Raw genomic sequence first — 55,286 nt, forward strand, 5'->3', positions numbered from 1 at the left:
CGGCGCCGTCCGGTGCGATACTCGCCGGCGGAGACCGCGTCGAGCACGAGGGAGCGGAACCACCGCTGCACGGCCGACAGGCTCGCCTCGCGACGCGTGTACAGCGACACCGGTGTGCTCTGTGCGGGCCAGGGGAGCTCGGCGATGCGAAGCCCGGGGAACCAGCCGCAGAACACCTCCGCGACGTGCCGAGGGATCAGAACGACGAGGTCCGTCTCCGCGAGCACGGCCGGAACCGTGGCGTACTCCTCGACGGTGAGGGCGACCTGACCCATCAAGCCGTGTTCGGTCAAGGTCTGCAGCGGGAAGATATGGCCGCCTCGAGCGGTCACGCGCACGAACCGTCGCTCGGCGAACATGGTCGGCCCCGTCGGCGGAAGGGGGTGCCGACCCGCCGACAGCGCGACGTACTCCACGGCGCGCACGTGCGTGCGCCACAGCCGTGGGCTCCCGATCATCGATACGGTCATCGCCAGATCGACGGTGCCTCGGATGAGACCACCCTCGACCTGATCCGCGTCCAGTCGGGCGACCTGGAGGTGGGGACGCGATGACGTGTCCGCGAGGGCGGTCATCACCGGGGGAAGAAATGTCTGCTCCCCGATGGATGTGAGTCCGAGGGTGAGCTCCCCGCTGAATCCGGCGGGCTCGAACCCGTCCGGGTCGCCGACCGTCGCGTCGATCCGCGCAAGCGCCTCGTGGAGCGGGCCGAAGAGCTGGGTGGCTCGCGCGGTGGGCACCATGTCGTTTCCCTCGCGGCGGAAGAGCGCATCACCGAAGCGTTCGCGCAGTCTCCGGAGCGTGTAACTGACCGTCGGTTGGGTGACATGCAGGCGCTCGGCCGCGGCGGTCACACTCCGCATCTCGTAGAGGACGACGAATGTTCGCAGTTGGTTCAGATCGGCCAGCATGGATATCGACAATCTCTATGGCTTTGCTCATTCACATCTATTGGACTAGTACAGCAGATCGGGCCTAGCCTCGGGGTCGACGACACCCGAGTGACAAGGACGACACGCGTTGATCATCGACATCCACGGGCACTACACCACTGCCCCCGCGCAGCTGGGCGCGTGGCGTGATCTGCAGGTCGCGTTCGCCGAGGGAACCGGTCCGGCACCGGACCCGGCGGAGCTGGCGATCAGCGACGAGGACATCCGCGAGACGATCGAGGCCAATCAGCTCCGGCTGATGAACGATCGGGGCAGTGATGTGACCCTGTTCAGCCCGCGCGCGTCGTTCATGGCGCACCACATCGGCGATTACGAGGTGAGTGCGACCTGGGCGCGGATCTGCAACGACCTCTGCGCACGTGTGAGCGAGCTGTTCCCCGAACGGTTTTTGAACGGTGCGATGCTGCCGCAGTCGCCCGGCGTCGACCCGAAGACCGTGCTCGGCGAACTCGATCGCGCGGTGAACGACCTCGGCGTCGTCGCCGTGAACCTGAACCCCGACCCGTCGGGCGGCCTCTGGACGGCACCTGCCTTGACCGACAAGAGCTGGTACCCGGTCTACGAAAAGCTCGTCGAGTGCGAACTGCCGGCGATGATCCACGTGTCGACGTCGTGCAAGCCGCAGTTCCACACCACCGGTGACCACTACCTGGGCGCCGACACGACCGCGTTCATGCAGCTGCTCAAGGGCGACCTGTTCCGCGACTTCCCTGATCTGAAGTTCGTCATCCCGCACGGCGGCGGAGCCGTGCCGTACCACTGGGGCCGGTTCCGGGGCCTCGCGATGGCGCTCGGCAAGCCCGAGCTCGAAGAGCACCTGCTCGGCAACGTGTTCTTCGACACGTGCGTCTATCACCAGCCGGGCATCGATCTGCTGACGAACGTGATCCCGACCGACAACATCCTGTTCGCGAGCGAGATGATCGGCGCCGTGCGCGACATCGACCCGCACACGGGCCACTACTTCGACGACACCAAGCGGTACGTCGACGCGACCCCCAACCTCTCAGACGCCGAGCGCGCCCAGGTGTTCGAGGGCAACGCCCGCCGGATCTATCCCCGGCTCGATCGCGCCCTTACGGCGCAGGGACGGTAATCACCATGCGCCTGAACCAACTCGGCCTCGTTCACACGAGCATCCAGCGCCCCGATCCCGCCGACGTCGCGAAGCTGTCGCCGTTCGGTGTCGCGACCATCCATGAGGCGATGGGTCGCGTGGGGCTTCTTCGCCCCTACATCCGCCCCGCCTACACGGGCGCGAAGCTGTGCGGGCCGGCGGTGACGGTGCTCCTGCAGCCGGGCGACAACTGGATGTTCCACGTCGCCGCCGAGCAGGTGCAAGAGGGCGATGTGATCGTCGCCGGGTGCACGACCGAGAGCGAAGACGGCTTCTTCGGCGAACTGCTTGCGTCGTCGCTGACCGCACGCGGATGCAGGGGGCTCGTCATCGACGGTGGGGTTCGCGATGTCGCCGACCTCGAGAAGATGGACTTCCCGGTGTTCTCCCGCGCGATCAACTCCAAGGGCACGGTGAAGGCCACTCTCGGTTCGGTCAACATCCCTGTCGTGGTCGCCAACGCCCTCGTGAACCCCGGTGATGTGGTCGTCGCCGATGTCGACGGTGTCGTCGTGGTGCCGCGTGACCTCGTCGGCGCGGTCGCCGAGGCGAGCCAGAAGCGAGAAGACAACGAGGAGTCGAAGCGGCAGAAGTTCCGCGACGGTGTTCTCGGTCTCGACCTCTACGGCATGCGCGAGCCGCTCGCCGCGGCCGGCCTCGAGTACGTGGAGGACTGACGGATGCCGCAGACCACCGCACACGGTGTAACCACCGGCGACTTCGAGAAGACACCCGGCTGGCTCGACTGGTGCAACGGCCCCGCCACCCCGACCTTCCGGGTACCTGCCGGTTCGGTCGATGCACACTGCCATGTCTTCGGTCCGGGGGCCGAATTCCCCTACGCCCCCGAACGCAAGTACACGCCGTGCGACGCGTCGGCCGAGCAACTGTTCGCGCTGCGCGACCACCTCGGCTTCGACCGCAATGTCATCGTGCAGGCCACCTGCCACGGCGCCGACAACCGGGCGCTGGTCGACGCGCTGAACCGCAGCGAGGGCCGCGCCCGCGGCGTCGCCACCGTCCGCCGCGATGTCACCGACGAGGAGCTCGCTGGCTTGCACGCCGCGGGCGTGCGCGGGGTGCGGTTCAACTTCGTCAAGCGGCTCGTCGACCGGGTGCCCACCGACTCGCTCGACGAGATCGTCGCGAAGATCGCCCCGCTCGGGTGGCACGTCGTGATCTATTTCGAGGCCGCGGACCTGCCCGATCTCTATGACTTCTTCGCCGCCATCCCGACCGACGTCGTCGTCGACCACATGGGCCGGCCCGACGTCACGAAGGACCCGGACGGTCCCGAGTTCGGTCTGTTCCTCCGCTTCATGCGCGAGAACCCGAACGTGTGGACCAAGGTCTCGTGCCCGGAGCGCCTCAGCGTCACCGGGGCGAAGGCCCTCGATGGCGAACAGCACGCTTACGCCGACGTTGTGCCGTTCGCCCGACGCGTGGTCGAGGAATTCCCCGACCGCGTGCTGTGGGGCACCGACTGGCCGCACCCCAACCTCAAGGACCATATGCCCGACGATGGGCTGCTGGTCGACTACATCCCGCAGATCGCCGCGACCGCCGTCCTGCAGCGCAGGCTGCTCGTCGACAACCCGCGGCGGCTGTACTGGCAGGAACTCTCAACCGGAGGAGACTGACATGGCCCTCGACAAGCCGTACAAGAACGTACCCGGCACCACCATCTTCGATGCCGAGCAGGCCCGCAAGGGCTACCACCTCAACCAGTTCTCGATGTCACTGATGAAGCCCGAGAACCGCGCCCGCTTCCTCGCCGACCAGCGTTCCTATGTGGACGAGTGGCCGATGACCGAGATGCAGAAGCAGGCCGTGCTCGACATGGATCTGAACACGATGATCCGCGAGGGCGGCAACATCTACTTCCTGTCGAAGATCGGTGCGACCCACGGCCTCAGCTTCCAGCAGATGGCCGGCTCGATGACCGGGATGAGCGAGGCCGCCTACCGCGACATGATGGTGGGCGGCGGTCGACGGCCCGAGGGCAATCGGCTGAAGGACCTCGATGGGTGGACTCCGCCGTCGACCGACAAGGCGACGACGATGCGGGAGGATGCCCCGGCACGGTTCACCTCGGCGCTGTTCACGTCGCACGTCCCGGCTATCGGTGCCGCCATGGATCTGGGCAAGACCGAGGAGCCGTACTGGAAGAGAGTGTTCGACGGTTACGAGTGGACCCGCGCCTGGGCGAAGCAGAACACCCCCGACGTGGTGATCCTGGTCTACAACGACCACGCCACCGCGTTCGACTCCAACATCATCCCGACCTTCGTCCTCGGCACCGGCTCGCACTATCCCGTCGCCGACGAGGGCTACGGCCCGCGCCCGGTGCCCGACGTCAAGGGCTACCCCGAGCTCGCCGCGCACATCGCGCAGTCGGTCATCCAGGACGACTTCGACCTCACCCTCGTCAACGAGATGGTGGTCGACCACGGCCTCACCGTGCCGCTGTCGCTCGTGTTCGGCGACGTCGACGAATGGCCGTGCCGCGTTATCCCACTCCCCGTCAACGTGGTGCAGTACCCGGTGCCATCCGGGCGCCGCTGCTATGAGCTCGGCAAGGCCATCCGCCGGGCCCTCGACAAGTGGGACGGCCCGGAGTTGAACGTGCAGATCTGGGGCACCGGTGGCATGAGTCACCAGCTTCAGGGTCCGCGCGCCGGGCTGATCAACAGGGAATGGGACAACGCGTTCCTCGACCACCTCATCGCCGATCCGCTGGGCCTCACCGAGTGGCCGCACATGGAGTACGTCGACGAGGCGGGCTCCGAGGGCATCGAGCTGGTTGACTGGCTCATTGCGCGCGGTGCGATGGACGACCAGTTCGGCGGCGGCGCCCCGGATGTGAACCACCGGTTCTACCACGTGCCGGCATCCAACACCGCCGTCGGGCATCTCGTCATCTCCAACCCTGCGAGGGTGGGTGACACAGCGGCTGCCGATGCCGCGGATGACCGCGTGTCCGAGGCTGATGACGACGCGGAGATCACGGCCGAGCAGGCTCGACAGGCGGAGGTTCCTGCATGAACGACAAGACCAGAGTCGCTGTTGTCGGCGCCGCCGGCGCGTTCGGCATGAAGCACCTCGACGGCCTCGCACGAATCCAGGACGCCGAGGTCACGGTCGTGAGCGGCACCCGCCCCGAGCCCACCCAGGCCGTCGCCGAGAAGTACGGTGTGCCGAACGCGGTCGTCGGGTACGACGCCGTCCTCGAGTGCGACGACGTCGATGCCGTCATCCTCGCCACCCCCACCGGCCTTCACGCCGCCCAGACCCGGGCGGCACTCGCCGCCGGCAAGCACGTCCAGGTAGAGATCCCGCTGGCCGACTCGCTCGCCGACGCCGAGGCGACGCTGGCGGCGGCGGAGGCATCCGACCTCGTGTCGATGGTGGGGCATACGCGCCGCTTCAACCCCTCGCACCAGTGGTTGCACCACAGGATCGCCGCGGGCGAGTTCGGCATCCAGCAGATGGATGTGCAGACCTACTTCTTCCGCCGTACCAACACCAACGCCAAGGGCGAGCCTCGTTCGTGGACCGATCACCTGCTGTGGCACCACGCCGCCCACACGGTCGACCTCTTCGCCTACCAGGCGGGTCGTATCGTCCAGGCCAACGCCATCCAGGGGCCCATCCATCCCGAGCTGGGCATCGCGATGGACATGTCCATCCAGCTGAAGGCAGAGTCCGGAGCGATCTGCACGCTGTCGCTGTCGTTCAACAACGACGGACCCTTCGGCACCTTCTTCCGCTATATCGGCGACACCGGCACCTACATCGCTCGCTACGACGACCTCGTCGACGGCCGGGAACAGCCCATCGACGTCTCCCACGTCGCTGTCAGCATGAACGGTATCGAGCTGCAGGATCGCGAGTTCATCGCGGCGATCCGTGAAGGACGCGAGCCGAACTCGTCGCTGCGTCAGGTGATCGACTGCTACCGCGTCCTGGGGCAGCTGGAGGAGCAGCTCGCGTGAGACTGCCGCGGATCGGGCTCGGATGCATGGAGTTGAGCCATGCATACGGGGTGCCGCCGTCGGAGGGAGACGGACTTCGGATGCTGCGCGAGGCGCTGGACGCGGGTGCGCGGTTCCTCGACACGGCGACGCTGTACGGTGCCGGGCGCAACGAAGAACTCGTGGGGCGGGCGATCGACGGACGTCGGCACGAGGTCGTGCTCGCCAGCAAGGGCGGCATGGCACCGGTCGATGGCGTGAAGACGATCGACGGCCGCCCGGAGACCCTCCGTGCGCAGATCGACGCGTCGCTGCGGCGGCTCGGGGTCGACCACATCGACCTCTACTACCTCCATCGATGGGATCCGCATGTCCCGATCGGTGACAGTGTCGGCGCACTCGCGGATGCCGTCACGGCGGGGAAGATCGGGGCGATCGGGCTGTCCGAGATCTCCGTCGCCCTGCTGGAGGACGCGCTGGATGTTGCTCCGATCGCGGCCGTGCAGAACGAGTACTCACTGTGGACACGCAACGCCGAATGGGGCATGCTCGACGCGACCCGGGCGTCGGGCGTCGCGTTCGTCGCCTTCTCGCCCGTCGCGCGCGGCTTCCTCGCCGACGCCGTGACCGATCCGGAGACCTTCGCGCCGAAGGACATCCGGCGCGCGCATCCGCGATTCACCCCCGAGCATTGGCCCGCGAACGCGGCCCTGCTGCCGGCATGGCGCGACCTCGCCGTCGCCGCGGGTTGTTCGCCGGCCCAGCTGGCGCTGGCGTGGGTGCTCTCCCGCGGTGACCACGTGGTCGCCATCCCCGGGACGACCCGCGCAGAACACGTCCGCGAGAACCTCGCGGCCGCTGATCTCGCGGTGGACCCGGAGCTCCTCCGTCGCGCCGGTGACCTCATCAGCGCGACCACCGTCTCGGGGCCGCGCTACAACGCGGTGCAGTCCCGCGAGGTGTTCGCCGAGGATGCCGCGTGAGGGCGATCTCGTCGATGGCGACGCGCCACGTGCTCGCGGAGATTTCGTCAGCCGCATCCGCGGCCGGACTCCCCGCGGTGGAGATTGAGTCCGTGGGCGGAGTCGATGCCGCCAAGAGAGTGCGCGCCGGCGAGTCGTGGGATCTGGTCTTCCTCGCGCAGAGCGCATTGGTGCTCCTCGCCGATGAGGGGCGTGTCGACGCGGCGACCCTCCGTCCCGTCGTCCGTTCCCACGTTGCGGTCGCGGTGGCCTCAGGTTCGTCTCGGCGGTCGGTCGATCCCGGACGGCCGTCCTTCTCCGACGCCGCAGCCGTGCGGGACGCTGTGGCGGCGGCCGACCGCATCGGATATTCGACCGGTCCCAGCGGTGACGCTCTTCTTGACCTCCTCGCGAGGTGGGGGCTCGCCGGCGAGGTCGATGAACGCCTTGTTCGGGCGCGACCCGGCCTCCCGGTCGCCGCGCTGCTCGCCGACGGCCGGGTGGACCTCGGCTTCCAGCAGCTCAGTGAGCTCGTGGGGCAGCCCGGGGTGGAGATCCTGGGAACGTTGCCTGCCGACTGTGCGATCACCACCGTGTTCGCCGGTGCGGTCGCCACGACATCCACGGCTCCATCGCTCGCGCGGGAGGCGCTCGCCTTCTATACGTCCGAGGCGTCAGCGCCGATCAAGAGGACGCACAGCTTCGAGGTGCCGGACGAGCCGTTCCGCTGAGAAGGTGCGGAGGTGATCGGCGTTCGGTGACGTTGTTATCCACGGCTCGGTGATCGGGCGCTGCTTGTCGGCCGGGTAAGGCGTGAGAAAAATTGTCGCGCGGTCGAGCGTCTCGGCTACATAGTCGAAAGGTCGAGGTCCGCATGAATCCGCGTGAGGAAAGGTCGGCACAGTCTCGAAAGGCGATTGGGTAAGGGTTCAAATCCCACCGTCACCGCCAAACGAAAACCCCCGATCGGCTCACTTTCTCGTGGCGCGAATCGGTGGTTTTCGGCGTCGTGAGCAAAGAAGTGGGTACAGGCCCCGAGGCTTGAGATCCGCGGAATCACGCGGAAGCTCAGGCCATCTACGCTTCCGGGGGCTCGTGAGCAAGGTAGACCGTGCGGACGTTGCAAGATCGCGCACACATCCTCAGGACATGCAAAGATTTCGCCTGCATGTTTACACGTCTTGCGGATGGTTGCGTAAGCGTTGCATATGAGTCGGCACGCCGAGAAGCCGTACGACGCGCTTCCGCTGTTGCCGCCGGACACCATCATCGAGACCACGCCCGTGTTGAAGGTCGTCATTGAGGCCCGCGCCGCAGTCGCGGCGCTGGACCGAGCGGCGCAGCGGATGCCGAACCCCGCCGTGCTGATCGACACGATCCCGATCCTCGAGGCGCAGGCGAGTTCGGAGATCGAGAACATCGTCACGACCACCGACGAGCTGTTCCGGTTCGCGTACGACGATTCCCAGCTCGCCGGCTCGAACTCCGATCTCCTCGACCTGCTGTTCGAACAGCCCTACTGTCGAATCAGCACCGTCATCGACCGATGCGCCGTCTCGCGCCCCACCGCGACGAAATGGCTCAACGAGTTGGCCACTGCCGGCGTGCTCATCGATGTCAAGCTCGGCCGCGAGCGACTGGTCATCAACCAGGACTTCCTCGACCTCCTGGTCCGCCCCGAGGCCGTCGACGACCAACCCGCGACGCTCTTCTGAGCGAGTGAACCGAGCCGTTCGGTGAGCAATCCGTGAGCAAAATCGTGTGAACCGCGATCAATCGGGCACATCGGTGAAAGGTCGGATCCCGCGGACGATCAACGAAGAACGGGTCCTGCACAGCAACGCAGTGTGATCGGCTATGGGGCCAAATCCCATACCGTCACCGCCAGAGAAGCACCTGTCTATCGGGGGTTTCTTCTTGCCCGAGTTGGCTCGGACGCGGTCGTCGTCACTGCGGTCGCCACGACCACCGCAGGATGGCTCGGCGGGCGAGCCTCACCGGTGCCGCCGTCGTGCTCCTCATCCTCGCTGTGGTCGCGGGGGCGGTTGCGCTGACGTTCCCGCGCACCCACCGCCTGCGCGGGAACCGCCCGCTCCGATCTGAGAAGCGGCCGCTGACCCGGCCTGTCGGTCGCCCGGGTCAGTCCTGTGCGTGCCGGAGGATGTGCCGTGCACTGTTCTCGGGGGTGAGCTTCAGGCGTCGCAGGAGTTGCGCGTTGGCGGCGACGATGATGGTCGACAGGGACATGAGGATGGCGCCGACCGACATCGGCAGCACGAACCCGATGGGGGCGAGGACGCCCGCGGCGAGCGGGACGGAGATGAGGTTGTAGCCGGCGGCCCACCAGAGGTTCTGTGTCATCTTGCGGTAGGTGCGGCGGGACAGTTCGAGGACGGACAGAACCGAGCGGGGGTCGGAGCTGGCGAGGATGACGCCGGCGGAGGCGATGGCGACATCGGTGCCGGCTCCGATGGCGATGCCGACGTCCGCCTTCGCGAGGGCGGGGGCGTCGTTGACGCCGTCGCCGACCATCGCGACCTTGCGGCCCTCGCGCTGCAGCTCCGCGACCTTTTCCGACTTGTCGTCGGGTCGGACTCCGGCGAACACCTGGTCGATGCCGAGCTCTCGAGCGACGGCGCGGGCGACGGGTTCGGCATCTCCGGTGATCATGGCGACGTGGATGCCGAGGGCGTGGAGGGCGTCGACGGCGTCGCGGGACTCGGGGCGGATCTCGTCGGCGAGCTTGAACGCGCCGGCGATGTGCCCGTCGATCGCGAGGTGGAGGATGATCGCGCCGTCGTCGCGCCATCCGTCGAGGTCGGGCATCTCCTTCTCGGCCAGGGACTCGACGAGGCGGGGCCCGCCGACGCGGACCTCGTCGCCCTTCACCGTGGCGGTGACGCCGAGGGAGGGCTCGGAGGTGAAGCCCGTCGCTCTCGGGACGGTGAGCGATCGGTCGGCGGCGGCCCGGACGATGGCCCGGGCGAGCGGGTGCTCGCTGTCGGACTCGGCCGCGGCGGCAAGGGCGAGGAGGTCGTCGGGGGAGTGGTCGCCGGCCGTCGCGATGTCGGTGACGGTCGGTTCGCCCTTCGTGAGGGTGCCGGTCTTGTCGAAGAGGACCGCATCGATCGTGCGCATGCTCTCCAGGGCGAGGCGGTCCTTGATGAGCACGCCGCCTCGGGCGGCGCGTTCGGTGGCGATGGAGACCACGAGGGGGATCGCGAGGCCGAGTGCGTGCGGGCAGGCGATGACGAGAACGGTGATGGTGCGGATCACGGCGGCATCCGGATTGCCGACTAGGGACCAGACGATCGCGGTGATGACGGCGGATCCCAGCGCGAACCAGAACAGCCAGGCCGCGGCTCGGTCGGCGATGCGCTGGGCGCGGGAGGTGGAGTTCTGTGCGTCGGTGACCAGGCGCTGGATCCCCGCGAGAGCGGTGTCGTCCCCGATCGCGGTGACCTCGACGCGGATGCCGGAGTCGGTCGCGACGGTCCCCGCCGTGACGGTGTCGCCGATCTCGCGACGAACCGGCTTGGATTCCCCCGTGATCATCGACTCGTCCAGGTGCGCGTGACCCTCCGTGATGGTGCCGTCGGCGGGGACGCTGCCGCCGGGGCGGACGATGACGATGTCGCCGACCTCCAGATCGGCGGGGGAGACGGTGACGGTCTCGTCGCCTTCGGCGCGTTCGGCCTCGTCCGGCAGGAGAGCCGCGAGCGAGTCGAGAGCCGAAGTCGTCTGCGCGAGAGACCGCATCTCCAGCCAGTGCCCGAGGAGCATGATCACGATCAGAAGGGCCAGCTCCCACCAGAACTCCAGCTGGTGATCGAGCAGCCCGATGCTCGCGCCCCACGACGCGAGGAACGCGACGGTGATCGCCAGCCCGATGAGCAGCATCATCCCCGGCGACTTCGCCCGGATCTCGTCGAGCGCGCCAGTCAGGAACGGCCACCCGCCCCACACGTACATGACCGTCCCGAGGACCGGCGCGATCCACATCACCCCGGGGACATCGGGGATCTCGTACCCGACGAGCATCGCGAACATGCTCGAGAACGCCACCACCGGGACAGCGAGGATCAGATTGATCCAGAACAGACGCCGGAACCGCCCGACGTGATCACCATGCCCCTGGTGACCGGAGTGGCCACCGTGCCCCGCGTGGCCACCGTGCCCTGAGTGGCCGTGGTGTTCCTGATGCGGTTCCGCATGGCCGTGATCGGTGGACTGAGCCGTGCCCGTTCCGTGGTGAGCGTCGGTGGATTCCATGGGACCTTCCTTCCGTCTACGCCTGCCAACAAAGTACCCCCAGGGGGTATTCCGCTAATCGGCCGCGCAATCTCGCGCGGCCGCCTCAGAGTAGTCCGGGACGGGCCGCTCCGCTGCTTCAGCAGGGGTTGTGGCGGGTCCGTTATCGGCGATGTCCTGGATGAGCCAGTCCATCTCGAAGATCTCCCGGCGCTGAGCTTCACTGATCTCCACGGCGAGTTCGCACACGCGAACGTCCTGCAGTTGCGCGCGTTCGGATCGTGTGATCGCAAGGGAGTGATGCGGGATCATCCCCTGCATGAAGTCGGTGTCGTCGACAGTGATCTGGGAGCGGTCGAGGGCGATGCCGCCACCGATGAGCAGCAGGCTTACGCCGATGACGGCGATGTTAGCCTTCCAGTTCTTGTACATGTTCAGCATCCAGGCGAGCATGACCAGACCCATGGTGCCGCCCATGGTGAGGGCCATGAACACTCGGCTTTCGCTGAATCGGATGTGGGACCACTCCCAGGACCCGGCGAACATGACCCAATACATCACGACCATTCCGGTGAGGATCATCGCGGCGAACTTCAGATAGGTCTTCGCGGTCATCTTCGAGCGTGCGTCGGGCTCGTGCCCATCAGTGTTCTGTGAGTTATCAGTGGACATTTCTGAGCCTTTCGTTTCGATGAGGGCAGTGCGGGTGGTCCCGCGGTCGGCAGGTTAGAAGCCGTCCCGGGTTGCTTGCAGGGGCCTTGCAACCCCATGCCCCCTGGGGTATTCGGATGCGTGTCAGGATGACGGTGAGGGAAGGAGCGTCACGCCGCTGTCGTCGACGATGAGGAGAGCGCCAGTGTCGGTGACCGTGATCGCATGTGGAGTGCCGTGTGCGGTTCCGACCTGCTCCCACGTCGTATCTGTGGCGGAGGAGACCCAGATCCGCTCGGAAGAATCGATGCCCGCGAGGTGGTCGCCGTCCGGGGAGGACCCGACGACGACGAGGAGCGGGGCGCCGTCCCAGGGCGAGAAGGTCGCGCCATCATCGTCACTGACCATCACTCCGTCGGGAGTGAGAGCCGCCAGGCGCCCGGAGGAGTCGGCCGTCAGAGCGAACGCGTGAAGCTGAGCGCCCGTCTCGGTCCACGTGACACCGAGGTCTGCGCTCATCAGCAACGCTGCGGTGTCGGTCGTGGCACCGAACATGGTTCCGTCCGGGGTTCCGGTCAGAGCATGGAAGTCACGTGTCCCGGCGAAAGCAATCGACTGCCAACTGCCGGCAGCGTCGTCGCTTCGGATGATCCCCAGGTGGGGGTCGCCCCATTCGGCCGGGGTGTTGCGTCCGGGATGGCCCGAAGCGAACAGCGAGGTTCCCACGCGGGCGAAACCCATCGCGTCGAAGACCACGCTGCCCTCACGGCCGGATACGTCACCGTCCGCCGTGACACGGAAGACGCCTTCATGGGTTCCCAGCAGGAATCCCTCTCCCGATGGGTCGACGACCGCGCCATGCACGTGTGACACCGTCGCCGAGTGCTCCTCTCCTGTGGTCGGTGGCTCCCCGGGCGAGCAGGCGGAAAGAACAACGGCGAGCCCGGCAAGGGACACAGCCAGGACACGATGAATACGGCGCATGAGCACCCTTTCGTTCAGACAGCGGCAGGGGCCGCTTCGCACAGCGGTTCCCCCACAGAGGATTCGGGCTCAGTAGTCAGTGAGCAGGTCGCGCATGAGGGCGATCTCGTCGGTCTGGTCGACGATGATCTCCTCCGCCAGGTCGCGAGCGTCGGGGTTCGATCCCGCTTCGAGCAGAGCCTCAGACATCTGGATCGCGCCCTCGTGATGCACGATCATCCCCTCGAGGAAGACACGCTCCGCGTCGGTCCCCGAGGCGTCCTCCAGGACGGACATGTCCATCTCGGACATCATCATCCCGGGCCCCGGAGTCATCCGGCCCATGTCGCCGAACTCATCCATTCCCCACTCGTCGAGCCAGGACTCCATCAACTCGATCTCCGGTTGCTGAGCAGCCTTGACTCCCTCGGCGAGCTCGCGGACCCGCACGTCGATGTCTTCCTTGCTCAGGAGAACGTCACTCATCGCAACGGCCTGCTCGTGGTGCGGAATCATCATCATCGCGAACATGACGTCGGCAGATGCGAACGTCTCTCCCGACTGATTCGGCGTCGGCGCGGTCACCGTGGCGCCGGCCGCGCAGCCCGTCACGGCCAGTGTCGATGCGACCGCCAATGCGCCCATCCAGCGCACACTTCTTCTCTTCATCTCTCTCTCAGTCCTTCGTGTCGTTTCTCTGCACCGCGCTCAGCGAGCGCGGCGGACGCCCGGACAAGTCCGGTGCGAGAAACGATCAAATCCGGCTGATCGACAACTGATGAAGAGACAACGGCGCGGGCGCGCGCGTGTGCCTGAGCAGCACGCCGATCCACCGCCGACAGAGCGAGGAAACGCGCAACCCGAAAAGCTGGGGAGGTGCAAGCCACAGGCCGACGGAGAGCAGAATGAACACGCACATCGCGGCGGCGACCTCATGCCCGTCCGGGGCGACGCACCCCGCGCATGCGGGTTCTTCGACAGCCGTCGGCTGGGCGGTGTGATGGCTGGCCGCTGTTGCCGCGATCGGAGCATGGTCGGTCGCAGGCCCGGACACGCCGGAATGCATCGCGAAGACGCCAAACGCGATCGCCGCCGCAAGGATGACACGCCACAGCCGCCGAAGCGCAAGGCACGCGCCTCCGCTGCGTCCGGCCATGGTGATCACCTCGCTCCCTCGAGGATGATACCCCGCCCCGGTATCCAGGGGTCATAGACACCATCGAACGTGCGCATGGTGCGCAGCTATCGGACGTCGTTCCTCAGGAGTGCGGGAACCGCGACGTCGGTGCCGCGTGCCACGATGGAGCTCAACGACGCTTGCCTTCTGGCCGCTCGAGGGTCTCGCCCGGCGACATGCCCGGGCTGGTGCTCGAGCCCCGTAGCGCGGCCGCGACAGCGTGCGGCGCTAGGGTGTCGCCATGAGCGCAGTCGATGATCCTTCAGAGCGCCTTGCGGCACTCTGCCGGCACGCGGGCATCCGGGTCGGGGTCGCCGAGTCCCTCACGGCGGGTCGCGTCGCGAGTGAGATCGGGCGCGGATCGGGGGCCCAAGATTGGTTCCAAGGTGGGATCGTCGCGTACGCAACGGAGGTGAAGCAGCGGTTGCTCGGGCTGCTGCCGGACACCGACCCCTGCTCGGGTGAAGCCGCCACACAACTCGCACGGGCCGCGCGAGTGATGTTTGTCGCCGACGTGGCGGTGTCGACCACAGGCGTCGGCGGGCCGAAACCCCAGGATGGCCATCCCGCGGGCACGGTGTACATCGGCTGGGCCACCGAGCAGGATGCTGGCGCGATGCTCACGCAACACGACGGCGACCCCGCCGATGTCGTGCGGCGCGCCACGGAGCTCGCGGTGCTGCAACTGGTCTCTCTCGCCGCCACCGGAGGCTCGCGATCGGATTGAATCCCGTCAAGGGTGAGGTCGATTCACGGGGCACCGGGCGTGACGTAACCGCGTGACTCCTCGGGCCGTGATCGTCAGCTGTCGTCTTCGTCGATGAGGCCGAGGAGCGACTTGAGGGCGTCGCGGATCTCCGTGTGGTCGTACTGACCCGCGCGGCTCTCGGCCGAGATCACGCCGGACCTGCGCACCTTGTCGAAGTCGCCGAACGGGAAGCTGTAGGCACGCTTCGTCTCGCGGTTCTCGCTCTTATCGATGCCCAGGTGCCAGTGCGAATATTCGGTCCAGCCGTTCTCGTCGATGAAGGCGTTCTCCTGCTCGGCAGACGGAGCGGCGCCCGACCAGTCGTCCCGTTCGTCGTGCACCACCTTGCCGTCGCGCACGAGGGAACGGGCGAGCCGGAGGGCGGGGCCGTTCAATTCGATCGACATGACGGCCACGATACGAGGGCGGTGACGCCGGACCAAGGGTCTTGACGTGTTCTTCGACGCGGGTGAGCGCCACACGCGTCAACCCCGCGCGGTGGCGGGCCTCGCACCGCGGGCGAGGTTGCCCACTCATGCTCGGCGCGTCACCTCACCGGACCAGCCCAACTCGGCGAATGCGACCTCCGCGGTGGGAGATCCGCCGCGCACCCGCGGCGACCGTTCCTATCTGCACCCGTCGTGATTCGCAACCCGGTCGACACGGGAGCATCCGACCGCCATCGTCGTCTGAACTTCGGTGAGAGGGCTGAAATGCGACTGTGCGTCACGGGTGCGAGTGGAAATGTCGGTACGGCGCTGCTGGGCGCGCTCGCTTCGGACCCGAAAGTCGAAGAGGTGGTCGGCATCGCTCGCCGACGGCCCGATACGACGGCAGCGCCCTACAACACGGCGCGGTGGCAGGTGGTGGACCTCGCGATGCCAGTCCCGTCCGCTGAAGACGAGACGAAGGTCGTGGAGAAGCTCGCGGCCGTCTTCCAAGGCATGGACGCTGTTGTTCATCTGGCGTGGATGATCCAGCCCAATCGCAACCGGCGGCTCTTGCGACGCGCCAACGTGGTGGGCACGCGCCGCGTCGTCGATGCGTGCCTGAGCGCCGGGGTCCGTCATCTCGTCTGTGCTTCGTCCGTGGGGGCGTACTCCGGCGTCCACGACGAGGATCCTCGCGACGAGACATGGTCGACCCGCGGAGTGCCGTCCGCTCACTACTCGGCGGATAAGGCCGCGCAGGAGCGTGTGCTGGACGACGCAGAGAGCCAGGGGTTGGCGATCGCCCGCGTGCGACCGGCGCTCGTCTTCGACGCGTCTGCGGGCGCAGAGGTCACGCGCCTCTTCCTGGGCCCGATGTTCCCCGCTCGACTGCTGCGGCCGGGCGCGCTGCCCGTCATTCCGCTTCCGGCAGGTCTGCGTTTCCAGGTCGTGCATGCGGAAGACCTCGCCGACGCGTACCGCCGAATCCTCAGCTCGGTCGCGACCGGCCCCTTCAACGTCGCGACGGACGGGGTGCTGCGTGGGAGAGACCTCGCCGAGGCGTTGGGTGCTCGGCGTCGCGTGTCACTGCCGGCACGCGCACTTCGGCCGGCGATGAATCTCGCCTGGTGCGCGCACGCCGTCGCCGCAGACCCCGGCTGGATGGACATCGCGATGTCGGCGCCGATAATGGACACCGAGCGGATCCGCGCAGAACTGGACTGGCGTCCACGGCGCGACGCCCGCAGTACGCTGCGGGAGATGATCACCGCGATCGCCGACGGCGACGGTGCGGCCAGCGCGCCGATGCGTCCAAGGCTTCGATGGCCCCGAGATCAGCAGGCGCCGGGTGAGATCCCTCCGATCACCGTGCCGGGACAAAGGCACCGCCTGCCGGCATCCATCGAACGCGACATCTTCGCCCTCTACCTCTCTGATCACCTCACCGGCGCGACCGGCGGAGCCGACCGGGCGTCGCGTATGGCGCACGGGTACGCCGATACCCCGATCGGCGAGGAACTTGCCCGGATCGCCGCGGAAGTGCGGCGCGAGCGGGCGTTCCTGAAGGAGCTGGTGAGTTCGCTGGAGCTACCGAGGCGACGGCATCGCCAGGCCGTTGCCTGGATCGGGGAGAGGATCGGACGGTTGAAGAGCAACGGACAGTCGACCGATTCTCCGATGACTCCCGTGCTCGAGATCGAGCTGATGCGCGGTGCGGTCGCTTCCAAGCTCGGATGCTGGGAGACGCTCGCCGACCTGTCGCCGGAATTGGGCTTTCCTTCCGCTGTGTTCATCGACCTGGCTGCTCGGGCGCGTGCACAGCTGACCACGTTGCAGGGGCTGCATGAACGAGTGGCGGGAGGCGCCTTCCGGGTGGGGTAGCTCTCCCGGCGCGCGTCGATGAGAGGATGAAGGGCATGCCGTACCGCAGGCTCGACGAGGAAACGACCGCATGAGTGCGTCCGCACGGGCCTGGGTCGAGCACGTCATGTGGTGGCACGTCTACCCGCTCGGTTTCACCGGGGCGCCGATCCGCGAAGGCGCCGACGAAGGCCGCATCGTGCACCGCCTGCCGCACATCGAGGCGTGGCTCGATCACGTCATCGAACTCGGGTTGAACGGCATCCTGCTCGGGCCGGTGTTCGCCTCGACCAGTCACGGCTACGACATCGTCGACCACTTCCGTGTGGATCCCCGCTTGGGCGACGAGGACGACGTGCGTCGCCTGATCGCCGCGGCGCACGACCGCGGCGTCCGGGTGCTGTTCGACGGGGTCTTCAACCACGTCGGCCGGGAGCATCCCCAGGTGGAGACCCTGCGCGGAGACGGTGTCTTCGAGGGCCACGACAGCCTCGTCGAGCTCGATCACGACTCCGAGGCGGTCCGCGATCTCGCGGTCGACGCCATGAACTACTGGCTCGACCGCGGTATCGACGGGTGGCGGCTGGATGCGGCGTACGCCGTTCCGCCGTCGTTCTGGGCGGCGGTGCTCCCGCGCGTGCGCGAGCGACACCCTCACGCGTGGTTCCTCGGCGAAGTCATCCACGGCGACTACGCCACGACCGTGCGCGACTCCGGCATCGACAGCGTCACCCAGTACGAGCTGTGGCAGGGGATCTGGCACGGCATCGCCGACGGGAACTTCTTCGAGCTCGCGCATGCGCTCGGCCGCCACGTCGCCCTGCTCGATACCTTCGTTCCGGCGACCTTCGTCGGCAATCACGACGTCACCCGCATCGCCACAGCCGTGGGGCGGCGCCATCTGCCCCACGCGCTCGCCGTGCTGTTCACCGTCGCCGGAACCCCCGCGGTCTACGCCGGCGACGAGTACGGCTTCGAAGCGGTCAAGGCCGAGCGGATCGGCGGTGACGATGCCGTGAGGCCGGCGTTCCCGCCCATGCCGGACGAGGTCGAGGAGACGGATGCCGCACGCGATGCGCTGCGACTCACCCGTGACCTCGTCGCCTTCCGTCGCCGCAGGCCGTGGTTGCACTCGGCCCACACCGACGTCGTCGAGACGACCAATCTCACGCTCGTCATCCGCACCGCCGTCGACGACGACGCTGCCATCGTGGCGCTGAACATCGGCGACGACGAGGCGGTCGTCGCCGCCGCCGGCGCTGGGCAGCTGGAGCTGGGTGACGGGGCGCTCGCCGACGCACGCGTCGTCTTGCCGCCGCACGGGTGGGCGATCCTGACGTAGGGTGCTCTGCTGCGACGTTTCGTTTCGTCGCTGCGCTCCTCGCTCAACGACCTCCGGACAAAGGGCCCGCTGGTCGTTGAGCGAGCGGAGCGAGACGAAACGCTCGGAGGGAGCGCCTCCCGTCACTCGACGTCGTACCCGCGCACGGCGTCCTCCAGCTCATCCCGGCTCCGGATGGCCTGCGGGCGGGAGAAACTGCTGGTGAGGAAGTGCTGCGCATAGGGGAAGCACGCCGCCTCGAACGGTTCGGCGGCGCGAAAGGATGCGCCGAACGTATCCGATGTCACCGTGACGGCATCCAGAGGAAGCCGCAGAGCCTGCCGCATCTCGTCGGGGTCGAACACGAGTCCGAAGGGTTCCGAGCTCTCGCGCCGCAAGCGCCCGCCGTAGTCGACGCTGAGGTTCCCCTCGATCCACAGGCGCTGCTCGAGCGGAGTCGTCTTCGCGGCAGGCAACGCCGCGGTCACCTCGAGATGGTTGGGCCGTTCGGCACTGCGCACATCGATGACGACGTCGCCGGTGTGCACGGTCGTGACGACGGCACGCTCGGTGGTCGACCGCGCGAAGCCCTCGCCGGGGCCGTAGTTGATCGTGTTCGACTCGTAGTCGCAGATCACCCACGTGAGCATGCCCGATCGGGTGTCCTCTGCGATGACGTACAGCTCGACGCGCGTTCCCCAGAAGACCGAGGTGTGCACCGTGAACGCCCCGACGATCGCGCACAGACGCGGCGTCTCGTCGGCGAACATCGCGGTGGGAACGAGTCGGTAGTGCGGGGGCAGGAGTCGGGCCGCGGCATCCGAATCGGTGATCTCGTACGACAGGAAGAAGCAGTACGGCTCGACCACGAAGCCCATGTGCCCCTCGGTACGGGCGTGCGAGACGACCCACTCCTGCCCGCGGCGAGGCATCCGTGCGAGCATCTCGGCGCGCCCGTAGAGGGCGGCCACCGCTTTCGGTGACACGCTCCTCTCGGTGCCGACGATGAATCGGCGCAGTTCCAGCGGATCGATCCCGGTCCCCATGATCGCCAGCGTCGACGCGACGCGCTCGACCGGCGTGCCCGTCAGCGGCGGCCCGCCGGCTCTTCCGCATCCCGAAACGCCGTGGCCCTGGCGGTGTCGTCGTCGATGACGCGATGGTGCCGCGCCTCGGTGCCGAGCGGAGGGGATGTTCCGGCATGAAGGGCTCGCTCAAACGGGGTGCCGGTACGGATGGCCTGTGACGATTCCGGGACCAGAGAGCGCATTCGGGCGCGCGCTGCATGCAGCCGCTTCCGACCAGCCCCTTGTCCTCCGCGGAAGACGAGCGAGCGCTGCACGGCGTAACTCGTCAGGAACAGCACCACCTCGGTGAGCATCTTGGCTGCCAGGAGGGTGACGCCGATGTCGGTCAGCGCTCCCATCCACGCGATGTTCGACGCGAGCAGCACGAGCGCCAGGGCGGCGTACCGCAGGGCTTCGCGCGTGCGGCCCCGGCTCCGGCTCCGGCGATGAAAGACCACCCGACGGTTCACGGCGAAGTTCACGGATGCGCTGATCACGCGGGCCGCCACGATGGAGAACACCAGCGAGCCCGTCGCGGCCGACAGCACGAGCAGGAGCACCGTGTCGAGCGCGAAGGCTAGGAGAGACGACCCCGCGAAGAGGATCAGGGGAAGCATGACGCGCAGCGAGTCCGTCAACGGACGGAAGTGGCTCGAGGCGTTTCGCTCGAGATAGACCGTCGCGATGGGCACCTCGCGAGCGGTCACCCCCGCGCTCCGGCTGCGCAGCAGCATGTTCTGCTCGTACTCGAAACGGTCGCCCGGAACCGACATCGCCCACGGGAGCAGCGCCGCCGGGATGCCGCGCAGTCCGGTCTGCGTGTCGCTGAGCGCCCACCCGGCGACCACGCGGAACACCCCGCGCGACACCGCGTTGCCCACACGACTGCGCACCGGCACGTCACCGCCGAAGTCGCGACACCCGAGGATGAGCGCCGGGGATTCGGCCGCCTTCTCCCGCCGCAGGGCCTCGACGACACGGAGGATGTCGTCGACGCGATGCTGGCCGTCTGCATCGGCGGTCACGACGTCGTCATCCGGTGCCCACCGCACGACCTCGGCGAAGCCCGCCTTCAGCGCAGCCCCCTTCCCTCGGTTCCTCGAGAAGCGGATGACGCGCGCGCCGGCGTCTTCGACCACCGAGAACAGATCGTCGTACCCCGGCCCGCTGCCGTCGTCGACGACCAGGACGGTGAGGTCGGGATCGGCGGCGAGCAGTTCGTCGACCAGCCAGGGCAGGCGCGGTCCGGGCTCGAGCGCGGGGATGAGCACGATCATGCCGGTCACCCCGCGATGTAGAGGATGTCGCTGGTGGCGCGCTCGCCGCCGTTGGACGGGCTGTTGACCACCTCGCCGTCGAAGAACATCGTCGACGAGCCGCCCCCGTCGAGGTTGTAGGCCGTCGTCGCCCCCAGGTCGACGAAGATGTCGGCGAGCTCGGTGAGGGTGACCCCCTCGCTGTAGCCGCTCTGGCGCCCGTCGACGACGACGAAGACCAGGTGATTGTCGTCGATGACGCCGACCGCGGTGCGCGGCTGGTCGCCCTGGATGGAGTGGTTGCCGAAGTTGGTGTCGACCTCGACGTCTTCGATCCCCTCGAGGACCGCGCCGTCCTCGACGATCGCCGGCCCGAAGCTGAGGGTGTTCCACGCGCCGGCGGCCACGAGTTCGTCGGCGCTGGTGGCGGTCTCGTCGTAGACCTCGACGCTGCCGTCGGTGTAGAAGACCAGGCCCGTGCGGGCGGGGTCGTCGCGGTACACGACGCCATTGCGGATGACGATGCCGGTGTCGCGGAACCCGTAGTAGTCGCCGTTGATGGCGAAGACGGCATCGTTCTGCTCGGCGATGGAGCTGGTGAGGTCGGTGATGTTCTCGCCGAACTGATTGTTGGCGAAGGCGCTCCGCAGCGCGGTCGCGTCGCCCAAGGTGACCTCGGCGACGTAGTAGGTCACCGTCGAGTCCCCGGACCCCTCGACGACGGTCGAGATCTCGACCGACGTCTCCCCGCTCGTGTACGACGTGTCGGTCAGGACCGTCTCGGTGCTCGCGTCGTCGCCGGTGTCGTCGGCACCGTCGTCCACGGTGACCGGTGAGTTCTCCGCCTCGTACGCGGCGACATCGTCGATCTCGACGTGCTGCACGAGGTAGCGGTCCGCGGCCCACGCTGCGGCGCCCGAGAGGGTGAGCGTGGTCGTCAGCGCCGACGCGATGATCACGTTCCGGCGACGGGTGCGGCGTTTGCGGCGGGGCGTGGGTTCCATGCATCCAGGGATACGCACCCCGCCTATCCGGCACCCCGCGACCGGCTGATACCGCGCTATGGAGGCTTATGCGGCGGCTATGGCCCGCACGGGGCCGCGCATACGATGGGGAGAGCCGCGTCTTGCGACGCCATCCGCGTGCCCGATCGCATCCCGAGGAGAGATTCGCATGAAGCTCGCCGTGCTGGGGTCGGGGATGATCGTCCGCGACTTCCTGCCCCACGCCGCCGCCGTCGACGGCCTCGACCTCGTCGCGATCTGCGGGCGTCCGGCGTCAGCCGATCGCCTCGCCGCGATGCGGGACGAGTTCGGCATCGACCGCGTGCACCTCGACCTCGATGCCTGCCTCGCAGATCCCGACATCGACACGGTGTGGATCGCGGTGCCGAACTCGCTGCACGCCGAGTATGCGCGCAAGGCCCTGGAGGCCGGCAAGCATGTGGTGTGCGAGAAGCCCTTCGTGCTCGATGAGCGCGATCTGCAGGAACTGCGCGACCTCGCCGAGGAGCGCGATCTCATCCTCGTCGAGGCGATCAGCACGGTGTACCTCTCGAACTACCGCTGGATCCAGGAGCACCTCGACAGCGTCGGGGAGATCCGCGTCGTGCAGTGCGACTACTCCCAGTTCTCGTCGCGCTTCGACCGGTTCCGGGCCGGCGAGGTGCTGCCGGCGTTCGACCCGGCGCAGGGTGGCGGCGCGCTGCTCGACATCGGCATCTACACGATCCACTTCGTCGTGGGGCTTCTCGGGCTTCCCGAGAGCGTGCAGTACACCGCCAACCTCGAGCGCGGCGTGGACACTTCCGGCGTGCTCGTGCTGGGGTACGGCGACCGCACCGCGGTGTGCGTGTGCGCGAAGGACTCCGACGGCCCGATCCGCTCGAAGATCCAGGGCACCGACGGCTGGATCGCCGTCGACGGGGCGCCGAACGCGATGCCGGTCGTGCGATCCCAGCGCCGAGGCGAACAGGTGCAGACCCGTGACCTGTCGGTGCATCCGCATCGCATGGTCGAGGAGTTCCGCGCGTTCGTCGACATGATCGCCCGGCACGACACGGCCGAGCGCGACCGACGTCTCGACCACAGCCAGGCCGTGCTCGCCGTCGCCACCGCGGCGCGTCGGTCGGCCGGACTCCTCCCGAGCGAACAGGACCCCTCATGACCCATTCCCTCGTGCTCGTCGCCAACGCCGGCGACGGATCCCTGTCGCTGTTCCGCTTCGACGGGGCAGCGCTCGAGCGCCTGTCGGTGACCGAGGGGCTGACGGGATGCTCCACGTTCGCCGTCGATTCGACGCGCGACCTCGTCTACGCCGCCGTCAAGGGCGACCCCGCGGGCATCGTCACGCTCTCGCTCGACCGCGCAGCCGGAGTGCTGACGGAGGTCTCGCGGCGCGATCTGCCGCGGGGCGGCATGAACTACCTGGCCCTCACTCACGACGGCGAGGTGCTGCTCGGCGCCTCCTACGGCGGCGGGTACGGCATCCTCAGCACCGTCGCGGACGGCGTGGTGAGCGCTCCGGTCTCCGAGATCGCGTATGCGAACCTGCACGCGGTGCTGCCGGATGCATCCGGTCGGTTCGCGTACTTCGTCTCGCTCGGCGACGATCTCGTCGCGCAGTACGCGATCACCGATGAGCCTTCGCTCGAGCCGCTGAGTCCGTCCACCGTCGCCTTCCCGCCCGGCATCGGGCCCCGCCACCTGGCGCTGAACGCCGCGGAGGACAGCGTCTACGTGCTCACGGAGTTCAGTGCCGAGATCGTGCGTCTGCACCGTGACCGGCAGAACGGGGTGCTTGTTCCGGACGGATCCACCGCGGCGCACGATGTCGCCGTCGGCCTGCCGCCCGGCGTGTTCGGAGGCAATCCCACCGTCAACCCGGCGCTGTGGGGAGCCGACCTGCACTGGGGTGCCGGACAGAAGCATCTCTGGGCATCGGAGCGGTCGACGAGCAGTCTCGCAGCGGTGCCCGTGGCCGCAGACGGCTCCCTCCGTCCCGCCGAGACCTTCACGCCCACCGAGCCGCAGCCGCGCGGATTCGCGCTGAGCGCCGACGGCCGATACCTGGTCGCCGCGGGTGAGCGAAGCACGACGGTCTCTCTCTACGCCGTCCACGGGCAGCACCTCGAACTCCTCCAGCGCGCCGAGACCGGTGGCGGCGCGAACTGGGTTCGCTTCATCGAACCGCGCCTTTAGCGCCCGCACCGGCCGGATGCGTCACCAGGGGAGATTCCCCGGTCCGCCGACGTGCCGGATCGTGCGGCTGCGCTCGCGGATGATTCCCCAGGAACCGATGATCCACAGCGGCACCTGGGTGAGGAAGGCGATGCGGAACGCGTCCAGCGAGTAGGTCTCGGGTGTGCCGGCGCCCTGCAGGTCCATCGAGACGCCGATCATGAGGATCGCGATCAGCGCGGCGAGGAAGCCGCCGCCGTTGACGATGCCGGTCGCCGTGCTCAGGCGATGCGTCGGATTGAACGCGCGGGCATGGTCGAAGGCGATCATCGAGGCGGGTCCGCCCGAGGCGAGCGCGATGACGAGGATCACCAGCAGCCAGACCGGCGCGGCGCCGGGCCACACGATCACCGCGAGCCACGCGACGGCCTGGAACACCACCGTCGGCAGCACGAGCCAGCGCGACCGGCGCGTCGGGTGCCGTGAGGAGAGCGCCCCGAGGATCGGTCCGAACACGATGCCGGCGAGCACGAGCAGGGTCATGAGTCCCGACGCGGCGGCGGGCCTGAGCCCCTCGCCCGCGGTGAGGAACGGATAGCCCCACAGCAGCACGAACGCCGTGCCCGCGAACGGGGTGGTGAAGTGCGACCAGAAGCCCAACCGCGTCGCCGGGTGGGACCACGACTCGCGGAATCCCTCGCGCAGATCGGCCGCCGAACGCACGATACGCACCGCGCCGGTGTCGGTGTCGACGGCGGTGTCGAGCGGATCGTCGCGACGCTCGGGTGGACGATTGCGGATGACCGCGAAGGTGAGAACCGCGAACAGCACCGTGAGTCCGGCGAGGCTGCCGAACGCGACGCTCCACGACGTGGCGTGCAGGAGGGCTGCCAGCGGCACGACGGCGACGATCTGACCCAGCTGGCCGATGATGCCCGTCAGCTGCACCAGGAGCGGTGAGCGCTGCGCCGGGAACCACGTGGCGATCACGCGCAGCACGCTCGGGAAGACCGCGGCATCGCCGGCGCCGATGAGCACGCGCGCGAGGATGCCGATCCCGACGGCGTCGGCGAAGGCCATGACGAGCTGACCGGTGGCCATGAGCACCATGCCGGCCGCGATCACCGGGCGCGCGCCGAGGCGGTCGAGGATCAGCCCCACCGGCACCTGGAGCGAACCGTAGACGGCGAGCTGGATGACGGCGAACATCGACAGCGCCGAGGCGTCGGCATCGAACCGGATCGCCGCGTCGACGCCGACGGACGACAGCGACGTGCGGTTCGTGATCGCGACGACGTAGGCGGCGACCCCGACGATCCAGACCGTCCACGTACGCCAGCCGGGCGTGTGCAGGGCAGAGGGTGATGTCACGTGCGACCCGTCGACGGTGGAGATGATCTCGCGAGAGCGAGCGGATAAATCCTACTTTCCGGCGCTCGCCGTTGCGCCGAAGCAGTCCGCCGCGAGGGCGTCGGTGACGGCGGTGGCCGCATCGGCCCAGCGCGCGTAGTGGTCGGGATCGGTGTTGACCTGCACGGTGTGGATCGCCCGCGAGGGCGGCATCCGCTCCCAGCCCTCGACGGTCGCGAGCCGCGAGAAGAACAGGGATGCGGCGCGCGCGGGATCCATCCGCTCCTCGACCGTGCCCCACCAGTCCTGCTGCTGGAACAGCCCGATCGACGACGTGCGAGACCCGTCGGGGTTGCGGATGCCCGAGGTCTCCCAGTCGCCGTAGTCGAGGTTGCGGAGCCCCGATTCGCCCATCGCCGCCATCACGCCCAGGCGCTGCCCGACTTCGTCGAATCCGGCGTCGGCGCCGACCTCCATGATGGTCAGCGCATGGGCCAGCTGGTCTCCCGAGTACCCGGCGACGCTCGCCTCGCCGACCACGCCGGGCGCGGTGCACACCTCGGTCGGAGAATCGGCCACGTCGGCGGCGACGACGAGCCCCCACACGCCGAAGAATCCGGCGAGCGCCACGGTCGCGCCCACCTGCACGCCGACCACGCGGCGGCGTGTCAGGCGCCGTCGCCGTCGGCGTCGTGTCGGGCTCACTCCTCCAGTCCACCGCGCGCGCCTGGGAATCCCGTCCGGGTGCTTCGCGAGGGGAGGCCGCCGGTCAAGGCGCGGAGGGCGTAGAGGATCGTCGCGAGGTCGACCAGTTCCTGGATGAGCGCACCGGCCACGGCGGGGATCGCACCCGTCATCGCGATCAGCATCAGGCCGATGCTCAGCGCGATGCCGATGCCGATCGCGGTGACGGCCACCCGGACCGTGCGACGCGCGATCGCGATGCCGTCGACGACGCCGGAGAGCGAATCGACGAGCAGGACCGCGTCCGCTGCTTCGCCGGCGGCGGTGGCCCCGCGCGCCCCCATCGCGATGCCCACGTCGGCGGCGGCCAGCACCGGCGCGTCGTTGACGCCGTCACCGACCATCATCATCGGGCGAGGACGCATCTCGGCCGCGAGATGCACCTTCTCCCGCGGTCGCAGCTCGGCGTGCACCTCGGTGATCCCCACGTCGCGGGCGATGGAGTCGGCGGTCGCCGGCACATCCCCCGTCAGCATGGCCACCCGGCCGACGCCGTTGTGCGTCAGCCAGTTCACGACCTGGCGGGACTCCGGTCGCACCGTGTCGACGAACGTCAGGTGACCGGCGAAGCGTCCGTCGATCGCCACGTAGGCCGCGGCCTCGCCCGGTGCGAGGATCGCGCGCTGCAGCTCGGGCGCCGCCGCAGACACGAAGGCCGGCTTGCCGATGACGATGCGGTGTCCGTCGACGATGGCGGTGACGCCGTCGGTCGCCGCCTCGCGAGCGGAGGTCGCGGCGCCCACGATCACACCGCGCTCCCGGGCGGCGGTGACGATGCCCGGCGCCAAGGCGTGGGTGGAGTACTGCTCGGCCGCCGCGGCGGCTCCGAGCACCTGCGACTCGGTGAATCCGGCCGTGGGATGGACCCCGGACACGGCGGGTCGCCCCGCCGTCAACGTGCCCGTCTTGTCGAACGCCGCGGACGCGACGCGGGCGAGCTGCTCGAGCACCGCCCCGCCCTTCACGATCACACCGGCATTCGCGGCGCGGGAGAGTCCGCCGAGGAACGCCACCGGCGCGGCGATGAGCAGGGGGCAGGGCGTGGCCAGCACGAGCACCTCGGCGAATCGGGAGGGATCGCCCGAAACTCCCCAGGCAGTGCCCGCCAGAACGAGCGATACTGCGGTGAACGGGATCGCGAAGCGATCCGCGAGGCGTTCGACCGGCGCGCGGGAAGGCTCGGCCTCGCGCACCAGGGCGACGATCTGCTGGTACTGGCTGTCCCCGCTCGTGCGCGTGGCCCGGATGCGCACCGCGGCGGCGCCGTTCAGAGCTCCCGACGGAACGGCATCGCCCGTTCGCCGCTCGACGGGGATGCTCTCGCCCGTGAGCGAGGACTCGTCGAACACGCCGGTGTCGCCGAGGACGACGCCGTCGACCGGAACGATCTCCGCCGGTCGTACGAGCAGAACATCGCCCGGTGCGATGTCGTCGACATCGACGTCCGCGATGATCTCCGTGCCCTCGGGCGCGGCCCGCACGCGATGACCGGTGCGGGGGGAGCGGTCCAGGAGCGCGGTGAGCTCGCGGGTTGCACGGCGTCCGGCGAGCCGCTCCAGGGCGTCGCCACCCGCCAGCATCAGCACGATGATCAGCGACGCGACGTACTCGCCGACCGCGAGGGTGGCGACCATCGCGACCACGGCGAGGATGTCGAGTCCGACGTGCCCGCGCATCACCTGCCGCACCATGCCGACGAGAGTCCACACGACCACCGCCCCGACCCATGTCGTCGCGACGATGCGGGCCGCATCCCCACGGCCGGTCGTCGCGAGGACCAGCACGACCGTCAGCACTCCGGCGGTGACCGAGAGCGTGGCGTGCGAGCGGAGCGCGCGAAGGATGCGCATGAGATCACCGTGGCACGCGAAGCCACCCGAGAAAAGAAATGCGGCGGGGGTGTCCATCTGGTGCACTGGTGTTCGTCGCTTCAGTGAGGGGCTGCGACGGGCGGCTCCCAGACCGAAAGGACACGCCATGCAGTACATGCTCCTCCTCGCCAGCGCCCCCGATGTCAGTCCGCAGCCGGGAAGCCCCGAAGAAGCCGCGGAGATGGGTGAGTGGTTCGCCTTCGACCAGATGGTGAAGGACGCCGGGGTCTTCGTCTCCGGCGAAGCGCTCCACCCGCAGGACACCGCCACGTCGGTGCGCGTGCGCGAGGGCAAGACCGTCGTCACCGACGGACCCTACGCCGAGACCAAGGAACACCTCGGCGGCTTCTACGTGCTCGACGTCGCGAACCTCGATGAGGCGATCTCGTGGGCCGAGAAGGTCCCCAACGTCGACTACGGCTCGGTCGAGATCCGGCCGATCTTCGACGTGTCGCAGATGCAGCAGTAGCGTGCCGCATCCCGAGGTCGCCGAGGTCTTCGGTGCGCAGTGGCCACGGCTGGTCGCGACCCTGCGCGCCGACCTCGGCGACTTCGATCTCGCGGAGGATGCCGCGCAGCACGCGTTCGCGGTTGCGTCCGAACGCTGGCACGCCGACGGGCTGCCGGGCGCGCCAGGCGCATGGCTGCTCACCGTCGCGCGCCGCTGGGCGATCGATCAGGCCCGACGCGACGTGCGATGGGCGCGGCGAGAAGACGATGTGCGTGCCGCGCTCGAGCTGCCGCAACGCGACCGCGGGCCGATCTCCGACGACCTGCTGGCGATGATCTTCGGATGCTGCCACCGCGCCCTCGACGAGTCGGCACGCGTTGCGCTGACGCTGCGTTACGTCGTGGGCCTGCCGACGGCCTCGCTCGCGCGTTCCTTCCTCGTCTCCGAAGCGACCATGGCGAAGCGCCTGGTGCGGGCGAAGAAGAAGATCGCGGCCAGTCGCGTGCCCTTCGAGGTCCCCGATCGCGACCTGCTCGCGGACTCCCTGGACGACGTGCTGAAGGTCGTCTACGTGATCTACACGCAGGGGCACGCCGCGCCCACGGGTGAGCTCGTGCGCGGCGACCTGTGCGATGAGGCCCGCTGGCTGGCGGGCACGCTGTGCGACCTGCTCCCGGAGGAGCCTGAGGCCTGGGGGCTGGCATCGCTCCTGGCCTACACCGACGCGCGACGCCCGGCGCGACTCGACGCCGACGGCGAGGTCGTGCTGCTGCGCGACCAGGACCGCAGCCGATGGGATGCCGAAGCGATCGCGGCGGGACGGCGCCTGCTGGCACGCGCGCTCGCGCTCCGCCGCGTGGGGCCGTACCAGCTTCAGGCGGCGATCGCCGGTGCCCATGCGAGCGCACCGACCTTCGACGACACCGACTGGCGCACCATCAGGCGTCTGTACGCCGTGCTCGCTCGGCTCGAGCCGTCGCCGATCGTGTCGCTGAACGAGGCGGTCGCTGCCGCGCTGTCCGAGGGGCCGGAGTCAGGTCTCGCGCTTCTGTCGCCGATCGCCGAAGAACTCGACGGATACCACTACTTCCATCTCGCGCGCGCCGACATGCTCGCCGCCACGGGGGAGCGGGGCGCGGCCCGTGCCGCCTTCGACCGGGCTCTGGCGCTGTGCGAGAACGAGACCGAGCGTCGGACGATCGCCAGGGTCGCCGCCGAGAGGACGCCGTGACAACTGCGGTTCTCTCCGAAGCGCTAGCCTGTCGCCCGTGAACGCCGCCTCCGATGCCCCGGCCTCCTCTGCGCATCCCGACGAGCCCCACCGTGGTGGCCTCGCGCAGCGCCTGAACTGGCTCCGTGCCGGCGTGCTCGGTGCCAACGACGGCATCGTCTCGACGGCTGCGGTCGTCGTCGGCGTCGCGGGGGCGACCAGCGGAAGCCTGCCGGTGCTCCTGGCCGGCACGGCCGCCCTCGTCGGCGGAGCGATCTCGATGGCGCTCGGCGAGTACGTCTCGGTCGCCTCGCAACGTGACACCGAGCACGCCCTGATCGAGAAGGAACGGCGCGAGCTGGCCGAGGACCCGGCGGCGGAACTCGAAGAGCTCACCGGGATCTACCAGGCCCAGGGCCTCAGCCGCGCGACGGCCGAGAAGGTCGCGCGGGAGCTGACGGCGAAGGATGTTCTCGGCGCGCACCTGGCTGCCGAGCTGAACATCGACCGCGACGACGTCGTGAGTCCCTGGTACGCGGCCATCGCATCCGCCGTCGCTTTCACCGTCGGCGCGCTCCTGCCGTTGGTGACCATGCTCCTGACGCCTCACCCCGAGCGGATCGCCCTCACCTTCGTCGCCGTGCTGGTCGCCCTCGCGGTGACCGGGTACGTCGCTGCGTGGATCGGGGGTGCGTCACGGTGGAAGGCGGTCCTGCGTACGCTCATCGGTGGGACGCTCGCGCTGGTCGCGACGTTCCTGGTCGGCTCGCTGTTCGGCACCACGATCGGCTGACCCCGATGCCCCGTCGACGGCGTCGGTCGGGCGTCATGCCTCGGTGTCGCCCGCGGCCTGCTGCTCGGCGACCTGGCGCCGGACATCATCCATATCGAGGCCCTTCACCGCGGTGATCACCTGCTCCAGGGCCGGCGCGGGGAGGGCGCCCGGCTGCGAGAACACCATGATGCCTTCGCGGAAGGCCGCCAGCGTCGGGATCGAGGTGATGCCGAAGCCGCCCGCGAGCTCGCGCTGATCCTCGGTGTCGATCTTGCCGAAGACGACGTCCGTGTGCTCGTCGGACGCCTTCTCGAAGACGGGTGCGAAGGATCGGCACGGCCCGCACCACTCGGCCCAGAAGTCGAGCAGGACGATGTCGTTGTCGGCGATGGTCTCGCGGAAGGAGTCCATCGTCACGGTCTGCGTTGCCATGGAAGCCGCCTCTCTGTCGGTTGCGGTCTTCTTTCCTCCAGCGTAGGCCGGTGCCGCTTCATTCCCGAGGGGTCAGCCGGCAGTAGACGACGAGACGAAATCGAGGCTCGCGTTCGAGATCTGCGTACGCGCGGTCTCGTCCGACACCTGTGGCACACCGTCGCCCGGCTGCGGGCCGTACGAGCCGAACTGGGCGTGTGAGACGCCGTCGAGAACGAGGAACTCCGTGTCGACGGGAAGGGTGGCGGCGGTATCGGCGATCTTCGACGGCGTGGCCAGCCCGTCTTCGGTGCCGGAGATCGACAGCACCTGCGTGGTGAGGGTCTCGCTGATGTCGTCGGCGGGGTAGGAGGCGTACAGGATCAGGCCCGTGGCTCGGCGCTCGGTGTCTTCGTCGTGTTCGTCGGCTTGCATTGCGGCGACCGTTCCGCCGAGCGAATGCCCGCCGATCACCCAGCCGTCGGCATGCGGCACGACGTCGCGGGCGTCGTCGAACGCGCCGAGCGCGAGGAACGCGATCCCCAGCGGCTGCTTGGCGATGACCACCGGATGGCCCGCCTCGGCGAGGGGGCGCAGGACCGCCGCGTAGGCGCGAGGGTCGACGAGCGCTCCGGGCTGGAAGAACACCGCGGTCGACGACGGCGCATCCGCGGGCTCGAAAACGATCCGATCGGCGCTCTCGACCACGGTGACGGCCTCGTCGCTCTGCATCGCCGAGAGCGCCGGCTCGACCGCCGGGTACGGGCGGAGCCAGGCGAGGGCGGCGATGCCCCCGGCGGCTGCGACCAGGAGGAGGATGCGACCGGTGACCCGCGCCGCGGTCCGGCGACGAGCGCCGCGCAGCGCCACGACGACGCCCAGGACCGCGAGCAGAGCGGCCGCGCCCAGCAGCACGGCATAGGCCGGGTGTCCGTGGACGATCGCCCCCCACGCGGTGACGCAGGCCCACACGATGACTCCGAGGGCTGCGGCGGCGACGACGAGCGCGATCCACGTCAGCGCATCACGGCGCCGTGACGCGTCGCCGCCTCGCGGCGCATCCGATGACCCGCTCACGAACCGGCCAGGGCGACCGTGCGGAACCCGGCGTTGCCCATCGAGGAGTCAGGGGTGTTCTGCGAGCGGGCCGAATTGCGGTACCGGTTGCAATAGGAGATGTGGCAGAGGAAGCTTCCGCCGCGCAGCACCCGCACATCGCCCCGCTCCGGTCCCTGTGGATTCCGGGGAGGCGACGCGGCGTAGGTGCGGGGATCCCACCAGTCCGCGCACCACTCCCAGACGTTCCCGACCGTCTGCCACAGCCCATAGCCGTTGGGCGAGAAGGTGCGCACCGGAGCGGTGGTGAGGAATCCGTCCTCCAGGGTATTGGCGTGCGGGAAGGCACCCTGCCAGATGTTGGTGCGCCACGCGCCGCCGGAATCGGGCTCCTCGTCGCCCCACGGGTATTTGGCGCCGTCGAGGCCGCCGCGGGAGGCGTACTCCCACTCCGCTTCGGTGGGCAGACGCCGACCGGCCCAGGCGCAGTAGGCGAGCGCGTCGTTGTGCGAGACGTGCACGACCGGGTGGTCTCCGAGGCCGTCGATCGAGCTGTTCCGCCCTCCGGGGTGCCGCCAGTCGGCGCCGCGGACGCCGATCCACCACGGGGTTCCGGATGCGCGCCCCATGACGTCGTCGTCGGGTGCGTCGAGCGCGAGGTGGAACACGGCGGAGAAGCCGAAGGTCTCGGCCTCGGTCTCGAAGCCCGTGGCGTCGACGAAACGGGCGAAGTCGTCGTTGGTCACGCTGGTCGCGTCGATCGAGAACGCGTCGAGGGTGACATCGTGCACCGGCACCTCGCCGTCACCGGGATTCCGGTCGCCCGAGGAATCGCCCATGGCGAAGGTTCCCGCCGGGATGATCGCCTGCTCGACGCCGTGTGCCCCGGACGGCTCGCCGGCCCCCTCGATGCGGCGCTTCGTCGTGCCGAGAGGGAGGAACGTGGATCGTTCGGGGGCGCCGCACGTGCATCCCGGACCGCATGCGCTCTGTCCGGCGTCTTCGCTCAGCTCGTCGTCGGATTCCACCCTCGTCACTCTACCGAGCGGGTTCTGCGTGACCTCTCCCGCGGATGCCCGAACGGGTGGAGACTTGTCGACGTGTCGAGCCCCTCTGCCCGCTCCCGCAAGCACGCCTCGATCGCCGACAAGGTCGGGGCGATCGGCATGAACCGCTCCGGAGCACTCCTGCTCCTGCTGGCCACCCTCGTCGCCATCGCCTGGGCAAATATCGCCGACGGCGCATACGAGTCATTCTGGGAGACGCACCTGTCGATCGGGCTCGGCGACATTCAGATCGACTTCACGCTGCATGCGCTCGTCAACGACGCGCTGATGGCGATCTTCTTCTTCACCGTCGGCCTCGAGGTTCGTCGCGAGTTCGCGATCGGCGAGCTGACCAGCTGGCGCCGGGCGAGCGTGCCGGTCTTCGCCGCGCTCGCGGGCCTCGCCATCCCCGCCGTGCTGTTCGTCGCGGTCGCCGCCGGCTCCGGCTACGCGCACGCGTGGGGTGTCGTCATCTCCACAGACACGGCCTTCCTCGTCGGTGCTCTCGCGCTCGTGGGACCGCGCGTTCCCGGACGCCTGCGCGTGTTCCTCCTCGCGCTCGCTGTCGTCGACGACATCGGCGCGCTCAGCATCATCGCGTTCGTCTACACCGACAGTCTCGACGTGCTCCCGCTGGTCATCGCGGCCGTGGGCTTGGCCGGCGTCTATGCCACCCGCTATCTGCCGAGCGGACGCGGCCCGGTCTACGCGACCTTGTCGATCATCGTGTGGATGGCCTTCCTCGCCTCCGGTGTGCACCCCACCCTGGCGGGCGTCGCCATCGCCCTCCTCGTTCCCGTCTATCGTCCGAATCGGCGCGACGTCGAACACGCCCTGGAACTGGCACGCACCTTCCGGCAGTCCCCGAACACCGAGTACGCCCGGGCGGCGGCGAACAGCCTGCGCGAATCGATCTCGGTCAACGAGCGGCTGCAGAGCGCCTACGCCCCATACGTTGCCTTCGTCATCCTGCCCCTGTTCGCCCTCGCGAACGCCGGGGTGGTCATCAGTCCCGAGATCCTCGCCGGCGCGGTGACCTCCTCGCTCACGTGGGGCATCGTCGTCGGCCTGGCGGTGGGGAAGTTCCTCGGCGTGTTCGGGGCTTCCGCGCTCATGCGCCGATTCGGCGCCGGCGAGTTCGGTGCCGGGCTCACCCTCGACCGGATTGCCGGCGGGGGCCTGCTGTGCGGCATCGGCTTCACGATCTCGCTCTTCATCGTCGACATCGCCATCGACGGCGCGACGGCGCAGAACGAAGCACGCGTGGGCGTGCTCGTCGCCTCTGTCATCGCCTTCGTGGCGGCCACGGTCGTGTTCCGGATCTCCGACGCCGTGCGCCCCGCTGTGGAGACGGGTGAGACCCTCGTGCGCCCGGTCGATCCCGCCCGCGACCATGTGTTCGGGCGCGACGACGCTCCCTACGAGATCGTCGAGTACGGCGACTTCCAGTGCCCGTTCTGCCTCAAGGCCTCGGGGTCGATCGACGACGTGCGCCGCGAACTCGGGGACCGGGTGCGCTACGTGTGGCGGCATGCGCCGTTGACCGATCAGCACCCGAACGCCCTCGCGGCGGCCGAGGCGGCCGAGGCCGCCGCGCGACAGGGGAGGTTCCCGGAGTTCCTGCGCGGTCTGTTCGCCGACCAGGACAACCAGCTGCCCTCCGACATCGTGCGTCTGGCGGACCGCCTCGGGCTCGACGTGGAGCGTTTCGAACGCGACCTCACCGCATCCGCGGTCACCGCGCGGGTGCAGGATGACATGCTCGACGCCGAGGCGATGTCGATCTCCTCGGTTCCGACGTTCTTCGTCAACGGCCGTCGCCATCGTGGTCCCTACGACGCGCGCAGCCTCATCCGCGCCTTGCAGGAGACCGAGAGTGCCGATGCGGCGGTGGAGCCCGGCTGACCGGCCCCTTTCCCCGTGGCGCGCCCGCATCCTCGCCGAGAAACCGCGATTGGCCCGAGAAACCAGGCAGCGCGGTGTTTCTCGGGGCGAATGTGGTTTCTCGAGCGAGTGCCCGCCTCGAGCGAGCCCCGCGGCGAGCGGGCGCCGCGGTTACGGTGCGCCGTCGCGCAGAGTGGGCGAGACGCCGCCGTGGCGTGGGGCGACGTGGTTCAGGATGCTCGGCCAGTGCGTCGTGATCGACAGGCCCGTGCCCGCCTCGACGCGCACAACCCGGGCACGGGGAAGCCGGCGGCGCAGGCGGCGGCCGTCGAGATGCGCATCCACCGTCGGGTGCTGGTCGCCGTAGACGAGCAGCACGTCGGCGCGGATGTCGCGGAGCCGCCGCTGCCAGTCGTCGTCGGCCGCTGCCGCATAATCGCCCTGCATCCCGGCGGCGCCTTGCGTCGCCGCGGCATCCAGCATCCGGCGGATGCGGCGACCGGCCGCGGTCGACTCGAAGGCGGGCTCGGCGGGAGCGATGCCGACGTCGGCCACCCGGAACGGCGGCTGCGGCGCGCGCTCGCGGGCGACCCGGCCAGGGTCGGGAACGTCGACGAGCGCCACCCGGTCCACCAGGTGCGGGTGCCGCGACGCGAGAGCGAGGGCGGCGTATCCGCCGAGGCCCCAGCCCACCACGCCGAACGGTCCGAGTTCCATCGCCGAGATGCGCGAGGTGCTGCTCTCGATTCGCGAGAGGTACTGGGCGATGTCGTCGGCGTGGGTCGCGAAGGAGGGGCGCTCGCCCGCACGCCAGGCGTCGGATGCTCCGTAGCCCGGCCGGTCGATCCCGACGATCCGCGCGCCCCAGTGGGTCGAGACGGTGGGATCGGGATCGAACCCGCCGCCGCCGGGAGCGGGATGGCACATCACCACCGCACGCTGCGCGAGGGCATCGCCGAAGCCGCTCACCCCGAGCGCGCGTCCGCCGGAAAGCTGCACCAGTCGTCCTGCCATCGCAGACCACCTTCCTTTCCCGGGCCACGGTAGCGTGTGTGCGTGTCATCCGACGGGCCCCTTGCGAACGCCGACGTGCCCACCCCTCCTCCCCGTCCTCGCGGATCGGTGGCAGAGGTGTTCCTGGCTTTCCTGAAGCTCGGCCTCACATCCTTCGGTGGCCCGATCGCGCACCTCGGATACTTCCGCGACGAGCTCGTCACGCGGCGTCGCTGGATCGATGACCGAGCGTACGCGGACCTCGTCGCGCTGTGCCAGTTCCTGCCGGGGCCGGCATCCAGTCAGGTCGGGTTCGGTCTCGGGATGCTCCGCGCCGGCGCGGGAGGTGCGCTCGCGGCGTTCGTCGCCTTCACGCTGCCGTCAGCGGTGCTCATGATCGCCTTCGCGTCCGTGGGCACGGCCGTGGGCGGACCGGTCGGTGCCGGTGTGCTCGATGGCCTGAAGGTGGTCGCGGTCGCCGTGGTCGCGCAGGCGGTGTGGGGGATGGCGCATGCCCTCGCTCCCGATCGGCAGCGCGCCGGAATCGCCGTCGGAGCTGCCGTCGTCGTGGTGCTGCTGCCGAGCTCGCTCGCGCAGATCGGCGTGATCGTCGTCGGGGCACTGGTCGGGCTGTGGCTCTGCCGTGCTTCGGTCGACGCGGCGGGGCCGGCGGCCGTGTTCCCGGTGACGCGCGCGGTCGGCTGGCTGTGCCTGGCGACCTTCGTCGTGCTGCTCGCCGGGCTCCCGCTGCTCGCGGCGACCACCGGGTCGGGCGCGGCCGATCTCGTCGATGCCTTCTACCGTGCCGGTGCGCTCGTCTTCGGCGGCGGACACGTCGTGCTGCCGCTGCTGGAGGCCGAGGTCGTCGTGCCCGGCTGGGTGTCGCCCGACGCCTTCCTCGCCGGCTACGGGGTCGCCCAGGCGATGCCGGGCCCGCTCTTCACGTTCGCCGGCTACCTCGGCGCGGTCTCGTCGGTCGGGCCCGGTGGCGTCGCGGGCGGCGTGCTCGCCCTCGTGGCGATCTTCCTTCCCGGCTTCTTGCTGCTCACCGGCATCCTGCCGTTCTGGAACGACCTCCGGCGGCGCGTGGGCGCACGCGCGGCGATGGCGGGTGCGAACGCCGCCGTGGTCGGCATCCTCGCCGCCGCCCTCTACGATCCGGTGTTCGTCACGGCTGTGACCGGGCCCGCGACGTTCGCGCTCGCGCTGGTGTGCTTCGTTCTGCTGGTCGCATTCCGGCTCCCGCCCTGGATGGTGGTGCTCGTCGGCGCGGCCGGCGGCATCGTCGTCGCGTTCAGCTGACCGCGGCGGTGTCAAGACGATGGTCGGACGCCCTTCGACGTGCTTGAGTGACGGTGGAGGTGAGCCCATGGGGAAATTCATCTACGAGAACAGCGTGAAGGTCGACTTCGAGGACCGCGCGCTCGCGCACCTGCAGACGGTGATCACCGGAAAGCTGCGTCGCGGCGAGAGCTTCACGTTCACCTGGAAGGACGATTCCAGCATCGGCGACGGGCGCACCACGGTGTGGATGCACGCCAACTGCTCGCTGGTCTACAAGTACTACGGCAGTCGCCGCGCGCAGCTGAACGGCGCATGGCTGGAGGCGCTGTCCTACACGGCGAACTCCCCGGGCGGCTTGCACCTCGTTCCCGAGCCCTCGGCGGACGGCGGCAAGGTGTTGTCGAAGAACGGTCGTGACCATGAAGCGCATTGACGTCGTCTACGGCGGACAGACGTACTCCATCGGGGGAGTCGAACCGGATGCGCTGCGAGCGCGGATCGAGCACGCCGTGGCTCGCGGCGGGGACTGGCTGACCTTCAACGACGGTGAGGGGGCGCTGCGGCGGGCGTTCCTCTTCGTCGCGCCCGGCATCCCGATCGCCGTGATCCCGATCCCCGACCCGGTGAACGACGGCGAGACGACCGCCGAGCGCGAACCCCTCGACGAGGTCGACGCAACCCCGTAGTCACCGACCGCCGTCGCGCCTATGGTCGGGCGCATGTGGTTCGACACCTGGTCAGACGTCCTCCGCGTGCTGCTCGTCGGCGTCGCGTCCTATGCGGCGCTCGTCGTGTTCATCCGCGTCTCGGGCAAGCGCGCGCTCGCCCAGCTGAACGCGTTCGACTTCGTCGTGACGGTCGCCCTCGGGTCCACCCTCGCAACGATCCTGCTGTCCTCCGACGTGTCCTACGTCGAAGGCGCGATCGCGCTCGCTCTCCTTCTCGCGCTGCAGGTGATCGTCGCGTTCCTCGCCGCACGATGGCATCGCGTGCGCCGACTGACGACGGCGTCGCCGACGGTGCTGCTCAAGAGCGGTCGCTTCGACGACGCTGCGCTCCGACGCACGAGGCTCTCGCGCGCTGACGTGCGGCAGGCCGTGCGGCAGGCTGGCGTCGGCGACCTGTCGAGCATCGCCGTCGTGGTGCTCGAGAGCAACGGTGGACTGAGCGTGATCACCTCGGACGGGTGGGGTGACGGCAGCGCGCTCGACGACGTGCGCATCGAGGGCGGCGCCACTTAGCCCATCCGCTCCCGTCGTCGCAGCCACTCGCCGGCCGGTCGCGTGCTGAGGCCGTGGATGACGACCGACAGCGCGATCGCCAGGAGCACCGCCGGAAGGACCAGATCGTCGCCGGTGCGGCGCTCCGCCAGGCACGCATAGAGAAGCGCGGACACCCCCACCGGGCCGAACCAGCTCATGAATGCCGTCTCGGTCCGGGAGTGCAGGCGCGCGTAGATGGGGCGCGTCAACCACATGCCGGCGATCCGGCGTGCGATCAGCGCGAGCACGAGAACGATCGGTAGCGCCCACCCTTCCGCCGCCCAGCGGTCGAACGGGAGGAGAGCGCCGATGACCGCGAACAGGGGCAGGATGAGCACGCGACCGAGCTCGTCGATCTCGCGTCCGAGTTCGGCGCGGAGGTCGTCGGTCAGGCGGTTGCCGAACGCCGCGCCCGCCACGAAGACCCCCAGCACGGCATCCGTCTCGATGACCCGCAGACCGGCGAGGATCGCGAGCGCCAGCGCGAGGGCATAGCCGAGGTAGCTCGTCGAGTTCGACCATCCCCGGGCGATGACCGTGTCGAGGAGCCAGCCTGCGGCCCAGCCGAGGCCGAAGCCCACGACCACGGGCACCGCGACCTCCCACAGGAGCGTCGTCGTCAGCCACTCGCGCCACGCCTCGGCGCCCCCGGTGGTGACGAGCAACACCGGCAGCATGAGGATCAGATACGCGAGCCCGTCGTTCAGCCCGCTTTCCGACGAGAGGTTCAGACGCACCCGCTTCGGGATGCGCTCCTCCGCGACGGTGCCGGTGACGATCGGCGTGGTCACGACCGGATCGGTCGGCGTGATCGCTGCCGCGATCAGCATCGCCGACAGCAGGGGGATGCCCAGCAGCAGGACCGCCCCCGTCGCGACGGCGAACATCACGACCATGCCGACGGCGATGCTGGCGACGATCCAGCGCAGGTTCGCGCGCCAGTATCCCCGCGGGAACCTCAGCGCGACGCCGAGCAGCGACACCGCGAGCACGACCCGTGCCACCGACTCGAGCACCTCTGTCGATCCGAGGCCCCACGCGGTCGGCTGCACGACCCCCGCCGCGAACGGCCCGAGCAGGGCGCCGCAGGCGAGTGCGATCAGGAGCGGGGGCACCCCCGTGCGCTGCAGCTTCACCGACAGGGCGCTGAGCACGAACGTGAGAGCACCGATCACGGCGACAGCAGGCATCCGACCCCTTCCGCGTGGCGCGGGACCGGGCGGATCACCCGGTCTCGCGCCGACTCGCGGCTACGATAGCGCGTCGCGCACGACGCCCTCGGCCTTGTCGATGAAGCCCGGCTTCGCATCGGTGCCGTAGTAGCGCGGATCGGGCGTGGTCGGCGGCGGCATCGGCACCGAGGTCCCGGGGCCGTCCTCGTAGCGGAATTCGCCCTTGCCGTCGGGCGTCGGCCCGGAGGCCCAGGAGCCCTCTGCCGCCGCCTGACCGTCGGAGAAGTTGTAGTACGTGTAGGCGTGCTCGCGCGCCTCCTTGCTGAGCGGGAAGTTGCTCGGAACGGGGAGATCCTCCACGCCCTCCTCGCGCAGCTCGGCCGCGGCGGCGATCCACTGGTTCTGATGCATGGTGTCTCGCGCGAGCAGGAAGGACAGCATGTCCCGCACGCCGCTGTCATCGGTCATGTGGTAGAGCCGGGCCACCTGGGTGCGGCCCTGCATCTCCGCGTTGGCGTTGGCGGTGAAGTCGGCGAGGAGGTTGCCGCTGGCGGTGATGTACGACCCCTGCCACGGGTTGCCGTTGCTGTCGACGGGACGAACGCCGGCCCCGGCGACGATCGCCGACTGCACGTCCATGCCGCCCACCACGGCGGCGAGCGTCGGGTCCGATGCCACGGCCTCCTCGCTCTGCGACACGGGCGCCTTCTCGAGCAGCTGGGCGATCATCACCGCCAGCATCTCGACGTGTCCCATCTCCTCGGCGCCGATGCCGTACAGCAGATCGCGGTACTTGCCCGGCAGATGGCAGTTGACGGCTTGGAAGCCGTACTGCATGGCCACCGTGATCTCGCCGTACTGTCCGCCGAGCACCTCCTGAAGCCGCCGGGCGAAGATCGCATCGGGCTTGTCGGGTGTGGCGGCGAATTGCAACTCCTGCTTGTGGAAGAACATCGTCTTCCCCTTCCTGTGCGCGTGAGCGGTTGTGCTCGGACGCTAGGGTCGGAAACCCCGAATCACCGCGGGGGTTGACAGGCGTCGTGATCAGGCTCTGTTGTCATCCATGAACAGGGTGGAGGCGTCGACCAGGCGACGCAGGAAGATCGCCGGCTCGATGCGCTGGGCCATCGTCGAGGTCGAGACGGTCGTCGACGGCAGTGCACCGAGGTAGCGCTCGAGCGCGTCCTTCGCGGCGCGCACACGGTCGTCGAGGCCGTCGTCGTCGATCGGCGTCTTCGTGAGCGTGGCGCAGGCGCGGATCGCGTCGGCGAACAGGCGCTGCGCCTCGTCGTCCATCTCGCGGAGCGTCGCGGGATGACGCCCCGAGATGACCTCGGCGAGGTCGCGCGTGGCGGCGACGGTGAGGTCCATCGAACGCAGGCGACGCGCGTTCTGCTGCTGCTCGGCGAGGTGGCGCCGCCCCCGGGGGTTGGCGCGGGCGGAATCCTCAGCCTCGGCGACCTCGCGTCGGACCTCTTCGGTCATCGCGTCGAGGTGCGACAGGGCGGCGTCCACCTGTGCGGCATCCGGCTCGCGCACGTGATCGGCGAGGGTGTCGAGGAACGCCGCGGCGGCTTCGCGCAGGTCGGTGAGCTTGCCACTGGCCCACTCGAAATACAGCGGCGGAACGACGACGAGGTTCACGACGAGCCCGACGACGACGCCGACGCCCATCGTCACCAGGTACGACAGCGGATAGTCCCCGGACCCCGCCTGTCCGGCGAGCAGCAGCACGAACACGGCGGCGACCGCGAGGATGTCGCGACCGGCTCCGAGGTGTCGGATGCCGCCGAGAAGCACACCGACACCGACGACCGCGGCCAGGGGGATGACGGGCGGGATGTCGAAGAACTCGGTCGCGCCGAGCGCCGCGACGCCCAAACCGATCCCGAGCGCGAGACCCAGGAGGGTCTGGCCCCCGGTGCGGGCTGTGGCGGCCACCGTCGGGTACATGACCACGAGCACGCCGAAGGGGGCGTAATAGGAGTACTCGTTGCTCACGAAGGGAAGGAGGGGGACGAGCAGCCACGCGATCGCGGCGGCGGCCGCGGTCTTGGCCGCCAGCAGTACGCGGTGGCGGTTCAGCGACGTCTGGCGCCAGTCGCGGAGGTTCTCTCTCATCCGGGTCACGGCATCAGTCTCACGTGTGGAGCGCTGTTCGGGTCAACCCCCTCCCCATGGCCGTCGTCGGTCGGCTAGCGCGAAGGCTAGGCCGTCGGGATGGTGGCCACGGGCCGCGGGAACACCGCGCGGACGAACGCCCACGCGAGCCCAGCGCCCACCAGCTGCGCACCGATGAAGGGGAGGACGGAGGTCGGTGCGATGCCGGCGAAGGTGTCGGAGAAAGCCCGGCCGACCGTGATGGCGGGGTTCGCGAAGCTCGTCGACGAGGTGAAGAAGTAGGCGGCGCCGATGTAGGCGCCCACGGCCGGGGCGGCGAGGTGCGAGCGCCCCGTGCGCACGAGACCGAAGATCACCGTGAGGAGGCCGGCCGTCGCAACGACCTCCGCGAACAGCGTCGGCCAGCTCGCCCGATCGGTCGTCGCCCACGACACGGCGGGAAGGCCGAACATGAGGTTCGCCACGACGGCGCCCGTGATGCATCCGAGAATCTGGACCGGAAGGTAGGTCGCAACGCTCTGCACCGGCCGCCCGTGGAGCAGCGCGTCGACGAGCGTCACCACCGGGTTGAAATGGGCGCCGGAGACGGGGGCGAAGACGGCGATGAGCACCCCGAGTCCGAGTGCGGTGGCGAAGGCGTTCTCGAACAGCTGCAGGCCCACGTCCCCCGGGGAGAGGGTCTGCGCGGCGATCCCCGACCCGATGACGACGGCGGCGAGTCCGGCGCTGCCGGCGAACTCTCCCGTGAGGGAGCGGATGGTCTCGATCCGGCGCGAGGAGGTCATATATAGACCATAATCTATGGATCGATCCATGACGGACCCGTGAAGCACCTGGACGACGCCCGCGGCGGGGCGGACAATGCGAGTATGAGCCGCCTCCAGCCGGAATCGGAGTACGAAGCGCTCGTCTACGTGCTCGAGCGGCTGTCCGAGACGTACCCGTTCGTCGGCGAGGATCGGCTGCGCGAGATCGCGGCCGACGAGCTCGCGCAGCTCGACGGCGCCCGCGTGCGCGCGTTCATCCCCGTGCTGGTCGAACGCCGTGTCAAGGAGCGGCTCGCGACAGAGCCCGTCGACGCGGCCTGATCGCTACGCTGGCCGCGTGGACCCCGTCGCCGCCACACTGATCATCCTCGCCCTCGCGGTCGTCGCGTTCGTGAGCAACCGCGTGCCGATCGCCGTCATCGCGGTGGGAGTCTCCCTGCTGCTGTTCTTCAGCGGCGTGCTCACCCTGCCGGAGGCGGTCGCCGGATTCGGCGACCCGACCGTGCTCTTCATCGCGGGGCTCTTCGTCGTGAGCGAGGCGCTCGACGCCACCGGGGTCACGGCCTGGGCGGGCAAGCAGGTGATCACGCGCGCGGGCACGGGCCGAGCTCGGCTCCTCCTCGCGATCGGCGCCGTCGTCGCGATCGCGTCGGCGCTCATCAGCATCAACGGGGCCGTCGCGGCCCTCGTGCCGCTCGTCGTCGTCGTCGCCGCCCGCGCGGGGCTGCCGCCCTCGCAGCTGCTCATGCCGCTGGCCTTCATGGCGAGTGCGGGGTCGCTGCTCGCCCTCACCGGAACGCCGGTGAACATCATCGTCTCCGACATCGCCGCCGAGAACGGCGGGCGCGCCTTCGGATTCTTCGAGTTCGCGCTGGTCGGTGTGCCCCTCGTGATCGCGTCGGCGGCGGTGATCGTCCTGCTCGGCAAGCCGCTGCTGCCGATGCGCGAGGGCGTGCGGCTGCCCACCGACCTCGCCCGTCACGCCCGCGTGCTGCGAGACGAGTACGGCGTGTCGCTCGACACCGGCACGCTCCTCGGCCCCGCCTCGGGAGTGACCGAGGTGGTCATCGCGCCGCGTTCACCCCTGATCGGCACCGTCGTCGCTCCCGGCATGACCACACCCGACGGCGATCTCGTCGTGCTGGCCGCCCGACGCGGCGAACAGGTGCTGAAGACCGGCGACATCGTGGTGCAGGCCGGCGACGCCCTGCTGCTGCAAGGCACATGGGATGCCCTGACGGTTCGCACGGCCTCGGGAGGGATGCTGCCGGTGGACGCGCCCGCGCAGTTGCGCCGCTCGGTGCCGCTCGGGCGCGGAGCCAAGCGCGCGGTCGTCGTTCTCGCCGTGATGGTCGTGCTGCTGGCGACCGGTGTCGTGCCGCCCGCCGCCGCGGCCCTGCTCGCGGCCGTAGCGCTCGTGCTGACCCGCGCGATCAGCGTGCCGCAGGCCTTCCAGTCGATCTCGTGGACGACGATCGTGCTGATCGCCGGCATGATCCCGCTGTCGACGGCGTTCATCCAGACGGGCACCGCCGACCTCGTCGCCGGCTGGGTGCTGGCGGCGATGAGCGGCGCGAGCGCGCACGTGGTGCTCCTCGCGCTGTGCCTGCTCACCCTCGTGCTCGGTCAGCTCATCAGCAACGCCGCGACCGTGCTCATCGTCGCCCCGATCGCCGTGTCGATCGCGGCGACCCTCGACCTGTCGGTGATGCCGTTCATGATGGCGCTCACCGTCGCGGGCGCGGCCGCGTTCCTCACGCCGATCGCTACGCCGGCCAACCTCATGATCATGGAGCCAGGCGGGTACCGCTTCGGGGACTACTGGCGGCTCGGCCTGCCTCTCGCGGCCCTCTTCGTCGCGTTCGCCGTACTCTACGTGCCGTTCGTGTGGCCGTTCTGACCGGGTAGGCTCGCGTCCATGGGTCGCTTCATCTACGACAATTCCTCGAACTCTGTGGAGATCGAAGACCGTGTGCTCGCCCACCTGCGCATCGTGGTGATGAACAAGCTGCGCCGTGCGGAGTCGTTCATGTTCGACGTCGAGGTCGGCGACGGCAGTGGCCGCCGCAGCTTCTGGATGCATCCGTCGGTGCCGATGCAGTTCCACTTCTTCGGCAGTCGTCAGCCCCGCATCAACCGCGTCTGGATCGAGGAGCTGATGCAGACCGCGAGCGGCCCGAACGGGCTCTGGATCGTGCCTGAGCCCCCCGAGGACGAGGCGCCCGTCACCGACGCGAACCCGCCGCGCGGCTGAGGGGCGTCGACCACATCAGTCGGTGATGCTCACCTGTTCGGTGATCAGCTGGATGCCGCCGGATGAATTGGCGGAGCTGGCGAGGTCCTCGATCCACTGACGGCTCAATTCCGGCGGCTCGGGAGCGTCGAAGACGAACCGCAGCGGGATCGACGGGTGCAGCCACAGCGTGCTGCGGCCCTCCGGTTCGCCGGTCGGATGCTGCCATGACACCGTGAAGCTCTCGTTCCGACGGAGCTTCGTGGCGATCACGACCTTGAGGTGCGCCAGGGCACGGTCCTCGATGTGGATGGGGGTGGCGGATCCGCCGTAGTAGATGGTGCCCATGTGCACCACGATACGCCGCTGGCGGGTCCGGTGAACACTCCGCCGCGGCGCCAGTGCGTCAGCGCTCGCGTCGATCGCGCCCCGGGGCGTTGCTCGCGTCGCCGGGATCGGCGGCACGGGCGGCGCGGGATGTGCGGGCGTCGGCTGATGCGCGCTGCTCGGCCTCCAGGCGCTCGGCCTCCTCGCCTCCGACGGCCTCGCCGCGGGCGACGAGGCCCGCCACATCCGACAGCGGCACCTGCTTGAGGAACAGGCTCAGCACGAACGCGACGCCGATGAAGGGCAGTACGTACCAGAACACCGGAGCGAGGGCGTCGGCATAGGCGGTGACGATGCCGTCGCGCACCGTCGCGGGCAGCTGATCGAGCACCTGCGGGTCGATCGTCGCCGTCGCCTCTGCCGCCTGCTCGGGGGTCGCTCCGGCGTCGGCGAAGACGCTGGTGAGGTTCTCGCTCAGGCGGGTGGTGAACAGGGTGCCGAACACCGCGGTGCCGAGGGCCGCGCCCACTTCGCGGAAGTAGTTGTTCGTGCTCGTGGCCGATCCGATGTCGGCCGCGGGCACCGCGTTCTGAACCACCAGCACGACCACCTGCATGATGAGGCCGAGTCCGGCCCCGAAGATGAACAGGAACACGCAGATGATCCAGATGGGCGTCTCGGCGGTCATGCCGGCCATGAGCACGATCGCGAGGCCCGTCGTGAGCGTTCCGGCAATCGGGAAGACCTTGTAGCGCCCGGTCCGCGTGATGATCAGACCCGAGGCGATCGAGGTTCCCATGAGGCCCACCATCATCGGCAGCATGAGCAGGCCCGACACGGCTGCCGAGGTGCCCGACGCCATCTGCAGGAAGGTGGGGATGAATCCGATCGCGGCGAACATCGCCAGCCCGATCATGAGGCCGATCGCCGTCGCGTTGACGAAGACCGGGTTACGGAAGAAGCTGAGCGGGATGATGGGGTCGGCCGCGCGCGACTCGACGAACACGAACAGAAGCGCGGCGATGAGGAGGCCGGCACCCCACATCCAGGTCTCCGGCGCCTCCCAGCCGTGTGCGGCGTCGCCGCCGAAGTCGGTGAAGAAGATGAGGCACGTGGTGGCGGTCGACAGCAGCAGCACGCCGAGGATGTCGATCGGCTTGGTGGCGCGCTTCACCGGCAGCTTGAGTGCCACCAGTGCGATGACGAACGCCGCGATGCCGATCGGGATGTTGATGTAGAACGCCCACTGCCACGTGAGGTGGTCGACGAAGTAGCCGCCGAGCAGTGGGCCCGCGACCGCCGAAAGGCCGAAGATGCCGCCGAGCGGGCCGAGGTACTTGCCGCGCTCGGAGGCGGGGACGATGTCGGCGATGATGGCCTGCGACAGGATCATGAGGCCGCCGGCGCCGAGGCCCTGCATGGCGCGGAAGGCGACGAACGCCCAGAAGTCGCCCGCGAAGGCCGCGCCGGCGGAGGCTACGGTGAACAGTCCGATGGCGATGAGGAAGAGGTGCCGGCGGCCGAGCACGTCGCCGAACTTGCCGTAGATCGGCATGACGATCGTCGTGGCCAGCAGGTAGGCGGTCACGATCCACACCTGGTGCTCGACGCCGCCGAGCTGGCCGACGATCGTCGGCATGGCCGTCGAGACGATCGTCTGGTCGAGGCTCGCCAGCAGCATGCCCGCGATGAGGGCGCTGAAGATGATCCAGATGCGCCGCTTGGTGAGGAGGAACGGCTGCTCCAGGGCGGAGGAGGTCATGAGGGGTCCTTGTCGGAGGTCAGCAGGCGGGGTCGAGGAGGGAGCGCGCGACGGCGAGGCGGTCTCGGAAGATATCGGCGAAGGGCACCGTGCCGTCGTGGGCGAAGAACCGGTCGACGCACGGGCGCATGAGCGAGCCGACGAGGTCGACCGCGACGGCGGCCCGCTCGTCGTCGTCGGGCCATCCCTGTCGGCCGGCGATGAGTGCGCGGTCGGCGCGCTGCGCCTCGGCGATGTGGGCGAAGAAGGTGCGGTGCAGCTCGGGCGATCTCTCCACCGCCGCACCGACGAGGCGCGCCTCGGAGATGTCCATGTCGACCGATTCCCACCGCGCGATCATGAGCGCCGCGAGAGCGTCGAGCAGGTCGCCGTCACCGGTGACGAACGCCGCCTCCGCCTCGCTGACGTCGGTGCGCATCGACACACCCAGGACGGCGTTCTCCTTGCCCGCGAAGTAGTTGAAGAAGGTGCGTCGCGAGACGCCCACCTCAGCGCACAGCTCTTCGACGGTGAAGCCGGTCAGCCCGCGCTCGGCGGTGAGCTCGCGCGCGCGACGGCGCAGCGCGCGCTCGGTGTCGCGCGTCCGCTGCTCACGCGAAGAAACTGCACTCTCGACCATTCAGTGCATTTTTGCACTTGATGATCCGGAGTGCAAAACCGCCGATGGGTGGCGAGCCGGCCCCTTCGTGCCGAGCGAGCCCTCCTCCGCCGAAAATAGCGGGGCGGCTCGGCGAGAAAAGGGGTGGTTCGGCGAACGAGTGACGAGCGAAGAGCGGCGAGGGTCAGACGTGGTCGTGCCAGGAGTGCTTCGGGTCGAACCCGAGCACGCGGCGGGCCTTGTCGATCGAGAGCAGCGTCTCGTGCGCGCCCGGCTCGCCGCGCACCTCGACGCCGGGGAACACCTCGGCGATGAGGTCGGCGTTCGGCCGGTTCATGACGGTGTCGGCGGCCGCGATGATGTAGGCCTCGAAGCCCGCGGGGGCGTGCTGCAGCGCCCTGTCGATGGCCTGAGCACCGTCGCGCGCGTCGATGTAGCCCCACAGGTTCCACTTGCGCACCATCGGGTCGTCCTGGAAGTCGGGGAAGCCGGCGTAGTCGTCGGGAACGAGCACGTTGGAGAACCGCAGCGCGCTCACCGAGAGGTCGGGGTGCCACCGCACGAGCTCGCGTGCCAGCTGCTCCTCGAGGGTCTTCACGATCGAGTAGACCGACTCCGGGCGCGGCGGGTACTCCTCGTCGACCGGGATGTACGGCGGCGGTACGTCGAACGGCAGGCCCAGCACCGTCTCGCTCGAGGCGTAGACGATGCGCCGGATGCCCAGCCTCGCCGCGGCCCAGAACACGTTGAAGGTCGCGGGCATGTTGTTGTGGAAAGTCGCCACGTCGGTGCGCAGCCCTGGCGCCGGGATGGCCGCCAGGTGCACGACCGCGTCGAACGGCGCAGTGCGGTCGACACCGCCGAGCGCGTCGATCACCTGCCCGTAGTCGGTGAGGTCGACCTGCACGAATCCCGACGCGCGGGCGCCGACCGCGTCGAACCCGGTGACATCGTGTCCGGCGGCGCGGAGTTCGCGGATGGCGACCGAGCCGAGCTTTCCGGTCGCGCCGGTGAGAGCGATACGCATGTCGCCACCCTGCCACACCCTCACCACCTCGAGGCCGTCGCCCTTCGATGCCGGTCACGTGGATGCACGAGGGACGAGCGTCGTCGGCAGCGTGATCGGAGCGTTCGGGGGCGGGGCGCCCTCGGCGGCGTCGGCGAGCAGTCCGACCGCGGTGGCGGCCATCTCGCGGATCGGCTGCCGCACCGTGCTGAGTGCCGGGGTCATCCAGCGCGCACCGCGCACATCGTCGAACCCCACCACCAGCACATCGTCGGGAATGCGCGCACCGGATGCCGCCGCCGCGGCGTAGACACCGGCCGCATGTTCGTCCGACACCGCGAAGACGCCGATGCGATCGCGCGGGTCTCGCCGCCGGAGCACCGGGACCATCGCATCGCGCGCGGCGGGAGCGTGCCACGCGCTCGTGGTCGCGTCGACGTCGGCGTGCGGCAGGTGGCGGGCGAGCTCTTCGACGAATCCGTCGCGGCGGGCCCGTCCGTACCGGAACGGCGGGTCGCCGCCGAGGACGGCGAAGCGGGTCGCGCCGCGGGCGGCGAGGTGCCGGGCTGCCGCCGCGGCGCCGGCGGTATCGGTCGTGCGCACACTCGGCATGCCGTGCGTCGCCTCCGACGGGGGATCGAGGAGGACGACCGGAATGTGCGATTTCTGCACCGCGCCCAGCTGCGACGCGGTGGGCGAGATCAGACCGAGCACGACACCCGCCGAGCCGCGCCGACGCACGCGCACGGGCCAATCGTCGCCCGGGAAGTCGCTCTCCTCGGTGAGCACCAGGTCGTAGCCGCGGGCGGTCGCCGCCCCGTGCGCCCCCGCGGTCACCTCGTCGGCCCACGGGTTGTGGAAGCGGCCGAGCACGAGGTCGATCAGGTGAGCGCTCGCGGCCGGGCGTCCGCCGCGTGCGGCATGCCGTCCGTACCCGAGCGCCGTCGCCGCCTCCCGTACGCGACGCCGCGTCTGCGCCGACAGGTCGCCGCGCCCCGACATCGCCCGCGATGCGGTGGCCACGCTGACGCCCGCGGCGGCCGCGACGTCTGCCAGGGTCGCCCGGGTCATGGCTCCACCATCGAGCAGGGCGCCGGTTTTGCGCAAGTTTCGGCTGCGGCCCTGCTGCCGATGGCACGCTCGTCGCAGACAGAGAGGAGCATCGATGACGATTCCGGATGCGCCGCTGCGGATCGCCGTGATCGGGAACGGCTTCATGGGCCGCATGCACACGCACGCGTGGCGCACGGCGCCGCGCTTCTTCCCGCTCGGCCGTGAGATCGTCCCCGTCGTGCTCGTGGGTCGCCGCGCCGACGGAGCCGCTGCCGCTCGTGACCTGGACTGGCCCGAATACGCCACCGACTGGCGAGAGGTCGTCGGTCGTGCCGACATCGACGTGGTCGACATCTGCACACCGGGGGACACGCACGCCGAGATCGCGCTCGCGGCCCTCGCCGCCGGCAAGCACGTGCTGTGCGAGAAGCCGCTGGCGAACTCCGTCGCGGAGGCCGATCGCATGGTCGACGCCGCCGCGACCGCGCCGGGCGTCGCCTTGTGCGGATTCAGCTATCGCCGCACCCCGGCCCTTGCCGCCGCTCGTGCGCTCATCGCCGACGGTGCGCTCGGTGAGATCCGGCACGTGCGGGCGCAGTACCTGCAGGACTGGCTGAGCGATCCCGACGCTCCCCACACCTGGCGACTGGACCGCGATCGTGCGGGATCGGGGACGCTGGGCGACATCGGGGCGCACTCCATCGACACCGCGCAGTGGCTGATCGGAGACGACATCGCGGCCGTCTCGGCGGTGCTCCGCACCTTCGTCCCCACCCGTCCGCCGATGGTGACGCAGGCCGGAATCGGCGGTGTGGCCGGCGCGGGGGAGCGGCTGCCGGTCACCGTCGACGACGCGGTCGCCGTCACGGCCCGCTTCGCGGGGGGCGCCCTCGGCGTTATCGAAGCCACGCGCCTGGCCACCGGCCGCCGCAACGCCAACCGGATCGAGGTCAACGGCTCCCTCGGATCCGTCGCGTTCGACTTCGAGCGCATGAACGAACTGGAGTATTACCGCGCCGATGACCCGGCCGGCGCGCAGGGCTTCCGCCGCATCCAGATGACCGAACCCGAGCATCCGTATGCGGGGGCGTGGTGGCCGCCCGGACACGGACTCGGGTACGAGCACCTGTTCACGCACCAGGTGGTCGACTTCGTGCGGGCGATCGGTGGCGACGTCGATGCTGCTGCACCGTCGTTCGCCGAGGCGGCGCGTGTGCAGCGGGTGCTCGCGGCGGTGACCGAGAGTGCGGCGAACGGTGCCGTGATGACGCCCGTGCACCGGCGCGACGACGAGGGGAGGGCATCATGACGCGCTCCGCGCTCGTGGTCCGCGGCGGGTGGGAGGGCCATCATCCGGTCGAGGCGACCGAGCTCTTCCTGCCGTTCCTGCGGGCCGAGGGTTTCGAGGTCGTCGTCGAGGAGAGTCCGGAGGTCTACGCCGACGCGGACCGCATGGCCGCGACCGATCTCATCGTGCAATCCGTGACGATGTCGGAGATCTCCGCCCAGGCCGTGGCGGGACTTCGCCGCGCCGTCGCGGCCGGCACCGGAATGGCGGGGTGGCACGGTGGCATCGCCGACTCGTACCGGAAGAGCTCCGACTACCTGCAGCTGATCGGCGGGCAGTTCGCGACGCATCCCTCGAAGCACCCCGCCGAGGTGCACGGCGACGAGACCGACAACTACCTCACCTACCGCGTCGCGATGACCGACCTCGGGCGCGACCACGAGATCACCCGCGGCATCGACGGTTTCTCGCTGCACACCGAGCAGTACTGGGTGCTCCACGACGACCTCATCGACGTGCTCGCCACCACGACGCACCCGGTGCAGCCGTACCATCCGTGGCACCGCGAGATCACCTCACCCGCAGTCTGGACACGGCTGTGGGGAGACGGGCGCGTGTTCGTCGCGACGCCCGGGCACAGCGTCGAGGTGCTGCGCGAGCACAGCGTGCGCACGATCGTCGAGAGGGGGATGCTGTGGGCGGCACGCACACGATAGGGATCGTCGGGCTCGGGGTCATCTCGCGCGCCTACCTCGACACCCTCGCCGGGGTCGACGGGGTGCGCATCGCCGCGGTCGCCGACCTCGACACCGCCCGCGCCGATGCGACGGCCGCGGCGCTCGACGGGAGCCGCGCGATGTCCACCGCCGACCTCGTCGCCGACCCGCAGGTCGACACGGTGCTGAACCTCACGATCCCCGCCGCGCACGCCGAGGTCGCGCTCGCCGCCATCCGGCATGGCAAGAACGTGTTCGGCGAGAAGCCGCTCGCCGCGACCCTCGCCGATGCGCGCGAGGTGATGCTCGCTGCCGCCCGCGAGGGGGTGAGCGTCGGATGCGCCCCCGACACCGTGCTGGGCACGGGCGTGCAGACCGCGCGCCGAGCCGTCGACGACGGTCTCATCGGGGCGCCCGTGGGCGCGACCGCCACGTGGGTCTCGCCCGGCCACGAGCACTGGCATCCGCAGCCGGACTTCTATTACCGGGCCGGCGGCGGCCCGCTGCTGGACATGGGGCCCTACTACCTGACCTCGCTCGTGCACCTGCTCGGCCCGGTGGTCGCCGTCTCCGGCGCCGCCTCGCGGGCGCGCACGACCCGCGAGATCGCCTCGGGGCCGCGGAGGGGCGAGATCGTGCCGGTCGAGGTCGACACCCACATCGCGGGCGTGCTCGAGCACGCGGGAGGTGGGATCTCGACGGTCACGATGAGCTTCGACGGTGTCGCCACCGCGGCCCGCCCGCTCGAGGTCTACGGCACCGAGGGGGCCCTGGTCCTTCCCGACCCGAACCACCACGCCGGCCCGGTGTCGCGGTTCCCGCGCCGCGGCGCGGAATGGGACACGCTGCCGGTGTCGGCCGGTTACGAAGGCGCCGCGCGCGGCATCGGGCTGCTCGATTTCCTCGCCGGACACCGTCGGGCCGGGGGCGATGTGGCGCTGCACGTGCTGGAGGTCATGGAGTCGCTCCACGCCGCCGCCGCGGCGCACACCCGCATCGAGCTCACGACCTCGGTCGAGCGCCCGTCACCGGTGCCGTTGACCCCCGCATCCGCCTGGCGCTGACCCGCAGCCCGCCGGGGCGAAGGTCACGGCGTGGGGGCCGCGGGGACGCGGGCGATGCGCCGCACGCGGGAGGGGACCGGCTGCGGCGGTGCATCCGACACGCGGTGCACGTCGCCGGTCAGTCGGATGCGGGCCTCGGTGTCGCGCGTCGCGCACGACGGGCCGACCCACACATCCACCTCGCCCGGCTCGACGATCCGGAATCCCGCGCGTCCGGTGAAGCCCAGGCGCGACGCCGGCACGTCGAAGGTCACCTCGGCACGCTCCCCGGGGTCGAGGGCGACGCGGCGATACGCCAGCAGCTGTGCCACCGGTCGCGTCACCTGCGCGTACAGGTCGCGCGCGTACACCTGCACGAGGTCGGTTCCGGCGCGCTCGCCGATGTTCTCGATCGAGACGGTGACGGTCAGCGCGCCGTCGGTCGGTGCATCCGCGGCCACGAGACCGCTCCGGCGGAAGGCCGTGTAGGACAGGCCGTGACCGAAGGGGAAGGCGGGGGTGTTGTCGGCGCTCGTGATCTCGGTGGGCCCGCCCAGGACCGGATGCAGATAGCTGTACGGCTGCGAGCCGGCCGAACGGGGGAGCGACACCGGCAGGTGCCCCGACGGGTTCACCCGGCCCGACAGCACGCCGGCGATGGCGGTGCCGCCCTCCTCGCCGGGGAAGAACGCCTGTACGACGGCGGCGGTGCGCTCGCGCATCCATCCGATCGCGTACGGGCGCCCCGAGAGCACCACGACGACGGTCGGCGTGCCGGTGGCGGCGACCTCCTCCACGAGGCGGCGCTGCACGCCCGGCAGCTCGAGATCATCGACGTCGTTGCCCTCGCCGACCGTGCCGCGACCGAAGAGGCCCGCGCGGTCGCCGACGACGACCACGGCGACCCGGGCCGCGGATGCCGCGGCGGCCGCGTCGGCGATTCCCGACGCGTCGTCGCCCTCGACCTCGCAGCCGGCTGCGCGCATGATCGTCGCCTGCGGCAGCTCCCGAATCAGCGACGCGAGCACCGACGGGATGTCGAACCCCAGCGGGGTGTCCGGGTGGTGCGCCAGCACGTGGTTGGCGAACGAATAGCAGCCCATCAGCGCGTCTGGCGCGTCGGCGTTCGGGCCGATCACGGCGATGCTGCCACCGTCCGGCGACAGCGGCAGCGTGCCGTCATTGCTCAGCAGCACGATCGACTCCTCCGCGGTGCGACGGGCGAGCTCCCGGTGCGCGGGGCTGTCGAGATCGACGGTGGTGGGCGGGTCGTCGAATGCGGCGTCGAGCAGCCCGAGCTCCTCCTTCTGCGCCAGCACGCGCCGGACCGCGCGATCGACCAGAGCGAGCTCGTCGGGATGCGTCCCGAGGCGCTCCCGCAGGGGACCGAGGAATGCGTCGCCCGTGGGCAGCTCCACGTCGATCCCTGCTTGCAGCGCGAGCGCCGCAGCCTCGCCGAGGTCTGCGGCGAGGCCGTGCATCGTGTGGAGGAAGGCGACGGCGAAGTAGTCGGCGACGACAGTGCCGTCGAAGCCCCACTGCTCGCGGAGTACGCCGGTGAGCAGGTCCGGGTCGGCCGCGACCGGCATCCCGTCGATCTCGGCATAGGAGTTCATCACCGAGCGCACGCCCCCGGTGCGCACCGCCATCTCGAACGGCGGAAGCACGGTGTCGGCGAGAAAGCGCGGCCCGGCGTGCACGGGGGCGTGGTTGCGACCGGCGCGCGAGGCGGAGTAGCCCGCGAAGTGCTTCAGCGTGGCGTGCACGCCGGCTCGCTGCAGTCCCTGCACGTAGGCCGTGCCGATCGTGCCGACCACATACGGATCTTCCGCGATGCACTCGTCGACGCGCCCCCACCGTGGATCGACGACGACGTCGAGCACGGGAGCGAGGCCCTGGTGGATGCCGAGCTGCCGCAGCGACGATCCGATCACCTCCGCCATCTCGGCGGTGAGGTCGGGGTCGAACGCGGCCCCCCATGCCAATGGCGTCGGGAACGTTGCCGCCTTCCACGCCGCGAGCCCGGTCAAGCACTCCTCGTGCACGATGGCGGGGATTCCCAGCCGTGTCTCGCGCACCAGCCGGCGCTGCTCGTCCCAGAGCCACGCCGCGCGGTCGACGGGGTCGACCGGTCGCGTGCCGTACACGCGGGTGAGATGGCCGATGCCGTGCACCGTCGCCTCGTCGTAGGGGCCGCTGTTGCCCATCTCGCCGGCCATGGGGGCGACGACCTCGCCGCCCTTGTCGACCCAGTAGCCGACGAGCTGCGCGAGCTTCTCGTCGAGACTCATGCGGGCCAGCAGCCCTTCCACACGGGCCGAGGTCGTGGGCAGGGCGGTGTCGGGTGAGAACACGATGACTTCTCTCTCGCGTCGGGCGCGGGGTCGGGGATCAGCCCTTGACGGCGCCGGTGAGGCCGCCGACGATGCGTCGTTCGAACAGGCTGAAGAACAGCAGCGCCGGCAGCATCGACAGCGAGGTGAACGCCAGCACGCGGGCCGTGTCGACGGAGTACTGCGACGAGAACGCCTGCACGCCGAGGGGGAGGGTGAAAGCCGCCTCATTGTTCAGGATGAACAGCGGCAGCAGGTAGGCGTTCCAGCTGTTGATGAAGGCCAGGATCCCGACGGTGATCACACCGGGAACCGACAGCGGCAGCACCATGCGCCAGAAGAACGACAGCCGGCCGCATCCGTCGATGTAGGCCGCCTCCTGGATCTCATCCGGAATCGCCCGGAGGAACGGCACGAGGATGATGATCGTCACCGGCAGGGCGAACGCGATCTGGGGGAGGATGACGCCCGGCAGGGTGTTCATCAGACCCAGGTTTCGCACCACGATGTACAGCGGCGTGATGGCCACGGTGATGGGGAACATCAGGCCCGCGGCGAACAGGGCGTAGAGGAATCCGCGGCCCCGGAAGCTGTAGCGCGCGATGACGTAGCTGGCCATG

The 55,286-nt window shown here is 69.6% G+C and carries 55 protein-coding genes (1 of these 55 running past the window's edge); 27 read left to right on the plus strand and 28 right to left on the minus strand.

Annotated features, from left to right (window positions below; all coding sequences use genetic code 11):
* The coding region (locus ACGG9C_RS09850; RefSeq protein ID WP_194384443.1) for a LysR family transcriptional regulator at positions 1-911 on the minus strand (911 nt) is incomplete at its 3' end.
* 109 nt (positions 912-1,020) lie between these two features.
* Between ACGG9C_RS09850 and ACGG9C_RS09855 the strand changes: the two genes are divergently transcribed.
* The 8 genes from ACGG9C_RS09855 to ACGG9C_RS09890 all read left to right on the plus strand — a co-directional run bounded on the left by ACGG9C_RS09855 (position 1,021) and on the right by ACGG9C_RS09890 (position 8,721).
* Positions 1,021-2,049, plus strand: coding sequence for an amidohydrolase family protein (locus ACGG9C_RS09855; RefSeq protein ID WP_194384444.1), 1,029 nt, complete (start codon positions 1,021-1,023; stop codon positions 2,047-2,049).
* A 5-nt stretch (positions 2,050-2,054) separates the two neighbouring features.
* On the plus strand, positions 2,055-2,747 hold the full coding sequence (gene ligK, locus ACGG9C_RS09860; protein WP_194384445.1) for a 4-carboxy-4-hydroxy-2-oxoadipate aldolase/oxaloacetate decarboxylase: 693 nt from the start codon (positions 2,055-2,057) through the stop codon (positions 2,745-2,747).
* A 3-nt stretch (positions 2,748-2,750) separates the two neighbouring features.
* The gene (locus tag ACGG9C_RS09865) at positions 2,751-3,710 is read left to right on the plus strand and encodes an amidohydrolase family protein (RefSeq protein WP_194384446.1); all 960 of its coding nucleotides are present in this window, start codon (positions 2,751-2,753) and stop codon (positions 3,708-3,710) included.
* 1 nt (position 3,711) lies between these two features.
* Positions 3,712-5,115, plus strand: coding sequence for a protocatechuate 4,5-dioxygenase subunit alpha/beta (locus tag ACGG9C_RS09870; protein WP_228480906.1), 1,404 nt, complete (start codon positions 3,712-3,714; stop codon positions 5,113-5,115).
* A complete protein-coding gene (locus tag ACGG9C_RS09875; protein ID WP_194384447.1) occupies positions 5,112-6,065 on the plus strand; it encodes a Gfo/Idh/MocA family oxidoreductase in 954 nt (317 codons plus the stop codon). The genes ACGG9C_RS09870 and ACGG9C_RS09875 overlap by 4 nt, the downstream gene beginning before the upstream one ends.
* On the plus strand, positions 6,062-7,027 hold the full coding sequence (locus ACGG9C_RS09880; protein WP_194384448.1) for an aldo/keto reductase: 966 nt from the start codon (positions 6,062-6,064) through the stop codon (positions 7,025-7,027). The genes ACGG9C_RS09875 and ACGG9C_RS09880 overlap by 4 nt, the downstream gene beginning before the upstream one ends.
* Complete coding sequence (locus tag ACGG9C_RS09885; RefSeq protein ID WP_194384449.1) at positions 7,024-7,737, plus strand: substrate-binding domain-containing protein; 714 nt, start codon at positions 7,024-7,026, stop codon at positions 7,735-7,737. The genes ACGG9C_RS09880 and ACGG9C_RS09885 overlap by 4 nt, the downstream gene beginning before the upstream one ends.
* 477 nt (positions 7,738-8,214) lie before the next feature.
* Positions 8,215-8,721 carry a Fic/DOC family N-terminal domain-containing protein gene (locus ACGG9C_RS09890; protein ID WP_194384450.1) on the plus strand — a complete coding sequence of 169 codons (507 nt, stop codon included), beginning with the start codon at positions 8,215-8,217 and terminating at the stop codon, positions 8,719-8,721.
* 424 nt (positions 8,722-9,145) lie between these two features.
* On the opposite strand, the gene ACGG9C_RS09895 is transcribed toward ACGG9C_RS09890, so the two are convergent.
* The 5 genes from ACGG9C_RS09895 to ACGG9C_RS09915 form a co-directional block, all read right to left on the minus strand.
* Positions 9,146-11,278, minus strand: a complete 2,133-nt coding sequence (locus tag ACGG9C_RS09895) for a heavy metal translocating P-type ATPase (protein ID WP_194384451.1) — start codon at positions 11,276-11,278, stop codon at positions 9,146-9,148.
* Positions 11,279-11,332: 54 nt separating this feature from the next.
* Positions 11,333-11,929 carry a DUF305 domain-containing protein gene (locus ACGG9C_RS09900; protein ID WP_228480907.1) on the minus strand — a complete coding sequence of 199 codons (597 nt, stop codon included), beginning with the start codon at positions 11,927-11,929 and terminating at the stop codon, positions 11,333-11,335.
* Between the two features lie 123 nt (positions 11,930-12,052).
* Positions 12,053-12,781: a hypothetical protein gene (locus tag ACGG9C_RS09905; RefSeq protein ID WP_228480908.1), complete on the minus strand. Its 729-nt coding sequence runs from the start codon at positions 12,779-12,781 to the stop codon at positions 12,053-12,055.
* A gap of 180 nt (positions 12,782-12,961) precedes the next feature.
* Positions 12,962-13,540, minus strand: coding sequence for a DUF305 domain-containing protein (locus ACGG9C_RS09910; RefSeq protein ID WP_194384452.1), 579 nt, complete (start codon positions 13,538-13,540; stop codon positions 12,962-12,964).
* A gap of 85 nt (positions 13,541-13,625) precedes the next feature.
* Positions 13,626-14,027 carry a DUF6153 family protein gene (locus ACGG9C_RS09915; protein WP_228481192.1) on the minus strand — a complete coding sequence of 134 codons (402 nt, stop codon included), beginning with the start codon at positions 14,025-14,027 and terminating at the stop codon, positions 13,626-13,628.
* Positions 14,028-14,289: 262 nt separating this feature from the next.
* Here ACGG9C_RS09915 and ACGG9C_RS09920 point away from each other — a divergent pair, with 262 nt between their 5' ends.
* Positions 14,290-14,775 carry a CinA family protein gene (locus ACGG9C_RS09920; RefSeq protein WP_194384454.1) on the plus strand — a complete coding sequence of 162 codons (486 nt, stop codon included), beginning with the start codon at positions 14,290-14,292 and terminating at the stop codon, positions 14,773-14,775.
* 74 nt (positions 14,776-14,849) lie between these two features.
* On the opposite strand, the gene ACGG9C_RS09925 is transcribed toward ACGG9C_RS09920, so the two are convergent.
* A complete protein-coding gene (locus ACGG9C_RS09925; protein WP_194384455.1) occupies positions 14,850-15,203 on the minus strand; it encodes a hypothetical protein in 354 nt (117 codons plus the stop codon).
* 306 nt (positions 15,204-15,509) lie between these two features.
* Between ACGG9C_RS09925 and ACGG9C_RS09930 the strand changes: the two genes are divergently transcribed.
* A complete protein-coding gene (locus ACGG9C_RS09930) occupies positions 15,510-17,108 on the plus strand; it encodes an NAD-dependent epimerase/dehydratase family protein (protein WP_194384456.1) in 1,599 nt (532 codons plus the stop codon).
* Between the two features lie 70 nt (positions 17,109-17,178).
* Positions 17,179-18,429 (plus strand): alpha-amylase family protein, encoded by a 1,251-nt coding sequence (locus ACGG9C_RS09935; protein ID WP_194384457.1) that lies wholly within the window; start codon positions 17,179-17,181, stop codon positions 18,427-18,429.
* A gap of 122 nt (positions 18,430-18,551) precedes the next feature.
* On the opposite strand, the gene ACGG9C_RS09940 is transcribed toward ACGG9C_RS09935, so the two are convergent.
* The 3 genes from ACGG9C_RS09940 to ACGG9C_RS09950 are packed head-to-tail and all read right to left on the minus strand — an operon-like array spanning position 18,552 to position 21,735.
* Positions 18,552-19,454 carry a hypothetical protein gene (locus tag ACGG9C_RS09940; protein WP_194384458.1) on the minus strand — a complete coding sequence of 301 codons (903 nt, stop codon included), beginning with the start codon at positions 19,452-19,454 and terminating at the stop codon, positions 18,552-18,554.
* Positions 19,455-19,495: 41 nt separating this feature from the next.
* Complete coding sequence (locus ACGG9C_RS09945) at positions 19,496-20,752, minus strand: GtrA family protein (protein ID WP_194385404.1); 1,257 nt, start codon at positions 20,750-20,752, stop codon at positions 19,496-19,498.
* Between the two features lie 5 nt (positions 20,753-20,757).
* Complete coding sequence (locus tag ACGG9C_RS09950; protein WP_194384459.1) at positions 20,758-21,735, minus strand: phosphodiester glycosidase family protein; 978 nt, start codon at positions 21,733-21,735, stop codon at positions 20,758-20,760.
* 169 nt (positions 21,736-21,904) lie between these two features.
* Between ACGG9C_RS09950 and ACGG9C_RS09955 the strand changes: the two genes are divergently transcribed.
* Together ACGG9C_RS09955 and ACGG9C_RS09960 are read left to right on the plus strand one after the other, a co-directional pair.
* Positions 21,905-22,897, plus strand: a complete 993-nt coding sequence (locus ACGG9C_RS09955) for a Gfo/Idh/MocA family protein (protein ID WP_390178597.1) — start codon at positions 21,905-21,907, stop codon at positions 22,895-22,897.
* Positions 22,894-23,931, plus strand: a complete 1,038-nt coding sequence (locus ACGG9C_RS09960) for a beta-propeller fold lactonase family protein (RefSeq protein ID WP_194384461.1) — start codon at positions 22,894-22,896, stop codon at positions 23,929-23,931. The genes ACGG9C_RS09955 and ACGG9C_RS09960 overlap by 4 nt, the downstream gene beginning before the upstream one ends.
* Before the next feature lie 21 nt (positions 23,932-23,952).
* Here ACGG9C_RS09960 and ACGG9C_RS09965 read toward each other — a convergent pair whose 3' ends face one another.
* The 3 genes from ACGG9C_RS09965 to ACGG9C_RS09975 are packed head-to-tail and all read right to left on the minus strand — an operon-like array spanning position 23,953 to position 27,854.
* A complete protein-coding gene (locus ACGG9C_RS09965; protein ID WP_194384462.1) occupies positions 23,953-25,281 on the minus strand; it encodes a nitrate/nitrite transporter in 1,329 nt (442 codons plus the stop codon).
* A gap of 51 nt (positions 25,282-25,332) precedes the next feature.
* The gene (locus tag ACGG9C_RS09970; protein WP_194384463.1) at positions 25,333-25,965 is read right to left on the minus strand and encodes a hypothetical protein; all 633 of its coding nucleotides are present in this window, start codon (positions 25,963-25,965) and stop codon (positions 25,333-25,335) included.
* Positions 25,962-27,854 carry a heavy metal translocating P-type ATPase gene (locus tag ACGG9C_RS09975; RefSeq protein WP_194384464.1) on the minus strand — a complete coding sequence of 631 codons (1,893 nt, stop codon included), beginning with the start codon at positions 27,852-27,854 and terminating at the stop codon, positions 25,962-25,964. Before ACGG9C_RS09975 ends, ACGG9C_RS09970 begins: the two co-directional genes overlap by 4 nt.
* A 127-nt stretch (positions 27,855-27,981) precedes the next feature.
* Here ACGG9C_RS09975 and ACGG9C_RS09980 point away from each other — a divergent pair, with 127 nt between their 5' ends.
* Genes ACGG9C_RS09980 through ACGG9C_RS09990 form a run of 3 tightly spaced genes read left to right on the plus strand, consistent with a single transcriptional unit; the run spans position 27,982 to position 30,329 of the window.
* Positions 27,982-28,344: a YciI family protein gene (locus ACGG9C_RS09980; protein ID WP_194384465.1), complete on the plus strand. Its 363-nt coding sequence runs from the start codon at positions 27,982-27,984 to the stop codon at positions 28,342-28,344.
* A gap of 1 nt (position 28,345) precedes the next feature.
* Entirely contained in the window at positions 28,346-29,557 is a 1,212-nt protein-coding gene (locus ACGG9C_RS09985) for an RNA polymerase sigma factor (protein ID WP_286718194.1), read from the plus strand.
* Positions 29,558-29,594: 37 nt separating this feature from the next.
* Entirely contained in the window at positions 29,595-30,329 is a 735-nt protein-coding gene (locus ACGG9C_RS09990) for a VIT family protein (protein WP_194384466.1), read from the plus strand.
* A gap of 33 nt (positions 30,330-30,362) precedes the next feature.
* On the opposite strand, the gene trxA is transcribed toward ACGG9C_RS09990, so the two are convergent.
* From trxA to ACGG9C_RS10005, 3 genes are all read right to left on the minus strand, one after another.
* Positions 30,363-30,743 carry a thioredoxin gene (gene trxA / locus ACGG9C_RS09995; protein ID WP_390178598.1) on the minus strand — a complete coding sequence of 127 codons (381 nt, stop codon included), beginning with the start codon at positions 30,741-30,743 and terminating at the stop codon, positions 30,363-30,365.
* A 72-nt stretch (positions 30,744-30,815) separates the two neighbouring features.
* Positions 30,816-31,799: an alpha/beta hydrolase gene (locus ACGG9C_RS10000; protein ID WP_390178599.1), complete on the minus strand. Its 984-nt coding sequence runs from the start codon at positions 31,797-31,799 to the stop codon at positions 30,816-30,818.
* Positions 31,796-32,806, minus strand: a complete 1,011-nt coding sequence (locus ACGG9C_RS10005) for a formylglycine-generating enzyme family protein (RefSeq protein ID WP_228480911.1) — start codon at positions 32,804-32,806, stop codon at positions 31,796-31,798. Before ACGG9C_RS10005 ends, ACGG9C_RS10000 begins: the two co-directional genes overlap by 4 nt.
* Before the next feature lie 138 nt (positions 32,807-32,944).
* Between ACGG9C_RS10005 and nhaA the strand changes: the two genes are divergently transcribed.
* Complete coding sequence (nhaA, locus tag ACGG9C_RS10010) at positions 32,945-34,729, plus strand: Na+/H+ antiporter NhaA (protein WP_194385406.1); 1,785 nt, start codon at positions 32,945-32,947, stop codon at positions 34,727-34,729.
* 150 nt (positions 34,730-34,879) lie between these two features.
* On the opposite strand, the gene ACGG9C_RS10015 is transcribed toward nhaA, so the two are convergent.
* Positions 34,880-35,722 (minus strand): alpha/beta fold hydrolase, encoded by an 843-nt coding sequence (locus ACGG9C_RS10015; protein ID WP_194384468.1) that lies wholly within the window; start codon positions 35,720-35,722, stop codon positions 34,880-34,882.
* A 42-nt stretch (positions 35,723-35,764) separates the two neighbouring features.
* On the opposite strand from ACGG9C_RS10015, the gene chrA reads away from it, so the two are divergent.
* The 4 genes from chrA to ACGG9C_RS10035 all read left to right on the plus strand — a co-directional run bounded on the left by chrA (position 35,765) and on the right by ACGG9C_RS10035 (position 38,226).
* Positions 35,765-37,003, plus strand: a complete 1,239-nt coding sequence (chrA, locus tag ACGG9C_RS10020) for a chromate efflux transporter (RefSeq protein WP_390178600.1) — start codon at positions 35,765-35,767, stop codon at positions 37,001-37,003.
* 67 nt (positions 37,004-37,070) lie between these two features.
* Complete coding sequence (locus tag ACGG9C_RS10025) at positions 37,071-37,418, plus strand: ATP-dependent DNA ligase (protein ID WP_071045086.1); 348 nt, start codon at positions 37,071-37,073, stop codon at positions 37,416-37,418.
* The gene (locus ACGG9C_RS10030; protein WP_194384469.1) at positions 37,405-37,671 is read left to right on the plus strand and encodes a hypothetical protein; all 267 of its coding nucleotides are present in this window, start codon (positions 37,405-37,407) and stop codon (positions 37,669-37,671) included. The genes ACGG9C_RS10025 and ACGG9C_RS10030 overlap by 14 nt, the downstream gene beginning before the upstream one ends.
* 33 nt (positions 37,672-37,704) lie before the next feature.
* The gene (locus ACGG9C_RS10035) at positions 37,705-38,226 is read left to right on the plus strand and encodes a DUF421 domain-containing protein (RefSeq protein ID WP_390178601.1); all 522 of its coding nucleotides are present in this window, start codon (positions 37,705-37,707) and stop codon (positions 38,224-38,226) included.
* Here ACGG9C_RS10035 and ACGG9C_RS10040 read toward each other — a convergent pair.
* The 4 genes from ACGG9C_RS10040 to ACGG9C_RS10055 form a co-directional block, all read right to left on the minus strand.
* Positions 38,223-39,437 carry a cation:proton antiporter gene (locus tag ACGG9C_RS10040; RefSeq protein ID WP_390178602.1) on the minus strand — a complete coding sequence of 405 codons (1,215 nt, stop codon included), beginning with the start codon at positions 39,435-39,437 and terminating at the stop codon, positions 38,223-38,225. The genes ACGG9C_RS10035 and ACGG9C_RS10040 overlap by 4 nt on opposite strands.
* A 60-nt stretch (positions 39,438-39,497) precedes the next feature.
* On the minus strand, positions 39,498-40,373 hold the full coding sequence (locus ACGG9C_RS10045) for a manganese catalase family protein (RefSeq protein WP_390178603.1): 876 nt from the start codon (positions 40,371-40,373) through the stop codon (positions 39,498-39,500).
* 90 nt (positions 40,374-40,463) lie between these two features.
* Positions 40,464-41,549 carry an FUSC family protein gene (locus tag ACGG9C_RS10050; protein ID WP_390178604.1) on the minus strand — a complete coding sequence of 362 codons (1,086 nt, stop codon included), beginning with the start codon at positions 41,547-41,549 and terminating at the stop codon, positions 40,464-40,466.
* Between the two features lie 77 nt (positions 41,550-41,626).
* A complete protein-coding gene (locus tag ACGG9C_RS10055; protein WP_390178605.1) occupies positions 41,627-42,325 on the minus strand; it encodes an aquaporin in 699 nt (232 codons plus the stop codon).
* 84 nt (positions 42,326-42,409) lie between these two features.
* On the opposite strand from ACGG9C_RS10055, the gene ACGG9C_RS10060 reads away from it, so the two are divergent.
* Genes ACGG9C_RS10060 through ACGG9C_RS10070 form a run of 3 tightly spaced genes read left to right on the plus strand, consistent with a single transcriptional unit; the run spans position 42,410 to position 44,561 of the window.
* Complete coding sequence (locus ACGG9C_RS10060; protein WP_194384475.1) at positions 42,410-42,628, plus strand: three-helix bundle dimerization domain-containing protein; 219 nt, start codon at positions 42,410-42,412, stop codon at positions 42,626-42,628.
* 16 nt (positions 42,629-42,644) lie between these two features.
* The gene (locus ACGG9C_RS10065) at positions 42,645-44,207 is read left to right on the plus strand and encodes an SLC13 family permease (RefSeq protein WP_390178606.1); all 1,563 of its coding nucleotides are present in this window, start codon (positions 42,645-42,647) and stop codon (positions 44,205-44,207) included.
* Positions 44,208-44,225: 18 nt separating this feature from the next.
* Positions 44,226-44,561 (plus strand): ATP-dependent DNA ligase, encoded by a 336-nt coding sequence (locus ACGG9C_RS10070; protein ID WP_194384477.1) that lies wholly within the window; start codon positions 44,226-44,228, stop codon positions 44,559-44,561.
* A 15-nt stretch (positions 44,562-44,576) separates the two neighbouring features.
* On the opposite strand, the gene ACGG9C_RS10075 is transcribed toward ACGG9C_RS10070, so the two are convergent.
* From ACGG9C_RS10075 to ACGG9C_RS10095, 5 genes are all read right to left on the minus strand, one after another.
* On the minus strand, positions 44,577-44,888 hold the full coding sequence (locus ACGG9C_RS10075) for a hypothetical protein (RefSeq protein WP_194384478.1): 312 nt from the start codon (positions 44,886-44,888) through the stop codon (positions 44,577-44,579).
* A 58-nt stretch (positions 44,889-44,946) separates the two neighbouring features.
* Positions 44,947-46,629, minus strand: coding sequence for an MDR family MFS transporter (locus ACGG9C_RS10080; protein WP_390178607.1), 1,683 nt, complete (start codon positions 46,627-46,629; stop codon positions 44,947-44,949).
* A gap of 19 nt (positions 46,630-46,648) precedes the next feature.
* Positions 46,649-47,248 (minus strand): TetR/AcrR family transcriptional regulator, encoded by a 600-nt coding sequence (locus ACGG9C_RS10085; protein ID WP_194384480.1) that lies wholly within the window; start codon positions 47,246-47,248, stop codon positions 46,649-46,651.
* A 163-nt stretch (positions 47,249-47,411) separates the two neighbouring features.
* A complete protein-coding gene (locus tag ACGG9C_RS10090; protein ID WP_194384481.1) occupies positions 47,412-48,254 on the minus strand; it encodes an NAD(P)-dependent oxidoreductase in 843 nt (280 codons plus the stop codon).
* Between the two features lie 54 nt (positions 48,255-48,308).
* On the minus strand, positions 48,309-49,304 hold the full coding sequence (locus ACGG9C_RS10095) for a substrate-binding domain-containing protein (protein WP_194384482.1): 996 nt from the start codon (positions 49,302-49,304) through the stop codon (positions 48,309-48,311).
* A 94-nt stretch (positions 49,305-49,398) separates the two neighbouring features.
* On the opposite strand from ACGG9C_RS10095, the gene ACGG9C_RS10100 reads away from it, so the two are divergent.
* Genes ACGG9C_RS10100 through ACGG9C_RS10110 form a run of 3 tightly spaced genes read left to right on the plus strand, consistent with a single transcriptional unit; the run spans position 49,399 to position 52,354 of the window.
* On the plus strand, positions 49,399-50,595 hold the full coding sequence (locus tag ACGG9C_RS10100; RefSeq protein WP_390178608.1) for a Gfo/Idh/MocA family protein: 1,197 nt from the start codon (positions 49,399-49,401) through the stop codon (positions 50,593-50,595).
* A complete protein-coding gene (locus ACGG9C_RS10105) occupies positions 50,592-51,290 on the plus strand; it encodes a ThuA domain-containing protein (protein ID WP_194384484.1) in 699 nt (232 codons plus the stop codon). Before ACGG9C_RS10100 ends, ACGG9C_RS10105 begins: the two co-directional genes overlap by 4 nt.
* Positions 51,269-52,354, plus strand: coding sequence for a Gfo/Idh/MocA family protein (locus ACGG9C_RS10110; protein ID WP_194384485.1), 1,086 nt, complete (start codon positions 51,269-51,271; stop codon positions 52,352-52,354). Before ACGG9C_RS10105 ends, ACGG9C_RS10110 begins: the two co-directional genes overlap by 22 nt.
* A 23-nt stretch (positions 52,355-52,377) precedes the next feature.
* Here ACGG9C_RS10110 and ACGG9C_RS10115 read toward each other — a convergent pair whose 3' ends face one another.
* Positions 52,378-54,624, minus strand: a complete 2,247-nt coding sequence (locus ACGG9C_RS10115; RefSeq protein WP_194385408.1) for a beta-glucosidase — start codon at positions 54,622-54,624, stop codon at positions 52,378-52,380.
* Positions 54,625-54,724: 100 nt separating this feature from the next.
* A protein-coding gene (locus ACGG9C_RS10120) for a carbohydrate ABC transporter permease (protein WP_071045158.1) crosses the window boundary here: on the minus strand, positions 54,725-55,286 show its 3' portion. The gene runs 308 nt beyond the window's last position; the window shows 562 of its 870 coding nt (coding positions 309-870); the start codon falls outside the window, past its right edge; it ends in the stop codon at positions 54,725-54,727.

It is taken from the genome of Microbacterium sp. MTN4-26 (assembly GCF_042846595.1).
Lineage (GTDB): Bacteria > Actinomycetota > Actinomycetes > Actinomycetales > Microbacteriaceae > Microbacterium > Microbacterium luteum.

What these genes read in the sequence shown, in the direction of transcription:
- ligK (WP_194384445.1), top strand. Translation starts at nt 2,055, where the DNA reads ATGCGCCTGAACCAACTCGGCCTCGTTCACACGAGCATCCAGCGCCCC.
- ACGG9C_RS09865 (WP_194384446.1), top strand. Translation starts at nt 2,751, where the DNA reads ATGCCGCAGACCACCGCACACGGTGTAACCACCGGCGACTTCGAGAAG.
- ACGG9C_RS09870 (WP_228480906.1), top strand. Translation starts at nt 3,712, where the DNA reads ATGGCCCTCGACAAGCCGTACAAGAACGTACCCGGCACCACCATCTTC.
- ACGG9C_RS09875 (WP_194384447.1), top strand. Translation starts at nt 5,112, where the DNA reads ATGAACGACAAGACCAGAGTCGCTGTTGTCGGCGCCGCCGGCGCGTTC.
- ACGG9C_RS09890 (WP_194384450.1), top strand. Translation starts at nt 8,215, where the DNA reads ATGAGTCGGCACGCCGAGAAGCCGTACGACGCGCTTCCGCTGTTGCCG.
- ACGG9C_RS09895 (WP_194384451.1), bottom strand. Translation starts at nt 11,278, where the DNA reads ATGGAATCCACCGACGCTCACCACGGAACGGGCACGGCTCAGTCCACC.
- ACGG9C_RS09900 (WP_228480907.1), bottom strand. Translation starts at nt 11,929, where the DNA reads ATGTCCACTGATAACTCACAGAACACTGATGGGCACGAGCCCGACGCA.
- ACGG9C_RS09910 (WP_194384452.1), bottom strand. Translation starts at nt 13,540, where the DNA reads ATGAAGAGAAGAAGTGTGCGCTGGATGGGCGCATTGGCGGTCGCATCG.
- ACGG9C_RS09915 (WP_228481192.1), bottom strand. Translation starts at nt 14,027, where the DNA reads ATGGCCGGACGCAGCGGAGGCGCGTGCCTTGCGCTTCGGCGGCTGTGG.
- ACGG9C_RS09920 (WP_194384454.1), top strand. Translation starts at nt 14,290, where the DNA reads ATGAGCGCAGTCGATGATCCTTCAGAGCGCCTTGCGGCACTCTGCCGG.
- ACGG9C_RS09925 (WP_194384455.1), bottom strand. Translation starts at nt 15,203, where the DNA reads ATGTCGATCGAATTGAACGGCCCCGCCCTCCGGCTCGCCCGTTCCCTC.
- ACGG9C_RS09930 (WP_194384456.1), top strand. Translation starts at nt 15,510, where the DNA reads ATGCGACTGTGCGTCACGGGTGCGAGTGGAAATGTCGGTACGGCGCTG.
- ACGG9C_RS09935 (WP_194384457.1), top strand. Translation starts at nt 17,179, where the DNA reads ATGAGTGCGTCCGCACGGGCCTGGGTCGAGCACGTCATGTGGTGGCAC.
- ACGG9C_RS09940 (WP_194384458.1), bottom strand. Translation starts at nt 19,454, where the DNA reads ATGGGGACCGGGATCGATCCGCTGGAACTGCGCCGATTCATCGTCGGC.
- ACGG9C_RS09945 (WP_194385404.1), bottom strand. Translation starts at nt 20,752, where the DNA reads ATGATCGTGCTCATCCCCGCGCTCGAGCCCGGACCGCGCCTGCCCTGG.
- ACGG9C_RS09950 (WP_194384459.1), bottom strand. Translation starts at nt 21,735, where the DNA reads ATGGAACCCACGCCCCGCCGCAAACGCCGCACCCGTCGCCGGAACGTG.
- ACGG9C_RS09955 (WP_390178597.1), top strand. Translation starts at nt 21,905, where the DNA reads ATGAAGCTCGCCGTGCTGGGGTCGGGGATGATCGTCCGCGACTTCCTG.
- ACGG9C_RS09960 (WP_194384461.1), top strand. Translation starts at nt 22,894, where the DNA reads ATGACCCATTCCCTCGTGCTCGTCGCCAACGCCGGCGACGGATCCCTG.
- ACGG9C_RS09975 (WP_194384464.1), bottom strand. Translation starts at nt 27,854, where the DNA reads ATGCGCATCCTTCGCGCGCTCCGCTCGCACGCCACGCTCTCGGTCACC.
- ACGG9C_RS09980 (WP_194384465.1), top strand. Translation starts at nt 27,982, where the DNA reads ATGCAGTACATGCTCCTCCTCGCCAGCGCCCCCGATGTCAGTCCGCAG.
- trxA (WP_390178598.1), bottom strand. Translation starts at nt 30,743, where the DNA reads ATGGCAACGCAGACCGTGACGATGGACTCCTTCCGCGAGACCATCGCC.
- nhaA (WP_194385406.1), top strand. Translation starts at nt 32,945, where the DNA reads ATGAACCGCTCCGGAGCACTCCTGCTCCTGCTGGCCACCCTCGTCGCC.
- ACGG9C_RS10015 (WP_194384468.1), bottom strand. Translation starts at nt 35,722, where the DNA reads ATGGCAGGACGACTGGTGCAGCTTTCCGGCGGACGCGCGCTCGGGGTG.
- ACGG9C_RS10025 (WP_071045086.1), top strand. Translation starts at nt 37,071, where the DNA reads ATGGGGAAATTCATCTACGAGAACAGCGTGAAGGTCGACTTCGAGGAC.
- ACGG9C_RS10030 (WP_194384469.1), top strand. Translation starts at nt 37,405, where the DNA reads ATGAAGCGCATTGACGTCGTCTACGGCGGACAGACGTACTCCATCGGG.
- ACGG9C_RS10035 (WP_390178601.1), top strand. Translation starts at nt 37,705, where the DNA reads ATGTGGTTCGACACCTGGTCAGACGTCCTCCGCGTGCTGCTCGTCGGC.
- ACGG9C_RS10040 (WP_390178602.1), bottom strand. Translation starts at nt 39,437, where the DNA reads ATGCCTGCTGTCGCCGTGATCGGTGCTCTCACGTTCGTGCTCAGCGCC.
- ACGG9C_RS10045 (WP_390178603.1), bottom strand. Translation starts at nt 40,373, where the DNA reads ATGTTCTTCCACAAGCAGGAGTTGCAATTCGCCGCCACACCCGACAAG.
- ACGG9C_RS10055 (WP_390178605.1), bottom strand. Translation starts at nt 42,325, where the DNA reads ATGACCTCCTCGCGCCGGATCGAGACCATCCGCTCCCTCACGGGAGAG.
- ACGG9C_RS10060 (WP_194384475.1), top strand. Translation starts at nt 42,410, where the DNA reads ATGAGCCGCCTCCAGCCGGAATCGGAGTACGAAGCGCTCGTCTACGTG.
- ACGG9C_RS10070 (WP_194384477.1), top strand. Translation starts at nt 44,226, where the DNA reads ATGGGTCGCTTCATCTACGACAATTCCTCGAACTCTGTGGAGATCGAA.
- ACGG9C_RS10075 (WP_194384478.1), bottom strand. Translation starts at nt 44,888, where the DNA reads ATGGGCACCATCTACTACGGCGGATCCGCCACCCCCATCCACATCGAG.
- ACGG9C_RS10080 (WP_390178607.1), bottom strand. Translation starts at nt 46,629, where the DNA reads ATGACCTCCTCCGCCCTGGAGCAGCCGTTCCTCCTCACCAAGCGGCGC.
- ACGG9C_RS10085 (WP_194384480.1), bottom strand. Translation starts at nt 47,248, where the DNA reads ATGGTCGAGAGTGCAGTTTCTTCGCGTGAGCAGCGGACGCGCGACACC.
- ACGG9C_RS10090 (WP_194384481.1), bottom strand. Translation starts at nt 48,254, where the DNA reads ATGCGTATCGCTCTCACCGGCGCGACCGGAAAGCTCGGCTCGGTCGCC.
- ACGG9C_RS10095 (WP_194384482.1), bottom strand. Translation starts at nt 49,304, where the DNA reads ATGACCCGGGCGACCCTGGCAGACGTCGCGGCCGCCGCGGGCGTCAGC.
- ACGG9C_RS10100 (WP_390178608.1), top strand. Translation starts at nt 49,399, where the DNA reads ATGACGATTCCGGATGCGCCGCTGCGGATCGCCGTGATCGGGAACGGC.
- ACGG9C_RS10105 (WP_194384484.1), top strand. Translation starts at nt 50,592, where the DNA reads ATGACGCGCTCCGCGCTCGTGGTCCGCGGCGGGTGGGAGGGCCATCAT.
- ACGG9C_RS10115 (WP_194385408.1), bottom strand. Translation starts at nt 54,624, where the DNA reads ATGAGTCTCGACGAGAAGCTCGCGCAGCTCGTCGGCTACTGGGTCGAC.